Origin of the sequence: Chroogloeocystis siderophila 5.2 s.c.1, assembly GCF_001904655.1 — a bacterium.
Taxonomy (GTDB): Bacteria; Cyanobacteriota; Cyanobacteriia; order Cyanobacteriales; family Chroococcidiopsidaceae; genus Chroogloeocystis; species Chroogloeocystis siderophila.
In genome coordinates this window covers 1-42,612 of the sequence record NZ_MRCC01000027.1, presented here as the reverse complement: position 1 = coordinate 42,612, position 42,612 = coordinate 1, and the positions used below count along the sequence as shown (strand labels likewise).

The following is a 42,612-nucleotide window of genomic DNA, read 5'->3' as shown; positions in this document are numbered from 1 at the left end:
CTCCAAAGGCTTTTTTCCTTCTGTCAATGTATCAGCCCTGCATAATCCCAGGGGGATGCAAGGGGGCGAAATAGCTTGGAACGACGCCAGTCTAGACTTGTGTATACACCGTAGCACACTATGACAGAGGTCAGGGTGCCTAAGAGCAGAGGAGAAATAAAATACCACATAAGGATACCTCCACAACTTTGCCATGGCTCCTCCTCACCCTTTTTCTACCGTCCTACACCAACATAGTAGAATCCAGCTTGCTGTAATTTTTCACGATCAAGGAAGTTACGACCATCAATCATGACAGGATTGTTCATCAAGCTTGCCATTTTCTCGTAATCGAGATTTTGGAACTGTTTCCAGTCGGTCACTAAAACTAAAGCATCACAACCATCTGCAAGGCGCTCAGGGTCTGTTTCAACCATCACGCCAGAAAGACCATGACGCATTCCGCTTTGGGACACAATGGGGTCGTAGGCTTTGACTTTTGTTCCTAGACGATTGAGATGCTCGATTAAGTTGAGTGCCGGTGCATCGCGCATATCATCGGTATCCGGTTTAAAGGTTAAGCCGAGTAAGCCGACGGTTTTACCCTTGAGAATTTTGAGAACTTGTTGTAGTTTTTCAACTCCAATCAAGCGTTGGCGCTGATTGACACTGACAGCAGCTTTAAGCAGGTGCGCTTCATAGCCATAGTCATCAGCAGTATGAATTAAGGCTGAGACATCTTTAGGGAAGCAGGAACCACCCCAGCCAATACCAGCTTGCAGGAATTTATTACCAATGCGCGAGTCAAGTCCAATACCTTTAGCAACTTGCGTGACATCCGCACCAACGCGATCGCAAATATTCGCGACTTCGTTGATAAAACTAATTTTAGTTGCCAAGAATGCATTCGCTGCGTACTTGATCATCTCCGCCGAACTGAGGTCTGTCACCACGATTGGTACTGGTGGGAGCGACTTCTCTTCAGCAAACTGGCGCTCGACAATTGGGGTGTACAGTTCCTGCATCATCGCGATCGCTTTCGGATTATTGCTACCGAGTACAATGCGGTCAGGGTTAAAGGTATCATAAACTGCCGATCCTTCGCGGAGAAACTCTGGGTTGCTGACGATATCAAACTCAGCTATTTGTGTTGGGGGTAATTCTTCTTTAAGATTACCCGCAGCAACAGGAACTTTTTCGGTTTGGCGTTCGGCAATGCCATCGAGTACGAGCATGCGCACCCAGTCACCCGAACCAATTGGTACTGTCGATTTGTTGACGATTACTTTGTAGCCACCGTTGAGATGCGCGCCGATTCCACGAGCTACTGCTTCTACATAGCGGGTGTCGCTTTCGCCTGTTGGTAAGGGAGGTGTTCCCACAGCAATAAAGAGAATTTCTCCGTGGTTCACGCCTGCGCCTAAATCGGTTGTGAACTCAATTTTTTTTGCAGCGATCGCCGACTGCATAATTTCTGACAGTCCTGGTTCAAAAATCGGTGACTGTCCGGCTTTCATCAACTTAACTTTTTCTTCGTTATTATCGACACAGATGACGTCATGCCCAATATGAGCTAGGCAAGCACCAGTCACTAAGCCGACGTATCCAGTACCAATTACGCAAACACGCATATTTTATCGATCCTCAGTTATGTTGTACAGGTGGTTAAAGTAGTTAAAACTTAGAGTTATGACAGAGTTTTAGGTTTACAGGTTTTAGCGTCCTTACAATTACCCTGATCCCCAATCCTTGACCTTCTGACCTCTAAGCTCCTACTTTGCTATCTTGCTAGCTTCGAGTGGTTGCTCGCTTTGAATTCGAGACCGAAAATCTTCTATAGTGAGCTTTAAACCCTCTGGCAGTGGTACTGTAGGTTCCCAGTTCAACCAAGTTTTGGCACGGGTAATGTCAGGACGGCGACGGCGAGGGTCATCGGAAGGCAAAGGCTCAAACTTAATTTCTGCATCTGGATTGACTAGCTGCTGCACCGCAGTTGCTAGCTCTAGAATTGTGTATTCATCTGGGTTGCCCAAGTTAATCGGACCAATATGCTCGTTGTTCATTAACCGCATTAGTCCTTCTACCAGATCGGAAACGTAGCAGAAACTACGCGTTTGTGAACCATCTCCATACACTGTTAAGGGATTGCCTCGGAGTGCTTGCGCAACAAAGTTACTGACGACTCGACCATCGTTTTCTAACATTCGCGGACCGTAGGTATTGAAGATTCGAGCCACACGAATATCAACGTCATTTTGGCGATGATAGTCAAACGAGAGCGTTTCAGCGATTCGCTTACCTTCGTCGTAGCACGAGCGGATTCCGATAGGATTAACGTTTCCACGGTAATCCTCTGTTTGCGGATGAACTTCGGGATCGCCGTAGATTTCTGATGTGGAAGCTAATAAAAAGCGGGCTTTGACTCGTTTAGCTAAACCCAACATATTGAGCGTACCCATGACGCTGGTTTTAACAGTCTTGACTGGGTTGTACTGATAGTGAACTGGAGATGCAGGACAAGCAAGATGATAGATCTGGTCTACTTCTAACCGAATCGCTTCAGTGATGTCATGGCGAATCAATTCAAAATAAGGATGATCCAGCCATTTGAGGATATTACGCTTGTGACCGGTGTAGAAGTTATCAAGACAAATGACCTCGTGTCCTTCGACCATCAACCGATCAATAAGATGGGAACCGACAAAACCAGCACCACCCGTAACCAAAATTCTCATAGTCTGTTAGTAACTTAGATTAAGTATATTTAACCAGCGATCGCGCTTTTGTCTAAGGTAACTTGCCTTAAAGCAGTGGTAAAGAGGCAACACCAAAATAATCTGATGACCTCCTCTTGCTTTTTTGGCATAATTACTGTATCTCGCTCGCAGATGACAATATTTTTCTGGATTCAATTAACTTTGGCGAAAGCAAACTGAGCACCAATTTAATTAAATTAAATAGCAAGCTATCAGATTTGAAAATAGCAACACAGCATAATAGCGTACAATTTACTAAATCTTTAATAAAATCTTAGAGATTTTATCGTACCTCATACCATTTCAATCAATAAAAAGTACAAATCATTTCTCCTGTGCCCCTCTGCTCACGCCAGTCGTCGCAACAGGGTAAACCTCCGCACGGCGCAGGCTCCTAAAGCTGCCTATTTGTACCAACTTCAAAGTGAAATGGTATTACTATCTTTCTAACTTTGTACGGTTGGAGCGTTGGAGAAATTGCTCTCGAATCACAGCAGCATTACTTTTTTGTGGTTCTCCGAGTAGGACAATCGACCCTGAAAGTTGCGCGACTAACTGCGATGTCAAGTCACTAATAGCTAAGCCGCCCGCACTCGTGCGACGTTGAATCGAGCGCAAGATAACTAAATCATAATTTTTAGCTGCGGTGGTAATCGCTTGTGCGACATTTTCGTGAGGGACAACTTCAACAACAGGAGCTTGCGGTAAAGCAAGTTTAGACAACAGTAACTCGATATTTGATTTGTTCCACGCAATGCTACTTGGTTTGATACGGCGATCGCAGACGTTTAACAAAGTGACCTGCGCTCCAATTGCTGTAGCCAGCAATAAGGCAAAACGCAACGGTCGCAAGGCTTCTGGCGTAAAGTTTTGCACAGGGACAAGAATGCGTTGAATTTTGGTGGGAGATTCGAGCAGGCGCGTTACCGCAACCGGACAATGCGACGCCCACAATACACTATCAATCACATTGCCAAACAAGCGCGCGCGAAAGCCCGTGCGTTTACCCCAGCCCATGACAATCAAATTAGCGTTTTGTTCGCGGCTAGCACGCGTAATACCAAGCGCGATCGCATCGTCAATACGTAGTACAGATTCGGCAGTTACTCCTAAGTCGTGGCTGAGTGCAGTCGCTTTATCCAACAGTGCATCAGCTTTTGCCATAGCACTTTCCAACTGCGGTGCATCCATATGTGCAGGTCTAGTAGTAGCAATTGCCAGTGGAACAAGCCGCCCTTGTGCTTGGCGTGCAATTAACGCCGCCATTTCAATCAAATATTGCTCCGTATCAGGATTATAGACCGGAACGACTACAGTTAGAGGCTTTTCGGTGTCTGTCGTATCCAAATACAATGGTTTTGATGCGTCTGGAGTGACACTCACAGTAGACGTCATCAAACCGACAGCTACTCGATTCGTTAGCAGTGGCCCTAAAGTAGCCGTTACGAGCATTAAGACAATAACGCTATTCAACATACCTTCATTGAGCAATCCGGCGCGATAGCCTACCAGTGTAGCTGCTAAGGTGGCTCCTACCTGCGGTATCGACAAAGACCACATTGTTAGTGTTTCTAGCCAGTTGTAGCGATACATCAACTTGGCGAGAAACGCGGCGATGAATTTGCTGCTAATTAAACCAATAACAATTGCCAGCGTTAGCCAAATATTACTAATACTGGCAACAAACGCTGGAATATTAATCAATAAACCTAAATCTACAAAAAAAATCGGAATAAACAGTACACTACCAACAAAAACAACTTTCTCTTTAACAGGTCCTTCCCCAACAACGTCATTAACGGCTAATCCTGCTAGAAACGCGCCAACAATTTTTTCTACCCCAATCAACTGCGCGCCCACTGCTGCTAGAAATACCGCCAGCAAAACAAAGAGAAATTGCTTTCCCTCCTCATCACCCGATCGCCGGAAAAACTCTTTTCCTGCCCAATCAAAGCCGATTAAAACCGCAGCCGAATACAGAAATAATGACCCTAGTAAAGTCGTCAAACCCAGTGCAGTAAACTCTCCAGCATGGATCGCTACGCAAACAGCTAATACTAAAAGTGCGCCGATATCTGTAAAAATTGTGGCACCAATAGTAACCGTAACTGCTTCGTTGTTAATGACTCCCAAGCGGCTAATAATTGGATACGCCAGCAGCGTATGCGAAGCAAATAGCGAACCAATTAAGATTGATGCGTTCCAGCCAAAGCCAAAAATTCGCCCAACGAGTGTTCCGACAATCAGCGGTACTAAGAATGTAAAAGTCCCAAACCCCAATGATTTGTTACGCGTTTGCCGGAACTGTTCCATGTCCACTTCCAGTCCAGCGACAAACATGAGGTAAACTAAACCAATGTTGGATAGTAATCTAATTGTTGGCTGTTCAGTTTGAAATAAGTTTAAAACATTAGGTCCAAGTAAAACTCCCGCTAGCAGCAACCCAACCAAACCCGGTAGTTGCAGCCGTTCAAATATAATCGGTACGACAAGAATGACTATTAGTAAAATCACAAAAGGAACGATTGGCTCTTTTGTGAGAACTTCGGAAGCCGGTTCCACTGCAAGGACGTAAAGGAATGACATAGATAGCACTGAGGAAAAAAGCTAGGGGGATTCGTGTAGTCAGCCTGTTAGCATCTACAAGAGCAAGGAAGACAACGAAGGCAACGAAAACTTGATAATTTTTCCCTACATCAAATTGCGATCCCGCTTCCTGAAATTGTATGTTGAATTGATTAAAAAGGAGTCAGCATTACGATGCCTTCCGACTTCCTTCGTGGCTACTCCAGCAAAGTGTACCTTGGTACACTAAGATGAAGACTTTATTGCCTGACTTCTTTTAGGGATGAATTTGGCTAAGAACAACTTTCAAGCGATCATAGTCGTCTTTGAGTAATACACTTAATGTTCTCCCCGCCTTGACTAACCATTCGCGGTCAGCTTTGCGTAAATGATAAACTTCACGAATCGCCGCAGCTGTTAGCGCTTCTACGGGCGCACCGTTGACTTGTAGCAAAGTTCTTAAGAAATCTAACTGTTCAGAGAAAGCAACAATCGTTTCCGGTTCGCAATGATAAACAGCTTGATGGATCTGCGGTGGGCGTGGTGGTAAATACTGATAAAAACGTTGTTGCGATCGCGCTTCAATTGGTCGCTCAAATCCCACGATCGCTGCTCTAAACTCAGTCTTGAGCATTGCGAAGATTTGCGGTTGTTGTTCGCGTAAGTCTTGTAACGATAAGCCTAATGCTCTTGCCCGATGAATCGAGTCAATCGGCATCGTCGTAGCATAATATACTACCGCGTAGACTTGATTACCCGATTCTTCATCAACAGATTTTACCCAACTGCCAAATGGCGGCATTACAGGAAAGCTTAAGTCTTCGGGTTCTAGACACTGCGCCAAAAATTCGGTTGTTGAGGTTTCAATCACCTCAGCAATATGATTTGGAGCACGATCGCCTGTGGCAAATTGTGGTAGGGGAAGGCGCATAAAAGAGGTCAGAGGTCAGAGGTCAGAGGTCAGAGAGAAAGGCACTGCGTTACTCAAAGCAGGTTATTTGGCTTTTTTGCGTCCAGTCTCTACAGGTTCGAGTTCTGAGAGGTTGAAAGTAACTAGCTTATCCCAGTTACCTCCCTCAAACAGCACCGCAGCTTTACCATCACTCACGCGCTGGACGAGTCCTTGAAAACGGTAGTAAGTATCGTTAGGATTTGTGACGCGTACAGCAGTTCCAGGCAGAATCATTGCTTTATCTCTCGTTATGTTTTGCTTCTAATAGCTTACTAAAAACGCCTGCTCCCAGACGATCGTCTATATTCGTTTTTGACTCAATTTCCATCCAAAATCTTTATGCTACAGTTTCAACCTCCAGGCTTTGGTCAAGGAGTTGTACAAACATCATTGGGGTTAATGGTCTACTACACTCCTGTTGATACGATATGGGCATCGACTACATTCCGGCAAGATGAAACGACACCATCTTTAGTGTTTTTACATAACTTTGGTGGCGGGGCTTCTGCTTATGAGTGGTCTAAAGTGTACCCTGCTTTTGCGAACGGCTATCGAGTTTTAGCGCCTGATTTAATCGGTTGGGGTCAATCGACGCATCCTGTGCGCAATTATCAAATCGATGACTATCTGACAACGATTGCCGAATTTATGCAAAAAACTTGCCCTCATCGTGCGATCGCTGTTGCTTCTTCTTTGACCGCAGCATTGGTTATTCGCCTTGCGGTTCAACAACCGAATTTATTTCAATCGCTGGTTCTTGTTTGTCCTTCTGGGTTTGACGATTTTGGACAAGGTGCAGGACGTCGATTACCACTACAACTGATTGGTACACCGCTCTTAAATGATTTAATTTACACTGTCGGCGCACAAAATGAAATTGCCGTCCGCAACTTTCTTCAGCAATTTCTCTTTGCCAAACCCGACCGCGTGACGGAAGAAATGGTAGCCGCTTACTTAACGTCGGCACAACAACCTAATGCCAAATACGCCGCGCTTGCCTTTTTACAAGGAGAGCTTTACTTTGATTTAGCACGGTATATCCCACAGCTAGCCGTACCAACGGCGATGATTTGGGGAGAAGCTGCACAATTTACATCACTCGATCTCGGAAGACGACTTGCACAATTAAACCCGCAGGCGATTCGTGAATTTCAAGCGATCGCATCTACAGGTGTCTTACCGCATTTGGAAACACCTGAAATCGTCATTGGTTTATTACAACTCTATCTTCAGACACTCGCTGCCTAATGTGTTTTAAGTTACAAATTTGTGTGGATACTAAAGCAACTAATTTGTCAACCGTACGTCATTATTTTTTAGCAGGCAGTGGGGAATATTGCTTTAAAAAGAGCAATATTTACGCTTTTTCACGCTTAAATTAACTTGTTTCCGGCATTAGTTAATTATAGGAACCTTCATTTCCTGCTAATGTCTACTCATTCTAGATAGCTACCAAATCTTTTTCGGAGAGTCCTTGACAATGTCTACTTTCAAGCACTGGCAATCGGGAACCGCTGGACTAATGGCTTTGGGGATAACCATTGGTGCCGTTGCTCCGCTTGTAACACCTGCGCCATCGTTTGCGCAAGCGTCTACTTTTGCTGATGTTCCAGCTAACTATTGGGCGACTCCCTTTATTGCAGAGCTCGCAAGCAGAAACATTATTGCTGGGTTTCCTGATAATAGTTTCCGACCAGAAGAGCCAGTGACACGCGCTCAATTTGCGGCGATGGTGAGTCGGGCTTTTCCACGCGCAGGGCAAAGACCCGCAGTACAATTTACCGACGTACCATCAAACTTTTGGGGTGCAGCAGCGATTCAGCAAGCTTACACAACGGGCTTTCTAGCAGGCTATCCTGGCAATCGTTTTGAACCAAATCAAAATATTCCCCGCGAGCAAGTTTTAGTTTCGCTAGCTAACGGTCTTAACTACACTGCAACTAACGACGCTAACAGCGTCTTGAGCCAATTTTATGCCGACGCGAACGCTGTTTCTAGCTATGCTCGCGCTCCGATCGCTGCCGCAACTGAGCGACGGATTGTCGTAAATTATCCGAATGTTCAGTTTCTCAATCCAACACAAACGGCAACACGTGCAGATGTTGCCGCATTCATCTATCAAGCTTTAGCAAGTGCAGGGCAAGTCGCCGCAGTGAATTCGCCTTATGTTGTCGGACAAGCACAGCAACCAACAGCACCCGCAACTGTTACAATTCCTAGCGGCACAAGTCTTCCAGTACGCTACGACCAAGCCGAAAGAATCTTAGTCACGCGCGAAGAAACTGCACCTTTAACGCTGACAGTCGCACAGAACATTATTACGCGCGATGGTACAGTATTGATTCCCGCAGGTAGCCAAGTTGTTGGCGAACTGCGACCAGCGGAAGGAGGATCGCAATTTGTTGCCCGCGAGTTAGTTTTGGCTAGCGGTCGGCGTTATTCGTTTGATGCTACTTCAGAAGTGATTACTCGTACTGAACGCGTGCGTCGCGGCGCGAATGCGGGTCGAATTGTGCGCAATGCGGCTTTAGGTGCTGCTGCTGCTGCTGCCATTTCTGCGGTCACTGGAGACCGCGCGATCGCAACTGAAGAAGTCCTAGGTGGTGCTGGTGTTGGTGCTTTACTCGGTTTATTCTTGGGTCGAGACAGCGTTGACCTTGTTGCGATCGATCCTGAGACCGACTTACAACTGACACTCGGTTCGGATTTAGTGCTAACTCCTGGTACAACACAGCAACAGTAACAACCGCAGTAGTGTAACACAAACTACACAAGCAATCACCTGCGATTGTTATACCCCGACCTCTAGATTTGTGAATTAGAGCGGTTAGCTAATTGTTAATCGCTTTTTTTACTACTGGAAGCCACACAACAAAAGTCGTTCCAGGATTACTATCATTTGAGTTTGTAAAGTGCTTGGCAGGGCTAAAAACTTCAATTTTTCCTTGCATTTGTTCGACTAAATCTTTCGCGATCGCAAGCCCTAAACCTGTGCCAGGAATTTGTGATGCGGCTTGCACACCCCGATAGTGTCGTTCAAACATATGCTCTAAATCTTGTGCGGGAATTCCTGGACCAGTATCACTGATTGCAATACTTTGAAAATCTTCTTTGGGTTCCACTTGAATGTGAATTTCTCCGCCTGCTGGCGTGTACTTTAAGGCATTATCAAGTAAATTACTGAAGACTTCTCTTAAAGCTACGCGATTAGCCTGGACTAAGCCTAAATCAGCAGGAATCTCAAAGTGAACGTTTAAATTGCGTTCTTGCGCGATCGCATTAGCGCTAGCTAGCAGCGGTTCGAGAATATCAACAACCGAACATGGTTCTATATTTTCGCTGATATTTGGTAGCAGCACTAAAGGTTTTGTGACTGGTTCAACTGTTCTTTCTAGAACCAAAGGAGTGACCGACAAAGATTTTTCGGGATCAGGTTCGGTCTGTGGCGTTAGCTCAATAATTCGGTCAAACTGTTTGAGTAATTCTTGAATGCGATCGCTCTCTCTAACGATATTTTCTGCGACTTTACGATTCGCATCTCCTGGAACAAAGCGTTTAATTAAAAGTTTGCCAAATGTCCGCAATGCTGTTAACGGGTTACGCAATTGATGCAATAAATTATCGAGCAAATCGCGTTGCGTCTGCATTAAAGATTGCTGTTGAGTAAGCTGCTGTTCGTACCACTCGCGACGTTTGTCGAGTACTCTTGCTAGTGCCAGTGTTTGCGCAACGTGTTCAATTTCATGACGTTCGCGTTCATTCCAGGGTTTATGCTCTCGATTTGTCACGAGCAACCCCATGAAACTGTTGTCATGCATCAAGGGCAAAACAATTTGCGTGCTAGGTAACAAATTGTAGTCATGCGCCGCTGTATCTTCTGTGCGATCTGTATTTGACATATGTGGAAATACAGCGTCTGATGGTGCAAAGCTTTGTGTATCAGATAGCAGCGGTAGTAAACTATTCTTAAGTTTTGGGACAAGTGTTAAAGCTGTTGCCGCTTGCCAAGCAGCTGATTCTGGATAAACAACTACAGGAATTAACTTTGTTTGTGATTCCCCTTCTTCTCGCAGTTCTTCGGTTAGGTACACAACACTTAAGGATGCTCCTAAACTTTGGGTCAGTAAAGCAACCTGTGATCGACATAGCGCAACTAACTCAGAACTGGCAGACATCAATAAATTACTCTATAACGCGAATCGCTTGTTAAGATTGGTAACTGGTAATTGGTGACTATTTATTACCTATTACCTTTTCATTATGGCGACATACTAACTATTTAAAAATTATAAAGTTACTACTTGACTCAATCTGGAGTTATAAATTTTAAGATTATCCACCTGAGCTAAGCTCAACAACTTTGTATCAAAACCTTAACAAAAGTTGATTTTTCCATCTCAATCTCATATACTGACGACGGCTTTTGTAACCATGACTACAATATGCAGCTTGAAAGAGGAGGGAAAGAGGTTGGCAAGGAGACGGAAGCGCAAAAGTCGTCGTCGCCAAGAAGGACGCCGAATCCTCGAACACGTTGCCCAATTTAGCATCGAAAGTGGTGAAGATAAACCTGTGACAGCCGCGCGAAAATTCATTCAAGCGGAGGGGATTTTACCACCGGCGCTGCTACTAGTAAAACGGAACGAACATACAACAGACCGTTATTTTTGGGCAGAAAAAGGTCTATTCGGGGCACAATACGTGGAAGAGAACCATTTTTTGTTTCCCAGTTTGAGAACGTTAGAATCTCCAGAACAAGACAGCCTAGCTGTTCGCAAATGAATACAGCCGTTGACTCAATGGATGGCAAGCTCGTTAGCAATTGCGAAAAAAGACTTTCGTGCAAAGCTAGCTAGTACTTGCCAAATATTGGAGCAAAGCATTTTTGATTTTTACCCCACTCAAGACCGGAAATCTAGGTGGGGTATTTTATTGCAGTAGTGAGCTTTACTCACAAGGCTTTAACTTGAGCGATCGCTGTAGCTCAATTAGCTCATCTCTATGAGCAACAACTGTAATTTGGCTTTGTAACTCATGCTGTAGCTTGTCGGTCTGATTGGAAAGCTTGAGCAAAACTTGCTCCGGACGAGCAGCTTTTTTCCAATAAAACACGCCAGCCATAGGAGATAGTAGCACTAAACCAAGGAAGATTGAACTCAAGTTCGGGAAGAGTAAAGACCAGACAAGTGCTAAACACAAAATTCCGATCGCTGCAAGCGACGATAAAAATATTGCTAAGAAAATGCTCGGCTTAACAAATCCCTCATATGTAACTTGATTTCGTTCTGAGTCAACCGTAGATAGGCGATATGAGCGACGAGCAAAATACTGCTGTAATTGCTCTAGCAAAGAGGTTTCCTCTTGTTCAAAGACAAGAGTAACTTCTTGCGTACGATCTTTGACCGATGCTCGAATAAAGAAAAATAGCCCGACTGCTAGTAGCAAAGTCAGTACCAACGTAGAAGCAAGAGATGTAACACTCATCATTTGTCGTTACAGTGTGCAACGTTTTCTTTTAATTATTGATGATTTGTTACACGCATACCACTATTCGCATATCCTTGCCATAAGCGTGCTAATTCTTGAGCCTGCGGCAACCAATCAGGATTGATTTGATACATCCTGCGCGGACGTCCACGACCTTCTACTTTGCGCCAGTAGCCAGTAATAGCCTTTTCATCTTCAAGAAATTTGAGAGCGCTGTACAAAACAGTGTCAGAAAGGCGGTATAGAGGATATTTGTTCTCTAAACGTTGAATTAACTCTGTTCCATAAGACTCAGTTTCTAGCAATACTGACAATACATAACATACGGCTAATTCTTGGCATAAATAAGTTGGAGGAGGGTTTTGAAAAAACTCATAGATTTCATGAATTTTCATTTTTTTTTAAACCGCTTAATGCGTCTAGGGCTAAATTCAAGTATCACAACAGGTAGCTATCATAAAAACTATTTATGTCCTCATTGCCAATCGACTGAAATGCCAGTTACCTACTGGCTATTTGAAAGACGCACGCCGTTTAGTAATTCTATACTTTTAATTTGCTTTTTTCTGCGAATTTTTATGAATAGAAGACTAACATTACTTTAATGTTATTAAATGCGTATCTGTGACCAGCAAGCAGACATAACTAATTCTAAATAACCTTCAAAAATGATATATATTTTCTGCGTGTAGGAAAATAATCGAAAACAAACAAAGAACCTTCAGCCCTCAACTAGAACTATAAATACTTATCTTGAATGTACTCATAAGCTAAACTTCCTAAATTAGATATTTGATTAATAGAGAAAAAATATCTGGGTAGTCAAAAATAAATTATAAATAACTTGAGTTTCAAATTTTGTAAACTAGAGCGCACATCACACGAAACAATTATAAGTAAAAAAACTTAGCCAGAGAAAAAAGTAGAACAAGTGAAAAGCGATTTTATTTATGACTTAAGTATGCGGAAAATAAGTAAATTATTGATGAGTGGATGACAAAACTACCCAAGAAATTCACGCTTTGTCTGAACAAGTCGCAATTGAATGTTCGTCAAGTTCATGCAACTTCTTCCTAAGTGCGCTGTCAGCAGCACTAACAAATGTGATAAGAATCTAGTTATAGGTACTGCTACTTGAAACTAGAACGATGGTTAACAAGTCAGATTCTTCGCTGCCTTCGGGGTTGCAACGAATTGCGATCGCATTTCGGATAGCTGGCTGGCTTAGTTTTTGGACTCAGTTAGTTTTAGCTGTAATTTCGGCTGTTGTGTTGCTGTCGGCGAGTGTGAGTCGAGATACCTCACCAGCGGCGCAACAAAGTCCAGGAACAGGGATTGGCATCGTTTTAGCCGTGAGTGGATTAGTTACATTAGGTTTAGGCATTTACTTAGCGTTTCGTTACACGCGTATTGGTAAACGTTTACTTTCGGCAAATGTTACTACTCGCCCACGCAAGGCGGATACAATTCAAATTCTGCGCTTAGGATTGATTGTGAATTTGGTCGGAATGCTCTTGACGATCTTGGGGGCGCAGGCGATCGCAGGTACATTACTACTGAGGTCTTTTTCTTTACCGCAAACAGGTTTAGGCGCAGCGATTTACAATCCTCAACAACTCATTCGCCCATTAGATATATTGGTAGTTCAAGCAAATACAAATACGGTAGCGGCTCATTTTTCGGGACTTGTTGCTTCGCTGTTTCTCTTAGCACGCATCAATAAAAACTAGTCCAAATCGCGGCAGAATAGGCATAAGCGTTGTATTCTGTTGTATTGGCAAGAACAGGAATAAGTCTGTGCTGGATATTAAGCAGATTCGAGAAAATCTATCATTCGTACAAGAAAGGTTGCAAAGCCGTGGAAACTATGATTTGCAACCGATTTTAACACTCGACCAACAACAAAGAGAACTTGAAGCGAAGCGATCGCACCTACAAGCCCGCAGTAACGAAATTGGTAAACTTGTCGGAAAAAAAATCAAAGCAGGCAGTGATCCGCAAAGCGCAGAAATTCAAAGTTTGCGTCAAGAAGGAAACGATATCAAAAACCAAATCGGTGAACTCGAACCACAAGAAAGAGAGATTAAGTCGCAATTAGAAGCTTTGTTGTTGACAATACCCAATTTACCGAGTGAATCAACTCCGTTTGGTAAGAGTGAAGAAGATAACGTCGTACTTCGACGTTGGGGCGATGAGTATCTTCCGCAAAATTCCGATATTTTACCGCATTGGGAAATTGGCGAACATTTGGGAATTTTAAATTTTGAGCGATCGGTAAAAGTTGCCCAAAGTCGTTTTGTGACATTAATTGGTGCAGGTGCAGCGTTAGAAAGAGCGTTAATTCATTTTATGCTTGATCGGCAAATTGCAGCAGGTTATACAGAAGTTTTACCACCAATTCTAATTAATACTCAATCGCTGACAGCATCAGGTCAATTGCCAAAGTTTGCTGAAGAAAGTTTCAAGTGTGCAGCAGATGATTTATGGTTAAGTCCAACAGCAGAAGTTCCCATTACGAACCTTTATCGCGAAGAAATCCTTGCGGCTGAAGATTTACCAATAAATCACTGTGCGTATACTCCTTGCTTTAGAAGAGAAGCAGGAAGTTATGGAAGAGATACACGCGGTTTAATTCGCCTACACCAATTTAATAAGGTCGAACTTTACAAATTAGTTCATCCTGAGACTTCAGAACACGAACATCAACAGTTAGTTGCAAATGCTGAAGCGATTTTACAAGAATTGAAGCTACCGTATCGCGTCTTGGAATTGTGTACAGGTGACCTAGGCTTCTCGGCAGCAAAGACGTATGATTTAGAAGTTTGGCTACCTTCGGCAAATAAATATCGCGAAATCTCTAGCTGTTCTAACTGTCGAGATTTTCAAGCCCGACGCGGTGGAATTCGCTTTAAAGAAAGTGGTAAAAAAGGCACGCAGTTTGTGCACACACTCAATGGTTCAGGATTAGCGGTAGGACGCACAATGGCGGCAATTTTGGAGAACTACCAACAGCCTGACAAAACCGTACGCATCCCCGAAGCACTGCAACCTTATCTCAGGCAAGAGGTGTTAACGAAAACAACGTCTTAAAATAAAGAAATGTGTAAATGATAAATAGAGTATATCTATGTCAGTTTTGGCAGCGATCGCAGTTTTAGCGCTATTGATCGTGGTACACGAACTGGGACACTTTATTGCAGCAAGGTCTCAAGGTATCCACGTTAACCGTTTCTCGCTGGGCTTTGGTCCGGTTTTGTTAAAGTACCAGGGAAAGGAAACTGAGTATGCTGTCAGGGCATTTCCTTTAGGTGGGTATGTTGGGTTTCCTGATGACGATCCCGATAGCAAAATTCCGCCCAACGATCCTAATTTACTACGCAATCGTCCTGTGCTTGATCGGGCAATAGTGATTAGTGCAGGCGTTATTGCTAACTTGATCTTTGCCTATTTATTACTCGTAATCCAGATTGGTACAGTTGGCGCGCCGCAACTTAATTTTGAGCCTGGCGTTTTAGTTCCGGCAGTTGTTACCGAACAAACAAGTGTAGCTGCCCAAGCTGGTATCAAGCCAGGAGACATTATTATCAGTGTAGATGGGAAAGAATTACCCGCTTCGCAAGAAGCACTATCTTATCTACGCCAGGTGATCCAACAACACCCAAATCAATCATTACCACTGACAATTCAACGCAACGACGAAACCATTTCGCTGAACGTCACACCCGAAGCTGGTGAAGATGGTCAAGGACGCATCGGCGTACAATTAGCGCCTAATGGTAAAGTCGAACGTCAGCGTGCAAGCAATATCATAGAAGCGTTTACGACAGGTGCGACTGAATTTCAGCGAATTGTCGTTTTGACAGGGCAAGGTTTTGTTCAGTTAATTAGTAACTTTAGTCAAACCGCCGATCAAGTCGCAGGTCCTGTAAAAATTGTAGAAATTGGCGCAAGTATCGCTCAATCGGATGCAGGAAACCTCTTTCAATTTGCAGCGTTAATCAGCGTTAACCTGGCTTTGATTAATATTCTGCCGCTACCTGCGTTAGATGGCGGACAACTCGCGTTTTTACTTATTGAAGGCTTGCGTGGTAAGCCTCTACCTACCCATATTCAAGACGGAGTCATGCAAACAGGACTCATGTTATTGTTGGGGTTAGGTATCTTCTTAATTGTGCGCGATACTGCAAACCTTGAGTGGGTGCAGAATTTGTTCTAGTGAGTATTGTTCGTAAATTGGCAAGTAAAAAGCAACGGGCACTGGAAATTCTGAATCGCTTGCAGCGATTGTATCCAGAAGCCCCTTGTACGTTAAATTATGCGACGCCGGTGCAACTTTTGGTAGCGACGATTCTCTCTGCGCAGTGTACTGATGAACGCGTGAATCAAGTGACACCAGAGTTGTTTCGGCGGTTTCCCGATGCAGTGGCGATCGCGAATGCCGATCTTGCTGAATTAGAAGCGATTATTCGTCCTACAGGTTTCTATCGTAACAAGGCAAAAAACATTCAAGCTGCTTGTCGCATCTTGGTGCAAGAGTACGGTGGTAACGTGCCAGCGCGGATGGAAAAATTGTTAACGTTGCCAGGAGTTGCGCGCAAAACGGCTAATGTTGTTCTCGCTCATGCTTATGATATCCATGTTGGAGTAACAGTAGATACTCATGTCAAGCGGTTATCGTATCGCTTAGGATTAACAAAGCATACCGATCCGCTGCATATTGAGCGTGACTTGATGCGCTTATTACCTCAAGAAGACTGGGAAAACTGGTCGATTCGATTAATTTATCACGGTCGGGCAATTTGCAAAGCCCGAAATCCTTTGTGTGACGCTTGTGTGCTAGCTGACTTATGTCCATCTGCTAATCTTATGAATCCGCCGCAGCAGGAATTATCTTCAGTTTTGCCAGCACAAACTCCCGCTACTTAGTCGCCTCAATCTGTTTATCGGTGTTTGAGTTTTAAATCATCTTACGAATTGGCAGTGAATTGCTTTTGCTAACGCTGAGTTTGTGGTAGCTTACAAAAGAAGCTCTAAAGCAATTAACAACGAGATGTTTCGGTACAAAGTTCGTTATACTGTTACGCCACCTCCTGCCTACATTTAATAGGGCAGGAAGCTATAAAGTAGACTAAAGTTCAATCTGCTCGTTGCAGTCTGTGCCTTGGGCTAATTTTTTTATACTTTCATCTTGCCCTTACCAAAACCGTTGATTGACGTTCCAAAACAAGGGTAGGTTTTTAATGAATTATCATAACGCCCCAGAGGGCGCTAGTTTTGGGTTGCTGATGATTATGGTTTCAGCAATTTTGTGGGGGACAGTTGGCATATTTGTTCAGACTATCTACACATTGTCTGAAGGTAATTCCTTCTCAATTGGATTCTTGCGGTTAGCGATTTCGCTACCTGTGTTGTTTTTTGCTTGTGCGCGTACTTTAGTAGGATGGCAAATGTTGCAAATTGCCAAACGCGATTTGGCGTTGATGCTACTAACTGGAGCAATGACTGCGTTCTATCAAGTCTGTTACTTTACATCTATTAGCTACATCGGTGTGGCAGCTGCTACACTCATCACACTTTGTACTGCGCCTGTTTGGGTTGCTCTACTAGCTTCACTAATACTGCATGAGCGGTTTACGCTGGGAATACTTTTGGCAGGTTTGTGTGCGGTTGGAGGAACAGCATTGCTAGTTAATGTTCAACCTGGACAGATTACAGTGCGATCGCAAATTTTAGGAGTTTGTTTAGCCCTCAGTTCAGCATTGGCATATGCATCGGTGACGCTATGTAGTCGATTACTATCAAGACGCTATCATCCCCTGCAATCACTCACAGTCAGCTTCTTTGCTGGAGCAGTTTTTCTTTTACCGATCGCGTTAATAACTGGGTTGGTGCTTCAATACCCTTTTGTCGGTTGGATAGCTCTGTTGTATTTAGGCATTGTCACAACTGCCTTTGCTTACGTGCTATATTTCAGCGGGATACGTCATACACCCGCTACAGTTGCTAGCATTGCTACCCTACTTGAGCCGTTAACTTCAACGATTTTGGCATGGTGGCTATTGGGTGAAAATTTGGGTACTTCGGGCATTATCGGAGGTGTCTTGTTGTTGATCGCGATTGGAACACTTTATTGGGACTTGCGTTGGAACCAACGTCATTCTAGAAGAAACTAAAAGGTTGAGAATACAATTTTTGCACAAGCGCGATTGATTAGGAGGCGATCGCGCTTGTGCAAGATCAATAATTAATTTAATGCAGTTGGTATACTCAAATCGCCAGTAATCATTGAATTAACTTGATGAATGCGTTCCGAATTGCTACTTGAATTGTTGTCAATCCGCTGCAAAAAGTTAGAATAGAGAATGGTGTCTTTAATTCAGGAAACTGTACATGGCTAAAAAAAGTATGATTGAGCGCGAGAAAAAGCGCCAGAAACTTGTAACAAAGTATGCGCAAAAGCGAGAAGCGTTAATTGAGCAGTTTGAACAAGCAACTTCACAACGCGAGAAGTTAGAAATTCATCGCCAAATTCAACAGCTACCACGCAATAGCGCACCAACACGCTTGCATAACCGCTGCTGGGTTACGGGGCGTCCTAGAGGAGTCTATCGGGATTTTGGTCTATCTCGCCACGTATTGCGCGAATGGGCACACCAAGGATTACTTCCTGGAGTTGTCAAATCTAGCTGGTAATAGCAAAAGAGCAACGGGGAATGACAAGTGTGTGAGAAGGGTTAAGGGTAGAAAATCTTCTTTCTTAATCCCCGACTCTGATCCCCGATTCCCGACCTCTTCTTTATTGACCACAACAGCGATCAATACCTAAACTATCTAAAAGTAAGTCACTAACTGCATTGGCGATCGCAAATTCGCCATAAAAACTTTGCGAAAAATCAAAAGCTTGCATTTCAGTCACAATCGCAAGCACCAGCGAACCTAAATCGTTTTCGCCTTCCATTCTTTGCCGAACAAAGATTTGGGCTGCGCGTTGTGCAATTTGGTGATTTCCTGGTTCAGGAAGAAACTCTTCATCAAGCCACCGCTGTAAAACGTGTTGTAGCCACTCGCCTTCAGTTTGCGGGTTTTCTGCTGGAGGCAGAGTAATCGGTGGAATTGGCTCTGACATTGTAACTCGGCTTGTAAACACTAGCTTGCAACTAATCAAGCTTTATTTAGATTTTAAAGTAATATCAAACGCCTCAGCCTTTAATGTAACGCCAAGTTAGTGATAAGTAAAATTGCATAAGAGTACAGATGCACTATTTCACCTCAAAAATGTACGATCTTTAAATATAGTAGAGGTCAGGAGTCAGAGTTACCCATCTTTCATCACTTTAGGTAGAGGAAAAGAATCGGTTCGCTGCCTGCGCCTGCACCGCCGGTTCGTCTCCTTCGTGAACTTTGGCACCGCGACGCTGGCCTTGGCTGAAGAAACTGGTTCTCCAGGAGGACAGCACGCCCTTGTGTGCAGGTCTTGGCAACTATCCTCCGCTCGGAAGTCCCTCAACTTGTGGCGCCCGCAGTGGTTTGCCTTGCTGACCGCTGCGATTCGATAACTGGCGCATGCTCTCCAAAGGCTTTTTTCCTTCTGTCAATGTATCAGCCCTGCATAATCCCAGGGGGACTTTGAAGCAGAGCCGGCTCGGAAGTCCCCTAAGATTGGGGGATTCCTCGCGTTGAGCAACTAGCGTGGATTTATGAAGCAAAAATCTTCCTATTGAAGCTAACGAACCATCCTACTATCCAACGCTTCACAAACAGCGATCGCTTCTTGTCTTGCCCAACGATCCGCGTTCACAATGTCCTCTAGCAATGGATTTGTACAATTATCTGCGGTATGGCGATCGCACACTTGTTCAATACACCGAGGAATATCTAAAAAGCGAATTTTCTCTTCTAAAAATAATGCTACCGCTTGTTCGTTAGCTGCGTTCAATACTGCTGGCATTGATCCGCCAGCTTTACCTGCTGCGTAAGCAAGTTGCATACAAGGATATTTCTGGTGGTCGGGGGCTTTAAACGTCAAATTCCCTGCCTTTACCAAGTCGAGAGGTTCCCAGTTTGTATAAATGCGTTCAGGATACGATAATGCATACAACAACGGTAAACGCATATCCGCCCATCCTAACTGCGCTAACACTGAAGTATCTTGCAGTTCAATCAACGAGTGAATAATACTTTGCGGATGGATGACAATATCGATGCGATCATAGTCAAGCCCAAAGAGAAAATGCGCCTCAATAACTTCCAAGCCCTTATTCATCAACGTCGCCGAGTCAATCGTAATTTTTTTACCCATTGACCAGTTAGGATGTTTTAAGGCATCTGCAATTTTAACTTGCGCTAACTTCTCCACAGGCAGATCGCGAAAAGCACCACCAGAGGCTGTGAGTAAAATCCGCCGCAATCCTTTATCAGGTACACCTTGAAGACATTGAAAAATTGCGGAATGTTCGGAGTCTGCTGGTAATACTTTTACATCGTATTTCTCGATTAACGGTAGCACAACCGGACCACCTGCAATCAGCGTTTCTTTGTTAGCTAAAGCGATATCTTTACCCGCTTCAATCGCTGCAATTGTTGGTAATAAGCCCGCACAGCCGACAATTCCTGTCACAACAGTTTCCGCTTCACCATAACGCGCTACTTCAACGATTCCAGCTTCACCCGCGAGCAAAATTGGTTGTGGATCCAGATCGGCGATCGCTTCTTTGAGTTCGGGCAGTTTGTCTTCCACACAAATTGCAACGATACTTGGTCGAAACTGTCGAATCTGAGCCGCAAGCATTTCTACATTACGCCCAGCTGCCAAACCCACAATCCGAAATTGATCGGGATACTGCGCTACAATATCGAGGGTTTGCGTACCGATAGAGCCAGTGGAGCCAAGAAGAGTAATCGCTTTCACAACAATTTAAGAATCAGCAGTAATTCCAATATAAGATTCTAAGGGGACAAGCGTTCTATTAACTTTAAAATCGCCGCAGTCTCTTTTTACAATTGCTAAGTTGAAATATAACTAGCCCTCCAATTTTAGAGAGGAATTGCGGATAAATTCGCTACTCAATAAACAAAGTCCACCCCCGTGGACTTACTCATAAAACTCTTACGCACAGTGTGCGCTCGTCAACTTCGTTTAAGTAGCCCCGAAGGAAGTCAAAGGATATCTATAATTGTAATGCTTCCTAAAAATCCAACAAACCGTATCTTTTTTGCAAGTCTAACAATTTCAGCCTGGCTTCCCCTGCATTATCCGCCAAATCGGCAAACTCGACAAACCGCCGTAACTCTTTGCGTAAGAGATTGCGTTCAACTTCTAAAGTTTCGCGATCCAACTCTGGCGGTAAAACAATCATGTCAAAAATTGTGGCACGTTCTTTGCCTGGATGCGGGCGCAAAACTCGCCCTCGACGCTGAATAAATTGCCGAGGATTTCCCGAACTTGCCAAAATCACTGCCGTTTGAATTGCTGGAATATCCACACCTTCATCTAAACAGCGAATTGCTACTAAACCTTGCAACTCCCCAGTTTCAAACTGATGACGTAACTTTTCGCGTTCTGATAGCGGTGTTTGGGCGGTGTAGGTACTGACTCGATAACCAAGTTCTAAGCCTAAGATTCTCGAGACAGCTTCAAGTTGATCGTTTGCCGATCGCGATCGCCGGTTTTCTTGCGTACCATCGCCGCAATAAAATAGCGTATGCGTCGTTTCGCGCCGACTCCTCATCAAATCGCGCAAAGCGTTTAACTTGTTTTCCGCCGCACCAATTAACCTTGCGCGTTGCACCAGTAATGGCGTTAAGTCTTCATAATCTAAATTCTCTATCGCAACGTTGTCGCGTTGTTGCCATAATAATGCGCGTCCAATTTTTTTGGTTAACTTCGCGTAAGCTAAACTTTCTGCATGAGTTAGTTCTACCAAAATCGGATAGTAAAGATAATGTACCAAAGCACCTTGGGCGATCGCATTTTTTAAAGTAAACTCTGGTTGTAAAACTGAACCAAAATAATCAAATAAAGATTGCGTTCCCACATCATCAAAATACCTTTCCGGCGTTGCAGAAAGCGCCAAGCGTAAACCGATGTTGCGCGGTAAACATTCTTCTAATCTTGGTGCGCCTAAGTTGTGCGCTTCGTCTCCCACAATTAATGTTTTCTCAGGAAAATATCGCAATTGCGATTGAAAACTATCACTGATGAGCGTCGAATTTGTTGTAATCACACTCAAAAACCGTTGATTACCAGAACGCACGTTATATAGCTGCGTTGATAGTGTAGAATGCCAACTACGCAAGTTTTCAAAAGCTAACACTGGCTGTAGATTAAACTTCTCGCATTCTTTTGCCCATTGTGTCACTAAATGCTGATATGGACAGACAATAAGCACAACTTGCAAACCAATTTTTTGATAAAGTTCAGCAGCGATAGACAGCGCCGTAATTGTCTTACCGCTACCCGTTGCCATTTTCAACGTCCCTCTACCATTATTCGCAAACCAACTGGCGACAGCTTGACGCTGATACGGACGTAGGTGAATTGTTGCTGGTATAAGCGGACACCCAGGCAATATCTGATTAACTTGATAGTCGCTTTTGTTTTCTGCGGCGACGACTAATCGCAGTCGGTTGCGCTCGCGCAGAAAGTCGGAATATCGCTTCGCATAGGTTTTATCAAGAGATTGTTGTAAATACATCTGATGCAACCCCAAACTTTCAGCGACTTCCAACTTTCCTTAAGTGTACAGTAATATTATTGACTTGCATAGTATTAATAAATACAAAATCTCTGTTTAACCATAGCAATCGAGCGGAAGCACAGAGTTATTGCCTCAATGCGCTTTTAACGCTGACCTCCGACCCCTGATCCCTGACCTCTACTTAGTTATAATCGCGCCAAACGCCAACAAGAAGACCTTGTACTTGTACTTGTGTCGCCGCCACTTCAATCGGTCTATATTTAGCATTTGCGGGTTTAAGCGTGACGCGATCGCCGCGCCGGTAAAATCGTTTTAATGTTGTACCGTATCCGTCTACTCGCGCCGCGACAATTGTGCCATTGCGCAGTTTTTCTGGTTCGGATACTGGGCGCATAATCACCAAGTCACCCTCGGTAATGAGATCTTCAATCATACTGTCACCAACTACGCGCAAAGCATACGTATGCGGCGGTAAAAATAAGTGCGAAAAATCCAATTGTTCGACAGTATCCGTGAAAGGTTCAAGTAAACCACCTGCGGCGATCGCACCCAAAACAGGAACACTTTGTTGCGCGCGGTTGAGTATGCGAATTGTTCTTGCCTTACCTTCTGTCCATTCAATATAGCCTTTAAAGCGTAAATGTTCCAAACGGCTTTGAATTGGCGCGGGAGATTTCAAATTCATCGCCTGCATCATCTGGCGAATCGAAGGCGAATGCTGGTGTTGGCGAATATACTCGGTTAACCAGTCATATAATTCTTGTTGCGCTTCGGTGAGAGGTTCCATCATAATTCGGAAGCCAAAATACAAAGGTCTATAAGAACATTCGTACTACATAATTGCCCCGAATAGCAAAAATAGTGAAAAAATAATTTTTTGAGAAGTTTACAGCCGTGCGATCACTGTATTTACTCACACTCATTTATTTTAAGGTTGCTACAAATAAATATCACAGCATAAAATAATTAAAATTGTATCAATTTCTGTGATGACTTATTGAGAATCTTTCTAATTTAGAATAACCTAAATTTCTAGAAAATTTTTGCTAACTCTTCTCAAGTACTATGAACAAGCAATCCAAGGCGGTAGAGCTATTTTTAGCTCTTGGACTTGTTGCGACGACGATGAATGCCTGTAATACGAATACTCCTAGTAGTCCACAAGCAAACGAAGCGCAAACGCCCAATTCCACAGTAGCAACGGCAACAGGTGGCGAGGGCTATCAACAATCAACTTTTCAAGATAGACTCAGTGGCGCAGAGTTACTTAATGCGCTGCGTAACAGTTATTGTCGGTCACGACAATATTTTTGATGCCGCAACAGGAATTTATCCCGAACCGCAAGGCGTTGCTTATATCCTTAGACCAAACGGTAGTAGCTTCGAGATTGTAGCAAATATGCTTCCTGAAGAATGGGCAAAATTGTCAAATTAAACAGCAATATTTTCCCAGTGTGCTGCTTTCAAATTTCTAACTTTTTTAGATATCAAGCCTGCTTCCTCTGCTTCCTCAAAGATCAGCCTTGAATCAGAAGCACTCTCACTCTACACCCAACAAACTTGCTAACAAAGCCTTTTGTGCATGAAGTCGATTTTCTGCTTGATCCCACACGCGTGATTGAGAACCTTCGATGACACCATCTGTAATTTCTTCACCGCGATGCGCTGGTAAGCAGTGCAAAACGATCGCTTCAGCATCAGCAAGACTTAATAATTGTTCGTTAATCTGATATGGCTGAAAGACAGGAATTCTTGAAGTTGCTTGCGATTCTTGCCCCATACTTGCCCACACATCAGTGTATAATACTGCCGCCCCTTTTGCCGCAGCTTCAGGATCTTGGGTGACAGTGACTTCGGTTTTGTTTTGGGCGATCGCTTGCGCTTGCGCGACAACTTTAGCATCTGGTGCAAATTCCGCAGGTGTTGCAACGCGGACATTCATTCCTACCAATGCACAACCTAACATCAGCGAGTGCGCTACGTTATTACCATCACCGACATACGTCAACGTCAATCCCTCTAAATTACCAAAACACTCTTGAACGGTTAATAAATCGGCTAATATTTGACAGGGATGCTCTAAGTCACTCAACGCATTAATTACCGGAATTTTGGCGTAGCGCGCAAAAGTTTCAAGTTGCTGCTGTTCAAACGTGCGAATTGCCAAAATATCCAAATACCGATCCAAAACTCGTGCGGTATCTTCTACAGGTTCGCCGCGACTGACTTGAGTGACATCCGGATTCAAATCAATCACTTGTCCGCCGAGTTGATACATCGCGACAGAAAAACTCACCCGCGTGCGCGTCGAAGCTTTGTAAAACAGCAATCCTAGGACTTGATTACAGTGCAGTTGCTTTCCCGCTTTTAATTCTGCTGCAAGTTGCAACAACTGTTTCACTTCATCTGCGTCTAAGTCAGCCAAGCTTAATAAATCGCGTCCTGTGAATGCTGCCATGCCAATCCTGGATATTACCTGCGTTTACCTGATAAAGATAAACCGTACCAGATTTTTTTCAGTTAGCCCAGTGAATAGATAGTCGTTTTGTAACAATCAGTAAATGAGTGAAAATAAACATAATTAAAAGGTTGGTCACTGGTGATTAGTAAGAATATTGAGTAACTTTCCATTAGCCATTACCAATTACCCAACTTAACAAGAGTGATATTTAATTATGCTCATCCACTTGGCTTTGAGAAAAGTCTTGATCCAATGCCTCTATGTTTGCTATATTTAATTATTGTGCTGGTGTAGCTCAGTGGTAGAGCAGCTGATTTGTAATCAGCCGGTCGCAAGTTCAAATCTTGTCACCAGCTTTTGAAGCTCGAATATGAAAAATAGTTGAGGAGACCTGCATAGCTCGATAAAGATTTCTTGAAGCAAATTTAAGATAGTGCGCTTGTACATGACTTTTTTGTACTGTGGCATTAAAGGCAACAGCACAAAAGTTAGTTTATGTTAGATAATAAAGCGTTATTCGATTATTGGCACGACAGAGTTCAGTTAAAAAACCACGAAAGAATCGCAGCGATCGCCGAACACATCCCAACACAAGTACTACGTCATGAATATACTAACTATGACCTGCTGCGGCAAAGCGCTGAGGTGCAAAAGCTAACAGAACCAGAACGCAGTCGCATAATTGCGATTATCAAATATGAGTGTACAGCACAGGTTCTTCAATATCGGGCGGGTTGTCTACGCGATCGCGCTCAAGAGATTGAACATTCTTACCAAGAAATAAGTCAACACAGATCTCAGCTACTACGTCTTATCAAAGTACTGCAAGAAAAACTTTTCGGCAAAGATCAGGAAGTGCGACAGCTAGAAACGCGCGTGGCTTCTTTGTTGACAGAGAATGAAGCGCTACGATTAGAGATTGAAAACAACAATGCCGTAAAAGAACTACAAAAAGAGTTAGAGCAACTTAAGAAGCAGTACGATGCGGTTGAACAGCATAGCCACAAGCTTGCTAGAAACAATCAAAGTTTAGGCGGAAGGGTTGCACACACGCAAAGATACAAGAGGGAACGTGATGAAGCACGAGCTTTACTTGCGGAGAAAGATTGCCAAATATTGACTTTAACCGCAGAAAATGAACAACTGCGCGCAACGAACGAGCAATTTCTCCGTAAATTAAAAAAGATATCAGCAGAACCCACAATGGGGTAAAAATATGAATCTACAAAAACTCAAAGCCACAGTCTATGAGATCGCCGCAGTTAGTACAATCAAGCAACTTAAGACAAAATATGAGGTTCTTAAATCGCTAGATATGCGCTGTAAAGCCTCTTGGGAACAAGCGCTAGCAATCGTACAGCAACATCAAACAAAATTTACGAGTTGGTTGGAGAATCCACCCGACGAATACAAAGAACTCTTTGCAGAAATTGATCAAGTTGCGGGAAGTTATGACAATGAGTTAGCGCTTCTTAAGCAAAAGCAACAAGTAATGATGTCAGTTGCTGACGATCTTCAAGCTTTAGCTGCGGAAATTCAAGATGAAGGCGATCGCTTAAAATACGAAGCTAGACAAATTCCACAGCAAGCCGATTGGAACTAAAAATTACAGACGCCTTCCGACTAAAGTCGGGGCTATTCAAACAAAGTGTGCCTAGTGCGTGGACTACCCTACGGGAAGTTGCTCGGCAAATTCATTCGCCAAGCGTCCAATAAATTAAAATTAAGGTAACAGCCTCACTGTTGCAACGCGAATGACTGAACAACGCGATACCAAATTGTCACCCGCAGATGCTCAACCTGATCACTCGATGGTGAATGATTGGAAAAACCGAATTGCTGATTTTTGGAGTGGAACAACATCACGTTTCAAGCTTCTACCGGTCGAGCAAGCCGCACAAACCTTAACAAAATGGTTTAGCATTAGTGACGCGCAAGTTGCAGAAATTCTAGAAACAGTCCGCGCTGAATTACCCACAACTGAAGCGCTGTTGATTGGTAAACCGCAAGCGGGGAAAAGTTCAATTGTGCGAGGACTCACAGGCGTTTCAGCAGAAATTATTGGCCAAGGTTTCCGCCCGCACACGCAACACACCGAACGCTATGCTTATCCTGCAAGCGATCTACCATTGCTGATTTTTACCGACACAGTTGGACTTGGAGATGTTAATCAAAATACTCAAGTCATTGTTGAGGAATTAATTGGATTACAGCAAGAAAGTAACCGCGCGCGAGTTTTAATTCTCACGGTCAAAATTAATGATTTTGCGACTGATACACTGAGACAAATTGCTACACAACTGCGGCAGCAATATCCTGCAATTCCCTGTTTACTGGCTGTAACGTGCTTGCACGAAGTTTATCCTCCTGGGATTGAAAATCATCCGACCTATCCACCCAACTACACCGATGTGAATCGCGCCTTTGCAGCAATACAAGAAGCATTTGCAGGATTGTGCGATCGCGCTGTGATGATCGACTTCACGCTCGAAGAAGATGGCTATACTCCAGTGTTTTATGGTTTAGAAGCTTTACGCGATACTTTAGCAGATCTCCTCCCCGAAGCCGAAGCGCGGGCAATTCATCAGTTATTAGATCAAGAAGTAGGCGACAAAATTGGTAATCTCTACCGCGATGTAGGACGACGCTACATTTTACCCTTCTCAATAATGGCAGCAACGCTTGCCGCCGTTCCGCTACCTTTTGCCACAATGCCCGTATTAACCGCATTGCAAGTATCAATGGTCGGACTACTCGGAAAATTGTACGGACAGACACTAACACGATCGCAAGCAGGAGGTATTGTTAGTGCGATCGCCGGTGGTTTTTTAGCGCAAGCTATTGGGCGCGAGATTGTCAAATTTATCCCAGGATTTGGCAGTGCGATCGCCGCATCATGGGCAGCTGCTTATACTTGGTCATTAGGCGAAGCAGCGTGTGTTTACTTTGGTGACTTGATGGGCGGGAAAAAACCCGATCCGCAGAAGATTCAATCGGTAATGCAAGAAGCGTTTCAATCAGCAAAAGCGCGGTTTAAGGGGATTAAGTCTTAATAATGAATGGTAATTGGTAATGGAAGTGGCTAGTGAGTAGTGATTGGTAATTGGTGAAAGTCAAGCTTTATTTGAATAACTCTCCCCCGCTTCCTCTGCACCTGAAGCTGCCTAATTTGTAGCAACTTAAAGCGAAACGATATAAGTGGTTCTAACTCTTATGCTGCGGTGGTGGTACGATACCGAGTTTAGATAAACCTGCATCAATATCTTTAAGGAGTTGAAAATCTTCCTTGGGTAATGGCGATGTATCGTGTCGTTCTAAAAAGTCAAATGCTTGCCTAAACTGCTGCGATCGCGCTTTAATCGGTGCGTCAAAATGACAAGGAATAATCCACTCAAAATTCCAACTTGCTACTTTATTAGCCCAATCGATAGTTTCCTTGGGTGCGCGATTGAGAATCAGAGTTTGCAGAATCGGTGCAACAAATAAACGACCATTTCCGCACAGCGCATCGAAAGATCGTTGCCAATTCTGTGTCCATTTGAACGGAAAAAGCCCAAAATAGTTTTTACGCGAACGATCTGGTGCGATAATCGCCTTGCGCAATACCTCCCCCCAGCCTACAACGTCGAGGACGCTAGGGCGGAAGTACAAAGCAAATAGTGCAGTACGTTGCCATCCTTTACGACGATTCGCCTGGTTATCTGCGATCGCGTCTGTTGCACTGTCTTTAGCATGAAAGAGTAGCGGATAAGGATCGAGTTGCACAATCGCGGGTGGTTCTTCGGGTACAGACACTACCGAGTCAGTCACAAGTAATGTCTGCGATTTTTTGTGGAAGAAGGCAACTTCAGAAAATCGCCCAGGTCCAAGTTCAATTGCACCGAGAATAGCATAGTCGCACTCATCGGCAAAAGGCGCTTGGCTGCTATCTTGGGGTAGTACGTGCGTGCGATCGCGTGGAAACCCCAGCCAACTAAGCGGTAAATTGAGCGGAAAACTCCACTGATTCGGTACAACAAACACTTGCGCATTGGGAAAGCGACGAGCAAACGGACCGACAAAAACTTTATGTTCAATCCCAGAGATTGTTGGTAAGATAATGTACTTGACGTCGCCGTGTTCGGCAACCAATTCATTGACAAGGCGAATACACTCAGGAGTAGGTGCAACTGGTGCATAGATTAACAAGCCTTGCTCAAGCTTCACAACAGTCATACGAATTGGCACGACAACGTAAAAAATTCCTTGAACTTGGTCAAAAGTCCAAACGGTATCTTTGATGACTTCTTTGCGAATTGTTTGTCGCTTGCTAAACGGATATAGTGGCACAACGAACCAGAACCACCAAGCAAAGTCGTTGAGATGAGTTTTTTCTAGTGTGTCCTGCACGTTCATCGTCGTTTTAGCTATTCCAGGTTCCTCCCATAAATCAACATGGGTGGATGTTGTGCTCGCCACTCAAGGAGATCTCCTAGAATACTATGTTAACTGCAATACTAAAAGCTAGAATTGCGATAGAATTAAGTATCATGCGTGTCAAGCGCGGGTAATAGGTTATCGGGAATGCGGTAACTCAAATCGCACTGATGAGATCGTTGTCACGATCACGCGATCGCACTCTAGCAAGCTAGGAAACCAAAATCACAAAACATCCCCACAGCGTTGATCCATCGCGAACCTGTCTTCGTGCTGCTGCGTATGTGATGACTTATTTAGTTATTACTGAGTCTGAAAAATATTTTGCACCATCTGTTTATCAACACTAGCCGCTGCTCGATCTAATTCTGCAATTTCGTTAGCATCGAGTTGCCAACCTAAAGCACCGATATTCTCTTTTGCTTGTTCTATTGTTTTCGCGCCAGGGATAGGGATGGTGCCTTTGCAGATACACCAGTTAAGTGCTACTTGCGACATTGTTTTGTTTCTTGATTGAGCGATCTCGCGTAGACATAATAACAGTGGTTGAATTTTTGGTAATAACTGTCGAAATAGTAGCCCGCGAATGCCTTTGGGAAGCTCTTTTTCGGAATACTTTCCTGTTAGTATACCCAACGCAAGGGGGCTGTAGGCAATTAGTTTGATTCCCAGTTCATCACAAACATCTTTTAATCTCAACTGCGTCACAGGATACGTAGATAGCAATGAATATTGAACTTGTAGAGTTGCAATTGGTACTCCTCGCTCTGTAAATCTTTTATGCACCCATTGCAGTCGTTTTGGTCCATAATTAGATAATCCTACGCCTTTAACAAATCCCTGTTCGTAGAGATCTGCAAGCCCATCTAAAAGCACACCTTCTTGCCAAGGCGCATAGTTTGCCGTAGACCAATGCATCTGTACCAAATCGACGTTTCGCCCCAAACGTTGAGCAGAAGATTTGCCAGCTTTCACCATCGACTGACGTGTTAATCGCCAAGGATACGCTGCTAGCTTAGTTGCAATGCAGATGTCTTCTTTACCCGCACCGCCATACTCCCTGGTAAAACGTCCCAACAACGTTTCGCTGCGCCCGTTTAAGCGCCCAGTTCCATAAGAATCACCTGTATCAAACAATGTGACACCGTTACTCACGCAGAGGTTAAAAACAGCCTGCAATTGACTATCCATGCTTTCGTCGTAGCCCCAAAGCAAACGATTACCCCACGCCCAAGTACCACAGCCCATTGTCGGGAGGATAAGTTGTTGATGCATATTCATCTATCCTACTAGCGATCGTCTACTATACCTCTACATTTCTGCCGCTTGAAAAATCACAGAGGTTGCATTTCGATAACATTCCATTGTGTAGCTCATAGCGTCTGCCGTTGTCTGGATGCCACTTGACAAATGCTGTAAAGCTCATGCGTTCTGGTAAGGTTTAGAATCATTGCCACACGATCGCACCTTCTTCCTCATCCTATCCCGCAGTAAAGTAAAATTATCTCTTATTCGGCACTTAAATATAGACTCATCCCATGCTGTGCGACTACCTGGTACAAATCCTGACTGCTCGCGTGTACGATGTCGCGCAAGAAACACCGCTTGATTATGCTACAAATTTATCTGGAAGGTTGAATAACAAAGTTTTCCTCAAGCGCGAAGATATGCAGTCGGTGTTTTCCTTCAAGCTGCGGGGTGCTTATAACAAAATGGTGAATTTACCACCGGATATGCTTGCACAAGGTGTCATTGCTGCTTCGGCGGGAAACCACGCCCAAGGTGTTGCTTTAGCTGCAAGTTATTTAGGAACACGTGCATTTATTGTGATGCCAGTAACGACACCTCAAGTTAAAGTTGATGCAGTGCGATCGCGTGGTGGTGAGGTGGTATTACACGGCGATACCTATGACGATGCTTATGCGTACGCCCGACAATTAGAAGCCGAAAAAAACTTGACGTTCATTCATCCGTTTGACGATCCAGAGGTGATTGCTGGACAAGGAACGATTGGGATGGAAATTTTGCGGCAACATCAACAACCAATTCATGCTATTTTTGTCGCGATTGGTGGTGGCGGATTGATTTCGGGAATTGCAGCGTATGTGAAAAGGTTGCGTCCAGAAATTAAGATTATTGGTGTTGAACCTGTCGATGCTGATGCGATGTATCAGTCGCTCAAAGCTGGAAAACGCGTGCGATTATCGCAAGTCGGTTTATTTGCAGATGGTGTTGCGGTGCGCGAAGTTGGTGAAGAGACATTTCATTTGTGTCAGCAGTATGTTGATGAAATTATGCTGGTTGATACAGATGCTACGTGTGCTGCGATTAAAGACGTGTTTGAGGATACGCGCTCAATATTAGAACCTGCGGGGGCGTTGGCGATCGCCGCTGCCAAAGCTTACGTCGAACGCGAACAAATCCAGAGACAAACACTCGTTGCAGTAGCCTGCGGTGCGAATATGAACTTTGATCGCTTGCGCTTTGTTGCAGAAAGAGCAGAATTAGGCGAACGTCGCGAAGCTATTTATGCGGTTGCAATTCCCGAACAACGTGGTAGTTTGGGTAAGTTTTGTGAATGTATCGGTAAGCGCAACTTAACCGAGTTCAACTATCGCATTGCCGATGAAAAAGAAGCACATATTTTTGTAGGAGTGCAGATTGAAAACCGTGCAGATCGAGTTAAGTTAGTCGAAACTTTTGAACATTGTGGTTTCAAAACGATCGACTTAACCGATGACGAACTGACAAAGTTGCATTTACGACACATGGTGGGCGGACATTCGCCGCTGGCGCACAATGAGTTACTCTACCGATTTGAATTTCCCGAACGTCCTGGCGCGTTAATGAAGTTTGTTGGTTCAATGAGTCCTGATTGGAACATCAGCTTATTTCACTACCGCAACAACGGTGCAGACTACGGGCGAATTGTTGTTGGGATGCAAGTACCACCGCACGAGATGGAACAGTGGCAAGCATTTCTTGAGACTTTGGGCTATCGTTACTGGGATGAAAGCCAGAATCCAGCGTATAAGTTGTTTTTGGGGTAATAGGAATTCTTAATAAGTATTTTTCCAATTACCAGCCTTTAAGTTACTTTTATTTTCACTTACTCAACCAATAATTGCATCTACCGCTATTGCTACCGATGGAAATGCTAAGGGGTAAATTGTCCCTCCAGCTAATGTGGATTTGGAAGTGTAATCTTCATCTTGACAATCTCGCAAGACAATGAGTTGTCTTTTTCTCAGGTTAACTACCCAGTATTCAGCAATTCCAACTTCAGCATAAATTTTACTTTTTATTTCTAAATCTTTCTCTAAGCTGGAATCTGAGTATTCAATTAGCCAATAGATATTTTCTGGGTAGGGATGATGTGATAAATATTCCCTTCCTAATCTCTGAACTACTGCAATATCAGGTTCAGGTTCAGAATCATTAGGAAGTGTAATCGGTTTACTCAAACGAACTGTAGCGCGCTCGCCCAACAATTGAATTAAATATTCCCCAGCTTCACTACTATAATAGGCGTGTGGTTCTCCCTCGGGTGGCATTTCAACAATTTCTCCACGCAGCAGTTCTACACGCCGCTTGTCTAAAATCCCCGCTGCAATCATCTGATGATAGTCGTCTATTGTCCACTTGGCTGTAGTGAGCGCCATAGGAATTGCATTGTTCTTTGTTCAGATCATAACTCAAGCAATTAGTGACTCCAACGTAAAGATTCAAAGCTTGCTAGCCCAACCAAAATAGCAGAATATGGGGAGCTAAGAACCCAAACTAGATTAATACAGCACAAATTCATACAGATAGCAAGCGAATACTTAAGATTTGTCTTGGTAGCGATCGCGGTGGTGCCCATTGAACCGCACTGAGTCCGAGTAAAAATAACGCAACTCCAACGCAAAGTAGTGTCCGCGCCTCGATTGTGAGTTCTTCTTTGGCGGCTGCGGTTTCTAGCCCTTGTTAAGTTGGGTAATCGGTAATGGGTAAGGGAAAGTTAGTCCATATTTTTACCAATTACCAATGACCAACCTTCAAATGACATTTATTTTTACCTAATTACTTACAAGCTTGAAGTTGCTATTGGTAACGCACATCATTAGATCAACAATAGAGATCTGATCGAGGTAGGCATATATGGTGCGACTCAAGGTGTGGCAATGGGTAGTGTTAGCAACTCCAATTGCAGGAATCATCGGTTTCTTGCTATTGGCAGCTGGGTGGCAAATTCACGAGTGGCGCGTGAATTGGATTTGGGGTGTATTCATTCTAGTATTCGTCGGTTGGCGTTGGTTACTAGTAAAGTGGACTCGCCCTGCAGTAGCGCAGATTGAAGCCGTTGTAACCGAAGTAAGCCAAGAACTTGCAGCAGATCAGGAAACACCGCTAGCAGGTGATACAACACATAACGCAGAAACCATACTTCAAGAAATACTCAAAAAATCACAAAGCGATCGCCCGATTTGGGAAGATTGGCAAACTTTTTGGCAACGCTGTCAGGAACTTGTCGTCGCTATTGCCCATATTTACCATCCTGAAGTCAAGTATCCCTTACTCAATATCTATATTCCCCAAGCCTATGGATTGATTCGCGGAACTGTTGATGACATGGATCGGTGGATGCAAAAGTTATCGCCTGCACTCAATCAAGTGACTGTAGGGCAAGCTTATCAAGCTTATGAAGTTTATCAAAAACTCGAACCTTCAGCGCGGAAAGTTCAGCAAGTTTGGAACTGGGCGCAATGGTTATTTAATCCAGCAGTAGCATTAGCTAAACAAGCAACGCAAAAATCAAGTCACCAAGCAACGCAGCAACTATTAGTTAATTTGAGTCAATTACTCCGCGAAGCGGCTTTACGCAATTTATGCAAGCAAGCGATCGCACTTTATGGGGGTACTACGCTACCGAGTACATTTTCTCCGACAACTCCAACATTACCAAAAGCAAAAACACAAACGCTGCGCGAAATCTTACAGAAAGCTGAACCTGTAGAAGAAGTTGAGCAAAAGCCTGTCAGTATTTTACTTGCAGGACGCACTGGCGCGGGAAAAAGCAGCTTGATTAATACCTTATTTCAAGCCGAGTTAGCTGAGGTGGATGTCTTACCCAGTACGGATCGCATTCAAAACTACCATTGGCAAACAGATACAGGCGAAATGACGCTGTGGGATACTCCAGGTTACGAACAAGCGAATCGCGATGATTTGCGCGAACTTGTTCTCGACTATGCTACGAATGCAGATTTACTACTATTAGTTACCCCAGCACTCGATCCAGCGTTGCAAATGGATGTAGACTTTCTCAAAGATATTAAAGCTGAGGTTGCAGATTTACCTGCGATCGCGGTTGTTACTCAAGTCGATCGTCTACGTCCAATTCGTGAGTGGGAACCGCCGTATAATTGGCAGTGGGGCGTTAGCGTAGCTCCTCCAAAGGAGGCTCGCCCAAAAGAAATTGCAATTCGCGAAGCAACCGCATATCGCGCTCAATTGTTAAGTGAATGCGATCTTGTTTTACCGGTCGTTACTGGCGATTCTAGTCGAACAGCTTGGGGAATTGATGCACTATCCTTAGCATTAGTCGAGGCGATTTCGCCTGCAAAGCAACTGCGACTTGCCCGCTTTTTGCGTAACTTAGAAGCCCGCACAGTTGCTGCTGCTAAAATTATTGACCATTACACTTTCCAAATGACAACTACCCAAGGACTTGCAGCACTCCTCAAAAGTCCTATTTTGCAATTTATCTCTACACTATCAACTGGTTCTTCTACACTTGCTTATATCCTAGCCGAGCAAATTCCTGTCGAACATTTACCGGTGGTGATTGGTAAGCTGCAAATGGCATATGAGCTTTTCTCGCTGTTGAAGCCTGCTAACGGGCGTAACTTCGATCTTCTCTCACTTTGGTCACTTATATTAGAAAATAGCTCATCACCAGAGCGTAATGCGTGGGCATTTGGTCATGCTTTAGTAGAGTATTGGACGGAAGACCTTAGCGTTGAAGAACTACGACAGCGGTTTGAAAACTACTTACAGCAGGCTTCACCTCTATGAAGTTTTGAATGAAAAGAATTTTCTTAACTTCCTCTGCTCATTTGCTTCCTCTAACCCAACGAAATTGATAAGCTTCACTTTCTGCGCCCCAAACTTGATTACCATTAGCATCAAAAGTGATGCGATTTGTGATTCGCACTGCACCTTTATAGTTACTTGGACATCCAGATCCGGCTGTTTCGCCGATATAATTCTGTTCTTGGCGACGTCAGAAGACACTACAGTTCGACGTACCAATATCTTTCACGTCTACAATGCGTTGCGCTTGAGGTTTGTTGCACAAACCAATCCAAGCTTGCGGTGTTGGGGGTCTAAATACAGCTGACTCTACACTGCTGTTATCTGCACTTGGTGCAATTCGTAAAAAACGCTGACGATAAGACTCTCGAAAGGCGTTGTAAAAGTGCTTGTTCTTGATACATAAAAACCGCATGAGGACGCGCGATCGCAGTAGCATCTTTGACTGTAACTTTACAAGTCGTAATGCGGACATTTGGTGCACTAGGGTTAGCACGAGCTTGCGCGGAAGTGTCCATCGCGCCATCAAGATGAGAAACAACTTCTTGTACTTGATGTGCAGGTGTAGCGTTAACTACGTTTACACCCATCAAAACTCCAATACATACCAATATTGAAATATTTTTTTTACTTACCACTATCAGTCTAAAAGATTTGGTTAGTTTCCTCATACTCCTGGTTGCTGTTGTCTTACTAAATACCTACTCAGCGCATAAGCCATATCACCGCGCGTCACTGGCTGTAGTGGTCTAATATTACCTTGAGGGTCAGTATTGACAAATCCTTCATTTAATGCAGTGGCGATAGATCGTCTTGCCCATGTAGGAACTGATGCTGCATCGGGATAGGGAGTAAGAATCTCGGCAACGGTATCATCAGGAAATTGATAAACTCCATACGCTTGTGCAAAAATCGCGAAGGCTTCCGCACGGTTTACCCTTTGGTTAGGAAAAAACATATTCCCCCGATAGCCACGCATAATACCAGTTTTGAGCACGGTTTGAATATTGTTAAATGCCCAGTGCGAAGCAGGAACATCTTGAACTTCCACTAAGTTTTCTTGAGTAGCAGCAGCACGTGTATCTAGGGCAAAGGCATTCACTAAAATTGATGCAAGTTCAGCGCGATTGATAAATCGTTCAGGATGAAATTGTCCATCAGCATAGTTTTTCATTAAACCCGCAGAAACTACCTGTCGGATCGCATCAGAAGTAGATGATGTTACAGGTGATATATGTGTTTGCGCGATCGCTTTTGGTGCTGCGAAGAACGCGATCGCACTTGGACTTTGAATGATCATCACCATACAAAGTGTACTAGCAAGCTGACGTATTCGGGACATATCTATTTGACTCCACCCTCACTCAAAACTTCTGTTTTCATACTACTCACGACGATGCAGTTTAGAGCAAAGTTGCGTAAACATAGCCATTTCGCCGCAAATCTTGCTCAAATAGAGTTAAGTTACTGCCAACACTTAACTAATGCCGTCAAATATCGATTTATTACCTGCAATTTCAGCAAAATCAATTCGGTTAGAAGGAAAGCAATTTTTTGTGGATGATAAAGGCGATCGCCTACCAAGTGTCACCACAATTCTCAACGCCACCAAACCCCAAGAACAACGCGAAAGACTTTTCAATTGGCGACAGCGTGTTGGTACAGAGGAAGCGAATAAAATCGCAGGAAGTGCAAGTCGTCGAGGTACACAAACACACAAACAAATTCAGCGCTATCTTTTGGGTAAAGATACTATTTGTCCAGAAAATAGCATTTCTTACTGGGAAAGCATCAAACCAGTATTGCAAGATATCGATACTGTGCGCCTAGTTGAAGGCTCGATTTTTCACTACGACTTAGGCTACTCTGGCAAAGTCGATTGCGTCGCCAGTTACCAACATACTCCTGTTCTGTGCGAGTGGAAAACTGCTGATAAACCAAAAGGTTCTATTGAGCGACTTTATGAATATCCCCTACAAATTGCTGCTTATCTTGGAGCCGTCAATCATACTTACCAAGATTATGGCATTAAACTCGATCATGCACTCTTAGTTGTCGCGATTCCAGACACACCAGCCGAAGTTTTTTGTTTTGAACCACCGCAAATTCAACATTATTGGCAACAGTGGATTGAGCGAGTAGAAGCTTACCAAAAATTACAAAAACTAAAGTTTGATTGGTAGTCTTTTAACTCAGATTCAGTTGATGAACGCAACATTACCATACAGTAACTTATTTGTACAAAATATGACTTTTGCTAGATTTGAGATGATAGAAAAACAATTTTTTCATTGACTAGAACAATTCAAATTATTGGAGAAGTGATAAACAAGTCCAGCATCAGTAAAAGATAAATATCCTAATATTTCCTGGAAAGCAATGATGGGTATGCGAGATAAGGTAACTCATAAATATTTAGAAGTAAAGTTGAATGGACTGTGGGAGACTATACAGCAAGCTCTACGTAAAATAGAAGACTTGCAAGAAGATGACTCATAGTTATTAAAAATATCAAGTAATTAGGATAATAAATGAATTGATACAGTAAAAATGCGTTGCACCCAATATTAAAATAAATTTGCATTCTAAATCCTCAATAACTCTTCGGGTAAACGTTGTAAAACACGTTGAAAAGGTGCTGTGTTTCCTAAACCTCGTACTAGTACTAATGAACCTTGAATTTGCAGTATGGCATCTTCTGCTTTCTGATGCGCTAGTTTTTCTTCAAATCCAGCATCAATTAAAACTTGTGCCAAACTCCTAATCCAACAGTTTAAAGCGTTCTGAATTTCTTCAGCAAACAACTTTGATTCGAGTGATAATACTGCTAGAAGACAGGCGTGTTCGCCGCCATTGTACAATTCATTAACTTTTTGCGTCATCGCCTGAATTCGCTCGATTGGTTGATCGTGACTGCGCAACGTTGCAAAAATATTCGTTTCCATCCAATTGTCAAGGTAATTGAGAACAGCTTGCGCCATTTCTTCTTTACCTTTAGGAAAATGATGGTAAAGACTCGCTTTGCCTAAACCTGTCGCTTGTGAAAGTCGCGTTAATGTTGTCCCTTCGTAACCATATTGCCGAAAGACTTTGAGTAATTCGATAATGACTTGTTCTTTGTCTTTGGACATCTAAACGATTTCAATTACCTCCTTGACATTGTACCAAACGATCGGTAAAGTTGGATATACCGAACGATCGGTATCAAAGTGTATGTGCTTAAAATTATGAAATTGTACGATTTCCCCCTGTCAGGCAACTGCCATAAAGTACGGTTAATGCTGTCACTCCTGCAACTCGATTACGAGATCGTCGCTGTCAACTTAACGGAAGGCGAACAAAAATCAGCAGCGTTTTTGCAACTAAATCTGCTAGGGCAAGTACCAGTACTTATTGATAATGACGTGGTAGTTTGGGATTCGCAAGCAATTCTAGTGTATCTGGCGCGGCGCTATGGGGGAGAAAAATGGTTGCCCACAGATGCAGACTCGATGAGTAAAGTTATGCAGTGGTTATCAATAACAGCTAATAATATTCAAAATAGTATAGCTGCGGCTAGATTGCATTTCCTATTTAATACCCAGCTAGATTTAGATTTAGCACAACAGAAAGCACATCAGATTCTACAAATATTTAATGAACACTTGAGTAAGCGTGACTGGTTAGAATGCGATCGCCCAACTATCGCAGATATCGCCTGTTTTCCCTATATTGCGTTAGCACCACAAGGCAAAATTTCTTTAGATGCTTATCCTCATGTCACTAATTGGATCAACCGCATTAAAGATCTTCCTGGTTATATCAGTATGCCAGGTGTTTAATCAGGGATAGGAGAATTATGAGTTTAAAAAAGTTATGAGTGTTGAGTGCTGAGTGATGAGTTTAAGAGAGTTGAGACAATTCTTCTAATTCAAAACTCAAAACCTAAAACTAGCCACTAGCCACTAAATATCATGGAAACTCCTTATCACGCCGGAGAACTTGCAGTTCAAAGTCAAGCGGGAGTGCAAGCGGAAGCCGCGAACTTGGGAAATATTATTGGTGCAACAATTAAGCCAGCAGCAAAAGACTTTTTGCAAAATCAAAGATTTGCGATCGCCGCTACTATTGATTCAAATAATGTCTGCGCATCGCTGTTGACTGGAAAACCTGGATTTATACAAGCGATCGGCGATCGCGTCGTGAATATTCAAGCTACAATTCCTGGTGAAGCGTTGCAAGTTGGTTTGTTGGTTATCGATTTTGCAACTCGACGACGTTTAAGAATTAACGGGAAGGCTACGAGAAAATCTGATGATAGTACTGATATCGCAACTCAACAAGTTTATTTCAATTGCCCCAAATATATCCAGCGGCGTCATTTAGTTGCAGATGACACTCAGCTACCTACAGCGTCGGTTCAAGATTTTGATAGTCTCACTGTAAAACAGCAACAGTGGATTACTTCTGCTGATACATTCTTTATTGCCAGTATGCATCCTGAAAGCGGTGCTGATACATCGCATCGCGGCGGATATCCAGGATTTATTCAAGTATTGAATGCGAAGCAACTTGTATTTCCTGATTATGTTGGTAATAATATGTTCAATACTTTGGGTAACATTGCGCTTAATCCAAATTCAAGCTTGTTGTTTGTTGATTTTGAATGTAGTAAGACATTACAACTTACAGGAGAAGCTAGTATTGTTTGGGAAAAAGAACGTCTTGTCGAATTTCAAATTGAACGTGTCCGAGAAACTGCTAATGCCACAAATCTACGTTGGCAATTTGAAGAATATTCACCATTTAATCCAGTATTGTAATTGAAGCGATCGCTAAGCAAATATCTGCGCCACACCACAACTAAAACCAGGTAAAAGAGGACTATTTAAATCATCTTCTTTATATAGTGTTGCTGCTAGTTTCAACACTGCATTATCTCGACGATAAATTTCTACCTGCTGCTTTTGAGGATCGATAATCCAATATTCTTGTACGCCTTGAACAGAATAAAGCTTCAGTTTGAGTTGGCGATCGCGTTTTTCTTGTAATTCTCCTGGAGATAACACTTCAATAACGAGTTCTGGTGCACCCACTAAATGCCCTGCATCATCTAGTATTGCTGCTAAACGCTGATTGCTAACCCATACTACATCGGGAATAACGTTGTCAGCATCTGTAAAAATTACCCCAGGAGTCGTAGCAGCATCCCCCAAACCTGTTTGCCTTGACCAAATTTTCAACTCTGTGCAAACATTATCAGCAACATTTTGATGTTTCCAATGGGGCGCTTTGGTCACGAACAACTCTCCATCAATAATTTCGTAGCGATTTCCATCATCTGGAAATAACTTGAGATCATCTGTTGTCCAGTAGACATTGGTTACAGTATTCATCAAACCACTCCTAGCAGTTGGTAGTATCTATATTGTATTGAGCAACGTTTAATTGGGGTGTGGTCAAAACTGATTGGTACAGATAGTAAGTGGCGCTGTTCTACGTAATAACTTAGAGACTCAACCCATCTGCAAATGTAGCCGTGTCTCTAAGAACCTTTAACTAAAGTGCAGTTATTAAAACTCAAAGCATCTTCCAGGCAACCGAGCGAAGGCTAACACTGCTTGAGTCAACTTCCGCTAATAGCTACCAGCATATCCTAGGGAACCGTAATAGTATGTAGTATCGTTGAGCGAGTGAGAGAAGTGTGTAAAGCAATAGCTCATCGCCTGGGCTGCCGTATCGTTACGCAGTTGAGTAATTAATCTGATTTAGAGTTAGCCCAGAACACGCCCCACTTGCGATAAAAAGCGCTGCTATGCCAGCAAAAAGACTAAGCACAGCCGTGCCTAGAATACCAGCACTGAGATCAATAAGTCAGAAATGTAGCATTTACTAGTTATTTACTCTAATGCGCAATTCTCTAAATGTGGTCAATTTTACTCGTAGTTTTTAGTGACTGTGAGCTAAATCAAATGGTTCTGGACACAGAATAACTGAAGAAAGTAGTAGGATAAATCAAAAAAAATACTAAGCAAAATATAAAGATATTGCGAGAAATATGAGTTAATTTGTTTCCTTTGGTAACTGCTAATTCAAGTACTGATTTCTGAGTAAGAAATCTTGTGGTGTAGATTGCAATACTGACAAGCTTCATTTAATCTTATTTACAGCACTTTCATGATAGTTATTCAGAGAATCGTACTTATTAGCAGTCAGATGGGCATTCTTGATCGTTTATTTAAGTAATCTTGATAATAACCCTAGTATTCAAACGGAGGACGAAAGCAGAAGACACAAAAGATACTGGTTACAAGAGTATCTTCAAGAGTTAGTTAATAAAATGATTTCTAAATTTCTTCGCTTTGGTATTGTCCTCTCTTCAATTAGTTTGACCCTTTGGGTAAATGGTAGTAATCCTGGCACATCTATGCCTCTTCTGGTTTCTCAAACTACTGCTGATGAGATACCAAACAATGTTGTAATATCAGGGGAGAGAATTGGTGAAAGAGTTTATAGCAATGACCTTGATGATTTTTCGGGAAACAGCATTGTTACACCACAAGTTTTCGGTATAGAAGTGACTGTGGTACGTAATCCTATCTCAATTACCCTGTATGACAACTCAGCTCAAGATGGGGACATAGTTAGTGTTACTGTAAATGGGAAAACTATACCAGGGCTGGAGAGCGTATTGTTAACAAATGCTGGTCAGACATTTAATATTTCTCTGGAAACTGGTGTGAATACGGTGGCTGTACATGCGTTGAATGAGGGTGCTGCCTCACCCTGTACGGCAACTTTAGTTATTACACCAAGTCAGGTAGTTTCAGGCGGTAATGTTTTAGATGCTACTTTACCTGCGGGTTTAGCTAAAATCTTTACTGTAGGATTTCCCCAAATAAAAGTACCTTTCCTCAAATACCCTGAATCAGCATTACATATCCTAGAAGCACAAGCAAAGGGGCGTCCTAGACTAGTAACAATTGACCGTCCCGGTGCTGGACGTCGTCGCCAACAATCTATAAAAAATTATCTAAGTTCAGGAGGTACGCCAGCTGGGCGCAATCAAGACCTAGATGAGTACCCGCAAGCAGTGTTCTTAGAAAATGGAGGCAACGCGGATGTTAAACCCATTAACCGTAGTGATAATCGTGGTTCTGGATCAACCATTGGTCAACAAATTAAGCCTTATACCAAGTTGCGGTCTAACAAAGTATTCTTAGATGAGGAAAAAAAGTTAGAGAG

Annotated in this window: 40 protein-coding genes, 1 tRNA gene and 2 pseudogenes; 22 read left to right on the top strand and 21 right to left on the bottom strand. The window is 43.3% G+C overall.

Going from position 1 to position 42,612, the window contains the following annotated elements; genetic code table 11:
* Window positions 1-215 precede the first annotated feature (215 nt).
* From NIES1031_RS21965 to NIES1031_RS21945, 5 genes are all read right to left on the bottom strand, one after another.
* Complete coding sequence (locus tag NIES1031_RS21965; protein WP_073551570.1) at window positions 216-1,610, bottom strand: UDP-glucose dehydrogenase family protein; 1,395 nt, start codon at window positions 1,608-1,610, stop codon at window positions 216-218.
* 141 nt (window positions 1,611-1,751) lie between these two features.
* Window positions 1,752-2,714: a UDP-glucuronic acid decarboxylase family protein gene (locus NIES1031_RS21960; RefSeq protein WP_073551569.1), complete on the bottom strand. Its 963-nt coding sequence runs from the start codon at window positions 2,712-2,714 to the stop codon at window positions 1,752-1,754.
* Window positions 2,715-3,173: 459 nt separating this feature from the next.
* The gene (locus tag NIES1031_RS21955; RefSeq protein ID WP_073551568.1) at window positions 3,174-5,321 is read right to left on the bottom strand and encodes a cation:proton antiporter domain-containing protein; all 2,148 of its coding nucleotides are present in this window, start codon (window positions 5,319-5,321) and stop codon (window positions 3,174-3,176) included.
* A 256-nt stretch (window positions 5,322-5,577) separates the two neighbouring features.
* Entirely contained in the window at window positions 5,578-6,231 is a 654-nt protein-coding gene (locus NIES1031_RS21950) for an HAS-barrel domain-containing protein (RefSeq protein WP_073551567.1), read from the bottom strand.
* 63 nt (window positions 6,232-6,294) lie between these two features.
* On the bottom strand, window positions 6,295-6,486 hold the full coding sequence (locus tag NIES1031_RS21945; RefSeq protein WP_015189729.1) for an NAD(P)H dehydrogenase subunit NdhS: 192 nt from the start codon (window positions 6,484-6,486) through the stop codon (window positions 6,295-6,297).
* Between the two features lie 105 nt (window positions 6,487-6,591).
* Here NIES1031_RS21945 and NIES1031_RS21940 point away from each other — a divergent pair, with 105 nt between their 5' ends.
* Together NIES1031_RS21940 and NIES1031_RS21935 are read left to right on the top strand one after the other, a co-directional pair.
* A complete protein-coding gene (locus NIES1031_RS21940; protein ID WP_073551566.1) occupies window positions 6,592-7,500 on the top strand; it encodes an alpha/beta fold hydrolase in 909 nt (302 codons plus the stop codon).
* Window positions 7,501-7,732: 232 nt separating this feature from the next.
* Window positions 7,733-8,995: an S-layer homology domain-containing protein gene (locus tag NIES1031_RS21935; RefSeq protein WP_073551565.1), complete on the top strand. Its 1,263-nt coding sequence runs from the start codon at window positions 7,733-7,735 to the stop codon at window positions 8,993-8,995.
* 88 nt (window positions 8,996-9,083) lie between these two features.
* Here NIES1031_RS21935 and NIES1031_RS21930 read toward each other — a convergent pair whose 3' ends face one another.
* Window positions 9,084-10,427, bottom strand: a complete 1,344-nt coding sequence (locus tag NIES1031_RS21930; protein ID WP_073551564.1) for a GAF domain-containing sensor histidine kinase — start codon at window positions 10,425-10,427, stop codon at window positions 9,084-9,086.
* 295 nt (window positions 10,428-10,722) lie between these two features.
* On the opposite strand from NIES1031_RS21930, the gene NIES1031_RS21925 reads away from it, so the two are divergent.
* Window positions 10,723-11,034, top strand: coding sequence for a DUF3155 domain-containing protein (locus tag NIES1031_RS21925; RefSeq protein ID WP_041918665.1), 312 nt, complete (start codon window positions 10,723-10,725; stop codon window positions 11,032-11,034).
* A gap of 165 nt (window positions 11,035-11,199) precedes the next feature.
* On the opposite strand, the gene NIES1031_RS21920 is transcribed toward NIES1031_RS21925, so the two are convergent.
* Together NIES1031_RS21920 and NIES1031_RS21915 are read right to left on the bottom strand one after the other, a co-directional pair.
* Complete coding sequence (locus NIES1031_RS21920) at window positions 11,200-11,739, bottom strand: cofactor assembly of complex C subunit B (RefSeq protein WP_143167850.1); 540 nt, start codon at window positions 11,737-11,739, stop codon at window positions 11,200-11,202.
* Between the two features lie 32 nt (window positions 11,740-11,771).
* Window positions 11,772-12,134: a PadR family transcriptional regulator gene (locus tag NIES1031_RS21915; RefSeq protein ID WP_073551562.1), complete on the bottom strand. Its 363-nt coding sequence runs from the start codon at window positions 12,132-12,134 to the stop codon at window positions 11,772-11,774.
* Window positions 12,135-12,887: 753 nt separating this feature from the next.
* Between NIES1031_RS21915 and NIES1031_RS21910 the strand changes: the two genes are divergently transcribed.
* The 6 genes from NIES1031_RS21910 (at window position 12,888) to rpsN (ending at window position 18,432) form a co-directional block, all read left to right on the top strand.
* Entirely contained in the window at window positions 12,888-13,469 is a 582-nt protein-coding gene (locus NIES1031_RS21910; protein WP_073551561.1) for a DUF3611 family protein, read from the top strand.
* Window positions 13,470-13,536: 67 nt separating this feature from the next.
* A complete protein-coding gene (gene serS / locus NIES1031_RS21905) occupies window positions 13,537-14,829 on the top strand; it encodes a serine--tRNA ligase (RefSeq protein WP_143167849.1) in 1,293 nt (430 codons plus the stop codon).
* A gap of 37 nt (window positions 14,830-14,866) precedes the next feature.
* A complete protein-coding gene (rseP, locus tag NIES1031_RS21900) occupies window positions 14,867-15,955 on the top strand; it encodes an RIP metalloprotease RseP (RefSeq protein WP_073551559.1) in 1,089 nt (362 codons plus the stop codon).
* On the top strand, window positions 15,955-16,665 hold the full coding sequence (gene nth, locus NIES1031_RS21895; RefSeq protein WP_073551572.1) for an endonuclease III: 711 nt from the start codon (window positions 15,955-15,957) through the stop codon (window positions 16,663-16,665). The genes rseP and nth overlap by 1 nt, the downstream gene beginning before the upstream one ends.
* 314 nt (window positions 16,666-16,979) lie before the next feature.
* Entirely contained in the window at window positions 16,980-17,912 is a 933-nt protein-coding gene (locus tag NIES1031_RS21890) for a DMT family transporter (protein WP_073551558.1), read from the top strand.
* Window positions 17,913-18,129: 217 nt separating this feature from the next.
* Window positions 18,130-18,432: a 30S ribosomal protein S14 gene (gene rpsN, locus NIES1031_RS21885; protein WP_015189741.1), complete on the top strand. Its 303-nt coding sequence runs from the start codon at window positions 18,130-18,132 to the stop codon at window positions 18,430-18,432.
* A gap of 103 nt (window positions 18,433-18,535) precedes the next feature.
* Here the strand turns inward: rpsN and NIES1031_RS21880 are convergent, their stop codons facing one another.
* From NIES1031_RS21880 to lexA, 4 genes are all read right to left on the bottom strand, one after another.
* Window positions 18,536-18,865: a hypothetical protein gene (locus NIES1031_RS21880; RefSeq protein ID WP_073551557.1), complete on the bottom strand. Its 330-nt coding sequence runs from the start codon at window positions 18,863-18,865 to the stop codon at window positions 18,536-18,538.
* A 597-nt stretch (window positions 18,866-19,462) separates the two neighbouring features.
* Window positions 19,463-20,647, bottom strand: coding sequence for a 1-deoxy-D-xylulose-5-phosphate reductoisomerase (gene dxr, locus NIES1031_RS21875; protein WP_073551556.1), 1,185 nt, complete (start codon window positions 20,645-20,647; stop codon window positions 19,463-19,465).
* A 277-nt stretch (window positions 20,648-20,924) separates the two neighbouring features.
* Window positions 20,925-22,433, bottom strand: coding sequence for a DNA phosphorothioation system restriction enzyme (locus NIES1031_RS21870; RefSeq protein ID WP_073551555.1), 1,509 nt, complete (start codon window positions 22,431-22,433; stop codon window positions 20,925-20,927).
* A 184-nt stretch (window positions 22,434-22,617) separates the two neighbouring features.
* Window positions 22,618-23,223 (bottom strand): transcriptional repressor LexA, encoded by a 606-nt coding sequence (lexA, locus tag NIES1031_RS21865; protein ID WP_073551554.1) that lies wholly within the window; start codon window positions 23,221-23,223, stop codon window positions 22,618-22,620.
* A 278-nt stretch (window positions 23,224-23,501) separates the two neighbouring features.
* Between lexA and NIES1031_RS24050 the strand changes: the two genes are divergently transcribed.
* Together NIES1031_RS24050 and NIES1031_RS25255 are read left to right on the top strand one after the other, a co-directional pair.
* The gene (locus tag NIES1031_RS24050) at window positions 23,502-23,750 is read left to right on the top strand and encodes a hypothetical protein (protein WP_218596927.1); all 249 of its coding nucleotides are present in this window, start codon (window positions 23,502-23,504) and stop codon (window positions 23,748-23,750) included.
* A complete protein-coding gene (locus NIES1031_RS25255; RefSeq protein ID WP_218596926.1) occupies window positions 23,707-23,871 on the top strand; it encodes a histidine phosphatase family protein in 165 nt (54 codons plus the stop codon). Before NIES1031_RS24050 ends, NIES1031_RS25255 begins: the two co-directional genes overlap by 44 nt.
* Before the next feature lie 105 nt (window positions 23,872-23,976).
* Here NIES1031_RS25255 and argF read toward each other — a convergent pair whose 3' ends face one another.
* Window positions 23,977-24,894: an ornithine carbamoyltransferase gene (gene argF, locus NIES1031_RS21855; RefSeq protein ID WP_073551553.1), complete on the bottom strand. Its 918-nt coding sequence runs from the start codon at window positions 24,892-24,894 to the stop codon at window positions 23,977-23,979.
* A 287-nt stretch (window positions 24,895-25,181) separates the two neighbouring features.
* On the opposite strand from argF, the gene NIES1031_RS21850 reads away from it, so the two are divergent.
* The 4 genes from NIES1031_RS21850 to NIES1031_RS21835 all read left to right on the top strand — a co-directional run bounded on the left by NIES1031_RS21850 (window position 25,182) and on the right by NIES1031_RS21835 (window position 27,950).
* Window positions 25,182-25,253: transfer RNA gene (locus NIES1031_RS21850), tRNA-Thr, on the top strand.
* A gap of 139 nt (window positions 25,254-25,392) precedes the next feature.
* On the top strand, window positions 25,393-26,109 hold the full coding sequence (locus NIES1031_RS21845; protein WP_073551552.1) for a hypothetical protein: 717 nt from the start codon (window positions 25,393-25,395) through the stop codon (window positions 26,107-26,109).
* A gap of 4 nt (window positions 26,110-26,113) precedes the next feature.
* The gene (locus NIES1031_RS21840; RefSeq protein WP_073551551.1) at window positions 26,114-26,500 is read left to right on the top strand and encodes a hypothetical protein; all 387 of its coding nucleotides are present in this window, start codon (window positions 26,114-26,116) and stop codon (window positions 26,498-26,500) included.
* Between the two features lie 151 nt (window positions 26,501-26,651).
* Window positions 26,652-27,950, top strand: a complete 1,299-nt coding sequence (locus NIES1031_RS21835; protein WP_073551550.1) for a GTPase family protein — start codon at window positions 26,652-26,654, stop codon at window positions 27,948-27,950.
* Window positions 27,951-28,101: 151 nt separating this feature from the next.
* Here NIES1031_RS21835 and NIES1031_RS21830 read toward each other — a convergent pair whose 3' ends face one another.
* Both NIES1031_RS21830 and NIES1031_RS21825 read right to left on the bottom strand, forming a co-directional pair.
* Window positions 28,102-29,292, bottom strand: coding sequence for a DUF4336 domain-containing protein (locus tag NIES1031_RS21830; RefSeq protein ID WP_073551549.1), 1,191 nt, complete (start codon window positions 29,290-29,292; stop codon window positions 28,102-28,104).
* Between the two features lie 324 nt (window positions 29,293-29,616).
* Window positions 29,617-30,588, bottom strand: coding sequence for an aldo/keto reductase (locus NIES1031_RS21825; protein ID WP_218596925.1), 972 nt, complete (start codon window positions 30,586-30,588; stop codon window positions 29,617-29,619).
* 263 nt (window positions 30,589-30,851) lie between these two features.
* On the opposite strand from NIES1031_RS21825, the gene ilvA reads away from it, so the two are divergent.
* Entirely contained in the window at window positions 30,852-32,363 is a 1,512-nt protein-coding gene (ilvA, locus tag NIES1031_RS21820) for a threonine ammonia-lyase, biosynthetic (RefSeq protein WP_073551547.1), read from the top strand.
* A gap of 63 nt (window positions 32,364-32,426) precedes the next feature.
* Here the strand turns inward: ilvA and NIES1031_RS21815 are convergent, their stop codons facing one another.
* Complete coding sequence (locus NIES1031_RS21815) at window positions 32,427-32,975, bottom strand: Uma2 family endonuclease (RefSeq protein WP_073551546.1); 549 nt, start codon at window positions 32,973-32,975, stop codon at window positions 32,427-32,429.
* Window positions 32,976-33,453: 478 nt separating this feature from the next.
* On the opposite strand from NIES1031_RS21815, the gene NIES1031_RS21810 reads away from it, so the two are divergent.
* The gene (locus tag NIES1031_RS21810) at window positions 33,454-35,370 is read left to right on the top strand and encodes a GTPase family protein (protein ID WP_073551545.1); all 1,917 of its coding nucleotides are present in this window, start codon (window positions 33,454-33,456) and stop codon (window positions 35,368-35,370) included.
* Between the two features lie 37 nt (window positions 35,371-35,407).
* Here NIES1031_RS21810 and NIES1031_RS25855 read toward each other — a convergent pair.
* From NIES1031_RS25855 to NIES1031_RS21800, 3 genes and pseudogenes are all read right to left on the bottom strand, one after another.
* A pseudogene (locus NIES1031_RS25855) lies at window positions 35,408-35,803 on the bottom strand (CpcT/CpeT family chromophore lyase).
* Window positions 35,709-35,978, bottom strand: a complete 270-nt coding sequence (locus tag NIES1031_RS26135; protein WP_269086036.1) for a CpcT/CpeT family chromophore lyase — start codon at window positions 35,976-35,978, stop codon at window positions 35,709-35,711. The pseudogene NIES1031_RS25855 and the gene NIES1031_RS26135 overlap by 95 nt, the downstream one beginning before the upstream one ends.
* Before the next feature lie 77 nt (window positions 35,979-36,055).
* The gene (locus NIES1031_RS21800; protein WP_073551544.1) at window positions 36,056-36,730 is read right to left on the bottom strand and encodes an S-layer homology domain-containing protein; all 675 of its coding nucleotides are present in this window, start codon (window positions 36,728-36,730) and stop codon (window positions 36,056-36,058) included.
* 142 nt (window positions 36,731-36,872) lie between these two features.
* Here NIES1031_RS21800 and NIES1031_RS21795 point away from each other — a divergent pair, with 142 nt between their 5' ends.
* Both NIES1031_RS21795 and NIES1031_RS26475 read left to right on the top strand, forming a co-directional pair.
* Entirely contained in the window at window positions 36,873-37,571 is a 699-nt protein-coding gene (locus NIES1031_RS21795) for a PD-(D/E)XK nuclease family protein (protein ID WP_073551543.1), read from the top strand.
* Window positions 37,572-37,740: 169 nt separating this feature from the next.
* Window positions 37,741-37,887, top strand: a pseudogene (locus tag NIES1031_RS26475) (HepT-like ribonuclease domain-containing protein); the annotation flags it as partial.
* 86 nt (window positions 37,888-37,973) lie between these two features.
* Here NIES1031_RS26475 and NIES1031_RS21785 read toward each other — a convergent pair.
* On the bottom strand, window positions 37,974-38,519 hold the full coding sequence (locus NIES1031_RS21785; protein WP_073551542.1) for a TetR/AcrR family transcriptional regulator: 546 nt from the start codon (window positions 38,517-38,519) through the stop codon (window positions 37,974-37,976).
* A gap of 96 nt (window positions 38,520-38,615) precedes the next feature.
* Between NIES1031_RS21785 and NIES1031_RS21780 the strand changes: the two genes are divergently transcribed.
* Both NIES1031_RS21780 and NIES1031_RS21775 read left to right on the top strand, forming a co-directional pair.
* Window positions 38,616-39,209: a glutathione S-transferase family protein gene (locus tag NIES1031_RS21780; RefSeq protein ID WP_236738947.1), complete on the top strand. Its 594-nt coding sequence runs from the start codon at window positions 38,616-38,618 to the stop codon at window positions 39,207-39,209.
* 132 nt (window positions 39,210-39,341) lie between these two features.
* Entirely contained in the window at window positions 39,342-40,190 is an 849-nt protein-coding gene (locus NIES1031_RS21775) for a pyridoxamine 5'-phosphate oxidase family protein (protein ID WP_073551541.1), read from the top strand.
* A gap of 12 nt (window positions 40,191-40,202) precedes the next feature.
* Here the strand turns inward: NIES1031_RS21775 and NIES1031_RS21770 are convergent, their stop codons facing one another.
* A complete protein-coding gene (locus NIES1031_RS21770) occupies window positions 40,203-40,763 on the bottom strand; it encodes a Uma2 family endonuclease (RefSeq protein WP_073551540.1) in 561 nt (186 codons plus the stop codon).
* 830 nt (window positions 40,764-41,593) lie between these two features.
* On the opposite strand from NIES1031_RS21770, the gene NIES1031_RS21765 reads away from it, so the two are divergent.
* A partial coding sequence (locus NIES1031_RS21765; protein WP_218596924.1) for a NucA/NucB deoxyribonuclease domain-containing protein occupies window positions 41,594-42,612 on the top strand: 1,019 nt, incomplete at its 3' end.

Excerpts from the sequence above, each read along its gene's own strand:
- NIES1031_RS21920 (WP_143167850.1), bottom strand. The coding sequence starts at position 11,739 with ATGATGAGTGTTACATCTCTTGCTTCTACGTTGGTACTGACTTTGCTA.
- NIES1031_RS21780 (WP_236738947.1), top strand. The coding sequence starts at position 38,616 with ATGAAATTGTACGATTTCCCCCTGTCAGGCAACTGCCATAAAGTACGG.
- NIES1031_RS21830 (WP_073551549.1), bottom strand. The coding sequence starts at position 29,292 with ATGAACGTGCAGGACACACTAGAAAAAACTCATCTCAACGACTTTGCT.
- NIES1031_RS21960 (WP_073551569.1), bottom strand. The coding sequence starts at position 2,714 with ATGAGAATTTTGGTTACGGGTGGTGCTGGTTTTGTCGGTTCCCATCTT.
- argF (WP_073551553.1), bottom strand. The coding sequence starts at position 24,894 with ATGGCAGCATTCACAGGACGCGATTTATTAAGCTTGGCTGACTTAGAC.
- NIES1031_RS21950 (WP_073551567.1), bottom strand. The coding sequence starts at position 6,231 with ATGCGCCTTCCCCTACCACAATTTGCCACAGGCGATCGTGCTCCAAAT.
- NIES1031_RS24050 (WP_218596927.1), top strand. The coding sequence starts at position 23,502 with ATGAACAAGCAATCCAAGGCGGTAGAGCTATTTTTAGCTCTTGGACTT.
- lexA (WP_073551554.1), bottom strand. The coding sequence starts at position 23,223 with ATGGAACCTCTCACCGAAGCGCAACAAGAATTATATGACTGGTTAACC.
- NIES1031_RS21915 (WP_073551562.1), bottom strand. The coding sequence starts at position 12,134 with ATGAAAATTCATGAAATCTATGAGTTTTTTCAAAACCCTCCTCCAACT.
- NIES1031_RS21955 (WP_073551568.1), bottom strand. The coding sequence starts at position 5,321 with ATGTCATTCCTTTACGTCCTTGCAGTGGAACCGGCTTCCGAAGTTCTC.
- NIES1031_RS21770 (WP_073551540.1), bottom strand. The coding sequence starts at position 40,763 with ATGAATACTGTAACCAATGTCTACTGGACAACAGATGATCTCAAGTTA.
- NIES1031_RS21940 (WP_073551566.1), top strand. The coding sequence starts at position 6,592 with ATGCTACAGTTTCAACCTCCAGGCTTTGGTCAAGGAGTTGTACAAACA.
- NIES1031_RS21835 (WP_073551550.1), top strand. The coding sequence starts at position 26,652 with ATGACTGAACAACGCGATACCAAATTGTCACCCGCAGATGCTCAACCT.
- NIES1031_RS25255 (WP_218596926.1), top strand. The coding sequence starts at position 23,707 with ATGCGCTGCGTAACAGTTATTGTCGGTCACGACAATATTTTTGATGCC.
- NIES1031_RS26135 (WP_269086036.1), bottom strand. The coding sequence starts at position 35,978 with ATGGGTGTAAACGTAGTTAACGCTACACCTGCACATCAAGTACAAGAA.
- NIES1031_RS21910 (WP_073551561.1), top strand. The coding sequence starts at position 12,888 with ATGGTTAACAAGTCAGATTCTTCGCTGCCTTCGGGGTTGCAACGAATT.
- NIES1031_RS21840 (WP_073551551.1), top strand. The coding sequence starts at position 26,114 with ATGAATCTACAAAAACTCAAAGCCACAGTCTATGAGATCGCCGCAGTT.
- rseP (WP_073551559.1), top strand. The coding sequence starts at position 14,867 with ATGTCAGTTTTGGCAGCGATCGCAGTTTTAGCGCTATTGATCGTGGTA.
- NIES1031_RS21785 (WP_073551542.1), bottom strand. The coding sequence starts at position 38,519 with ATGTCCAAAGACAAAGAACAAGTCATTATCGAATTACTCAAAGTCTTT.
- NIES1031_RS21810 (WP_073551545.1), top strand. The coding sequence starts at position 33,454 with ATGGTGCGACTCAAGGTGTGGCAATGGGTAGTGTTAGCAACTCCAATT.
- NIES1031_RS21930 (WP_073551564.1), bottom strand. The coding sequence starts at position 10,427 with ATGTCTGCCAGTTCTGAGTTAGTTGCGCTATGTCGATCACAGGTTGCT.
- NIES1031_RS21845 (WP_073551552.1), top strand. The coding sequence starts at position 25,393 with ATGTTAGATAATAAAGCGTTATTCGATTATTGGCACGACAGAGTTCAG.
- NIES1031_RS21870 (WP_073551555.1), bottom strand. The coding sequence starts at position 22,433 with ATGTATTTACAACAATCTCTTGATAAAACCTATGCGAAGCGATATTCC.
- NIES1031_RS21775 (WP_073551541.1), top strand. The coding sequence starts at position 39,342 with ATGGAAACTCCTTATCACGCCGGAGAACTTGCAGTTCAAAGTCAAGCG.
- NIES1031_RS21890 (WP_073551558.1), top strand. The coding sequence starts at position 16,980 with ATGAATTATCATAACGCCCCAGAGGGCGCTAGTTTTGGGTTGCTGATG.
- rpsN (WP_015189741.1), top strand. The coding sequence starts at position 18,130 with ATGGCTAAAAAAAGTATGATTGAGCGCGAGAAAAAGCGCCAGAAACTT.
- NIES1031_RS21945 (WP_015189729.1), bottom strand. The coding sequence starts at position 6,486 with ATGATTCTGCCTGGAACTGCTGTACGCGTCACAAATCCTAACGATACT.
- NIES1031_RS21935 (WP_073551565.1), top strand. The coding sequence starts at position 7,733 with ATGTCTACTTTCAAGCACTGGCAATCGGGAACCGCTGGACTAATGGCT.
- NIES1031_RS21800 (WP_073551544.1), bottom strand. The coding sequence starts at position 36,730 with ATGTCCCGAATACGTCAGCTTGCTAGTACACTTTGTATGGTGATGATC.
- NIES1031_RS21795 (WP_073551543.1), top strand. The coding sequence starts at position 36,873 with ATGCCGTCAAATATCGATTTATTACCTGCAATTTCAGCAAAATCAATT.
- NIES1031_RS21825 (WP_218596925.1), bottom strand. The coding sequence starts at position 30,588 with ATGCATCAACAACTTATCCTCCCGACAATGGGCTGTGGTACTTGGGCG.
- NIES1031_RS21965 (WP_073551570.1), bottom strand. The coding sequence starts at position 1,610 with ATGCGTGTTTGCGTAATTGGTACTGGATACGTCGGCTTAGTGACTGGT.
- NIES1031_RS21880 (WP_073551557.1), bottom strand. The coding sequence starts at position 18,865 with ATGTCAGAGCCAATTCCACCGATTACTCTGCCTCCAGCAGAAAACCCG.
- NIES1031_RS21815 (WP_073551546.1), bottom strand. The coding sequence starts at position 32,975 with ATGGCGCTCACTACAGCCAAGTGGACAATAGACGACTATCATCAGATG.
- ilvA (WP_073551547.1), top strand. The coding sequence starts at position 30,852 with ATGCTGTGCGACTACCTGGTACAAATCCTGACTGCTCGCGTGTACGAT.